Annotated in this window: 33 protein-coding genes and 4 pseudogenes; 9 read left to right on the top strand and 28 right to left on the bottom strand. The window is 59.9% G+C overall.

The genetic code is table 11. The features are described from left to right. Positions 1 to 360: 360 nt before the first annotated feature. A complete protein-coding gene (locus AYK65_RS18395; protein ID WP_081159371.1) occupies positions 361 to 2250 on the top strand; it encodes an adenylate/guanylate cyclase domain-containing protein in 1890 nt (629 codons plus the stop codon). A gap of 246 nt (positions 2251 to 2496) precedes the next feature. On the opposite strand, the gene AYK65_RS18390 is transcribed toward AYK65_RS18395, so the two are convergent. The 8 genes from AYK65_RS18390 to AYK65_RS18355 form a co-directional block, all read right to left on the bottom strand. Beyond that, on the bottom strand, positions 2497 to 2919 hold the full coding sequence (locus tag AYK65_RS18390) for a type II toxin-antitoxin system VapC family toxin (RefSeq protein ID WP_026614400.1): 423 nt from the start codon (positions 2917 to 2919) through the stop codon (positions 2497 to 2499). Next, a complete protein-coding gene (locus tag AYK65_RS18385; RefSeq protein WP_026614401.1) occupies positions 2916 to 3170 on the bottom strand; it encodes a type II toxin-antitoxin system Phd/YefM family antitoxin in 255 nt (84 codons plus the stop codon). Before AYK65_RS18385 ends, AYK65_RS18390 begins: the two co-directional genes overlap by 4 nt. Positions 3171 to 3500: 330 nt before the next feature. Then, entirely contained in the window at positions 3501 to 6962 is a 3462-nt protein-coding gene (locus AYK65_RS18380) for a type 2 periplasmic-binding domain-containing protein (RefSeq protein ID WP_081159370.1), read from the bottom strand. 251 nt (positions 6963 to 7213) lie between these two features. Beyond that, on the bottom strand, positions 7214 to 8650 hold the full coding sequence (locus AYK65_RS18375) for an N-acetylmuramoyl-L-alanine amidase (protein WP_244560014.1): 1437 nt from the start codon (positions 8648 to 8650) through the stop codon (positions 7214 to 7216). Next, positions 8595 to 9740, bottom strand: a complete 1146-nt coding sequence (locus AYK65_RS18370) for a hypothetical protein (RefSeq protein ID WP_081159367.1) — start codon at positions 9738 to 9740, stop codon at positions 8595 to 8597. Before AYK65_RS18370 ends, AYK65_RS18375 begins: the two co-directional genes overlap by 56 nt. Positions 9741 to 9887: 147 nt before the next feature. After that, a complete protein-coding gene (locus AYK65_RS18365; RefSeq protein WP_081159365.1) occupies positions 9888 to 10253 on the bottom strand; it encodes a hypothetical protein in 366 nt (121 codons plus the stop codon). 4 nt (positions 10254 to 10257) lie between these two features. After that, positions 10258 to 10668: a hypothetical protein gene (locus AYK65_RS18360; RefSeq protein WP_244560013.1), complete on the bottom strand. Its 411-nt coding sequence runs from the start codon at positions 10666 to 10668 to the stop codon at positions 10258 to 10260. A 258-nt stretch (positions 10669 to 10926) separates the two neighbouring features. Next, positions 10927 to 12900, bottom strand: a complete 1974-nt coding sequence (locus AYK65_RS18355) for a C1 family peptidase (protein ID WP_081159364.1) — start codon at positions 12898 to 12900, stop codon at positions 10927 to 10929. 768 nt (positions 12901 to 13668) lie between these two features. Here AYK65_RS18355 and AYK65_RS18350 point away from each other — a divergent pair. From AYK65_RS18350 to AYK65_RS18335, 4 genes are all read left to right on the top strand, one after another. Continuing rightward, positions 13669 to 16299 (top strand): S8 family serine peptidase, encoded by a 2631-nt coding sequence (locus AYK65_RS18350; protein WP_244560012.1) that lies wholly within the window; start codon positions 13669 to 13671, stop codon positions 16297 to 16299. Between the two features lie 42 nt (positions 16300 to 16341). Then, complete coding sequence (locus AYK65_RS18345) at positions 16342 to 16977, top strand: nuclear transport factor 2 family protein (protein ID WP_081159361.1); 636 nt, start codon at positions 16342 to 16344, stop codon at positions 16975 to 16977. A 370-nt stretch (positions 16978 to 17347) separates the two neighbouring features. Then, entirely contained in the window at positions 17348 to 18802 is a 1455-nt protein-coding gene (locus AYK65_RS18340; protein WP_244560011.1) for a hypothetical protein, read from the top strand. 128 nt (positions 18803 to 18930) lie between these two features. Then, positions 18931 to 22209 carry an ATP-binding protein gene (locus AYK65_RS18335; protein WP_081159358.1) on the top strand — a complete coding sequence of 1093 codons (3279 nt, stop codon included), beginning with the start codon at positions 18931 to 18933 and terminating at the stop codon, positions 22207 to 22209. Between the two features lie 99 nt (positions 22210 to 22308). On the opposite strand, the pseudogene AYK65_RS18330 reads toward AYK65_RS18335, so the two are convergent. The 4 genes and pseudogenes from AYK65_RS18330 to istA all read right to left on the bottom strand — a co-directional run. Beyond that, a pseudogene (locus tag AYK65_RS18330) lies at positions 22309 to 22612 on the bottom strand (IS66 family transposase); the annotation flags it as partial. 307 nt (positions 22613 to 22919) lie between these two features. Further along, positions 22920 to 23066 (bottom strand): annotated as a pseudogene (locus AYK65_RS18325) (LysR family transcriptional regulator); the annotation flags it as partial. A gap of 103 nt (positions 23067 to 23169) precedes the next feature. After that, positions 23170 to 23946 carry an IS21-like element helper ATPase IstB gene (istB, locus tag AYK65_RS18320; protein ID WP_081159356.1) on the bottom strand — a complete coding sequence of 259 codons (777 nt, stop codon included), beginning with the start codon at positions 23944 to 23946 and terminating at the stop codon, positions 23170 to 23172. A 16-nt stretch (positions 23947 to 23962) separates the two neighbouring features. Further along, the gene (gene istA, locus AYK65_RS18315; protein WP_081159354.1) at positions 23963 to 25513 is read right to left on the bottom strand and encodes an IS21 family transposase; all 1551 of its coding nucleotides are present in this window, start codon (positions 25511 to 25513) and stop codon (positions 23963 to 23965) included. Positions 25514 to 25691: 178 nt separating this feature from the next. On the opposite strand from istA, the gene AYK65_RS32470 reads away from it, so the two are divergent. After that, a complete protein-coding gene (locus AYK65_RS32470; protein ID WP_244560010.1) occupies positions 25692 to 26402 on the top strand; it encodes a hypothetical protein in 711 nt (236 codons plus the stop codon). Positions 26403 to 26428: 26 nt separating this feature from the next. On the opposite strand, the gene AYK65_RS33490 is transcribed toward AYK65_RS32470, so the two are convergent. The 6 genes from AYK65_RS33490 to AYK65_RS18285 all read right to left on the bottom strand — a co-directional run bounded on the left by AYK65_RS33490 (position 26429) and on the right by AYK65_RS18285 (position 33738). Beyond that, positions 26429 to 26551 (bottom strand): hypothetical protein, encoded by a 123-nt coding sequence (locus tag AYK65_RS33490; protein ID WP_275531670.1) that lies wholly within the window; start codon positions 26549 to 26551, stop codon positions 26429 to 26431. Positions 26552 to 27217: 666 nt separating this feature from the next. Next, a complete protein-coding gene (locus AYK65_RS18305; protein WP_139793229.1) occupies positions 27218 to 30568 on the bottom strand; it encodes a DEAD/DEAH box helicase in 3351 nt (1116 codons plus the stop codon). 873 nt (positions 30569 to 31441) lie between these two features. Next, positions 31442 to 32371, bottom strand: a complete 930-nt coding sequence (locus AYK65_RS18300) for an ImmA/IrrE family metallo-endopeptidase (RefSeq protein WP_244560009.1) — start codon at positions 32369 to 32371, stop codon at positions 31442 to 31444. Between the two features lie 2 nt (positions 32372 to 32373). Next, positions 32374 to 32877, bottom strand: coding sequence for a helix-turn-helix domain-containing protein (locus tag AYK65_RS18295; protein ID WP_026614415.1), 504 nt, complete (start codon positions 32875 to 32877; stop codon positions 32374 to 32376). A 4-nt stretch (positions 32878 to 32881) separates the two neighbouring features. Further along, entirely contained in the window at positions 32882 to 33535 is a 654-nt protein-coding gene (locus AYK65_RS18290; protein ID WP_081159350.1) for a hypothetical protein, read from the bottom strand. Then, positions 33532 to 33738: a ribbon-helix-helix protein, CopG family gene (locus AYK65_RS18285; RefSeq protein ID WP_034885196.1), complete on the bottom strand. Its 207-nt coding sequence runs from the start codon at positions 33736 to 33738 to the stop codon at positions 33532 to 33534. Before AYK65_RS18285 ends, AYK65_RS18290 begins: the two co-directional genes overlap by 4 nt. Before the next feature lie 134 nt (positions 33739 to 33872). Here AYK65_RS18285 and AYK65_RS18280 point away from each other — a divergent pair, with 134 nt between their 5' ends. The 3 genes from AYK65_RS18280 to AYK65_RS33060 are packed head-to-tail and all read left to right on the top strand — an operon-like array spanning position 33873 to position 35828. Further along, positions 33873 to 34226, top strand: coding sequence for a multiubiquitin domain-containing protein (locus AYK65_RS18280; RefSeq protein WP_205625824.1), 354 nt, complete (start codon positions 33873 to 33875; stop codon positions 34224 to 34226). Beyond that, the gene (locus tag AYK65_RS18275) at positions 34201 to 35382 is read left to right on the top strand and encodes a ThiF family adenylyltransferase (protein ID WP_026614418.1); all 1182 of its coding nucleotides are present in this window, start codon (positions 34201 to 34203) and stop codon (positions 35380 to 35382) included. Before AYK65_RS18280 ends, AYK65_RS18275 begins: the two co-directional genes overlap by 26 nt. Continuing rightward, a complete protein-coding gene (locus tag AYK65_RS33060; RefSeq protein WP_081159348.1) occupies positions 35379 to 35828 on the top strand; it encodes a ubiquitination-like system serine protease family protein in 450 nt (149 codons plus the stop codon). The genes AYK65_RS18275 and AYK65_RS33060 overlap by 4 nt, the downstream gene beginning before the upstream one ends. A 104-nt stretch (positions 35829 to 35932) precedes the next feature. Here the strand turns inward: AYK65_RS33060 and AYK65_RS18265 are convergent. The 10 genes and pseudogenes from AYK65_RS18265 to AYK65_RS18220 form a co-directional block, all read right to left on the bottom strand. Further along, positions 35933 to 36190 (bottom strand): annotated as a pseudogene (locus AYK65_RS18265) (HNH endonuclease); the annotation flags it as partial. 99 nt (positions 36191 to 36289) lie between these two features. Beyond that, positions 36290 to 37999, bottom strand: a pseudogene (locus tag AYK65_RS18260) (ISL3 family transposase). 142 nt (positions 38000 to 38141) lie between these two features. Beyond that, positions 38142 to 38453, bottom strand: coding sequence for a hypothetical protein (locus AYK65_RS18255; protein WP_081159347.1), 312 nt, complete (start codon positions 38451 to 38453; stop codon positions 38142 to 38144). Positions 38454 to 38911: 458 nt separating this feature from the next. Then, complete coding sequence (locus AYK65_RS18245; protein ID WP_244560008.1) at positions 38912 to 39640, bottom strand: hypothetical protein; 729 nt, start codon at positions 39638 to 39640, stop codon at positions 38912 to 38914. A 335-nt stretch (positions 39641 to 39975) separates the two neighbouring features. Continuing rightward, positions 39976 to 45756, bottom strand: coding sequence for a hypothetical protein (locus AYK65_RS18240; protein WP_081159345.1), 5781 nt, complete (start codon positions 45754 to 45756; stop codon positions 39976 to 39978). Between the two features lie 12 nt (positions 45757 to 45768). Next, positions 45769 to 52329, bottom strand: a complete 6561-nt coding sequence (locus AYK65_RS18235) for a phage tail protein (protein ID WP_081159344.1) — start codon at positions 52327 to 52329, stop codon at positions 45769 to 45771. A gap of 888 nt (positions 52330 to 53217) precedes the next feature. Then, on the bottom strand, positions 53218 to 53745 hold the full coding sequence (locus tag AYK65_RS31825) for a hypothetical protein (protein ID WP_139793228.1): 528 nt from the start codon (positions 53743 to 53745) through the stop codon (positions 53218 to 53220). Positions 53746 to 54097: 352 nt separating this feature from the next. Next, positions 54098 to 54934, bottom strand: coding sequence for a hypothetical protein (locus AYK65_RS32465; protein WP_172402014.1), 837 nt, complete (start codon positions 54932 to 54934; stop codon positions 54098 to 54100). A gap of 333 nt (positions 54935 to 55267) precedes the next feature. Continuing rightward, complete coding sequence (locus AYK65_RS18225; protein WP_081159341.1) at positions 55268 to 55615, bottom strand: hypothetical protein; 348 nt, start codon at positions 55613 to 55615, stop codon at positions 55268 to 55270. A gap of 8 nt (positions 55616 to 55623) precedes the next feature. Beyond that, positions 55624 to 57153 (bottom strand): hypothetical protein, encoded by a 1530-nt coding sequence (locus AYK65_RS18220; protein ID WP_139793227.1) that lies wholly within the window; start codon positions 57151 to 57153, stop codon positions 55624 to 55626. Positions 57154 to 57671 lie beyond the last annotated feature (518 nt).

The raw sequence follows: 57671 nt of genomic DNA, 5'->3' as shown, positions 1-57671 counted from the left end.
CTCGCGGTGCCCCCTCTGAAATCCTCCTAGGGTTGGCTGACTTGCGGCAGTGGCCGCCGTCTCGCCGGCGCTGTTTTCTTGCGTGTCGGACGACTGACACCGCTCCGGATTGTGAAATAGCACCTAGTAATCCATCAGGCGCTAAATTGTTCCTGGGTAACCGCTTCGCTGCCACCATGCCGACCGGCACCCAACGCGCTCGGAGCTCTCAAAGAGAATGGTCGGGGGCATCGGTTCTCAACTGAACCCGACACACCTGCCACATCAGGCTCGATCGTCTCGAATGGGAATGAAGAGCGGGTCAGAGGTTTCCTTTCAGTGTGACCAATTTTATAATCAGGCCGCGCTGGGCATGAACAAATGGACCGCAAGCTTTCCACGATTCTCGCGGCAGACGTCGTGGGCTATTCAGCCCTGATGGAACGCGACGAAGCGGGTACTTTTGAGCGCCTTCGTGCCGGTCGTAAGGAACTGTTCGAGCCGGAGATCGCCCGGCATCACGGCCACATTTTCAAACTTATGGGCGACGGGATGCTCGCCGAATTTGGCAGCGTCGTGGATGCCGTGGAATGCGCCGTCGCGCTGCAGCGCGGGCTGGTGGAACGGAACGGCGCCGTTCCCGAGGATCAGCGGATCCAGGTCAGGATCGGGATCAATCTCGGCGAGGTGATTGTCGAGGGCGAAGACCGGTATGGAGAAGGCGTCAATGTCGCGGCCAGGCTTCAGCAGCTGGCAGACCCGGGTGGGGTCTGTGTCTCGGGGAAGGTAGCCAAGGAGGTTGAGAAGAAGCTGGCCTTCGGCTTAGAGCCGATGGGCGAGCAGAAGGTGAAGAACATCGCCGAGCCGGTGCAGGCCTTCCGCGTCCTCCTTGAGGGACAAGCCCGACGCCGACCAGCGCGGTCATCGTTTCCGCGCTGGGGTTGGGCGGCAGTAGTCGTTTCCATCCTTGTCCCGGTTCTGGTCGGCTTGGTGTGGCAATTCTGGCCGACGGCGGCAGTAGTCGGCAAGCCGTCCGTGGCGGTACTGCCATTTGACAATTATGACGGCGACGAGGCGACCGGCCGCCTCGCTGATGGTCTCACCGAGGACGTTATCACCGACCTGGCGCGGTTTCCGGAGTTTCAGGTCATCGCGCGAAACTCGACCGAGACTTACAAAGGAAAATCGGTAGATGTTCGCGAGGTCGGCAAGGCGCTCGACGTCGGCTTTGTGGTCGAAGGCTCGATTGCGCGCGAGGCGGACCGGGTGCGGATCACCGCGCAGCTCATCGACACGAAGACCGCGCGCCATCTCTGGTCGCAGCGATGGGATCGGCCGGACAACGAGGTATTTGCCATCCAGACCGAGATCGCCGAGCAGATCGCGAACCGTCTCGGCGGCGGCGCCGGGCTGATCCAGGAGACCGGCCGGATGGCGGCCCACCGCAAGGCGCCCAGCAACCTCAACGCCTACGAGCTCTATCTGCTCGGCACCGAAAGGCTGGAGCAGGTCGACCGGGTGAACCTCGAGGCGGCGCTCGGGCTGCTGACCCGGGCGGTGAAGTCCGACCCCGGCCTTGCCCGCGGCTGGATCGAGCTCTTCCACACGCACTCGCTGCTGGCCAGTTTCGGGGTCGAGCCGGAGCGAAACCGGAACCTGGCCCAAGCCGCAGCCGAGCGGGCGCTTGCGCTCGACCCAAGTGACCCCGAAGCGCACGCCGTCTACGGCAGCAGTCTCGGCATGCGTGGCGACTTTGCACGGGCCGAGGCCGAGTACGAGACGGCGCTGCGTTTGGCGCCGAACGCCGCAGAGATTCTGATCTTCTACATCGGCTGGACGCCAAGTTTCGGCAAGCCCGAGCGCGGCGCCGAACTGGTCGAGCGGGCGATCCGACTCGACCCGAACTACCCCGCTTGGGCGAACCGGCCCTTCGCCCTGGCCTATTTCATGGCCGGGCGCTACGCCGAGGCGGTGGCGATGTTCGAGCGGCTGGGAACAGCGCGGCACAATCTCTGGAGTTGGTCGGCCCATGCAGGGGCGCTCGCCGCCGCGGGGCGGCGGGAGGAGGCGGCGGCGTTGGTCGCCCGGGCGCGCGCGACGCACCCGACTTTGACCATTGAGTCGATCGCGAACGAGGCCTTCTGGAACGATGCCGAGCGCCAGCGCTTCATCGACACGATGCGCCTTGCCGGCTTTCCCGCCTGTGCCACGCCCGAGGCTCTTGCGAAGATCGAGAAGCCGCTGCGCCTCCAGGAGTGTGTGTCGCGTTAAACTGCAAGCGTCGAAATGACTGCCGATGGGCGCCTCGAACAGGTCCAACATTCCCCCTTGCCCGCGTATCCGCAAGGTGTGCAACTTCCGCTCGGTGCTCCTTCCGGTCTACGAGACGTACGGCAGGACCACCACTGCGTCCTTCAGCATCATCCGAACGTGGGACGGCAGCCCATGAGTCGGCCAATCAAGCCCTTCGCCTTGAACGGGTTCGATCGGTCGACCCTGCAATCGAGGTCGCTCGGTTCAGCGTTGCCAAGGATCAACAACGACGACGCCAGTGCCTTCGAAGTCTCTGATGTTTCGCGTCACGACGATCATGTCGTGGACGAGAGCCGTCGCCGCAATCAGCGCGTCGGCCTCGTTGCGCCGGTCGGGGATGTGCAGGTGCGCGCAACGTGTCGCAACCGCATCGTCAACCGGCAGAATTCGGTCGGCGAATTCCGGGCGCACGTGACTGTCAAGCCAAGAACGCAGCCGAGCGCCTTGTGTAGCGTCCCGGCGCTGTACCCCGAGTACACCGCGCTCCAGCTCAAGAATCGTGATCGCCGAAAGGAAGAAGCGCTTCGCATCCTCCGCTCCGATCCACGCCACTACATTGGCATCGGCCTTGCCGTCGCCGACCTTGCGCAATTCGGAAACGACGTTGGTATCCAGCAGGTATCTCAAGACAAGTCCACTTCGCGCGGCCCGATTTCAACGCGGTGCGGCTCAAAATCGATCGCCGAGAGGCCAGGCATGGCAAGAGCGTCGACAAGGCTGCGGTGCTTACCTGTCAAGCGCTCGAATTCATCATAGGTCATTAGGACGTGGGAAGGCTTGCCGCGGTCAGTTATGATAACCGGGCCGCCTTTGGCTGCCTTCTTAGCGCTACTCACGTCATGATTCAGCTCTCGGCTGGAAAGGGTCGTGATACCCACGGCTCACCTCCATGTAGGTAATTACCTACAGATAGCATCAGCGGATGAAATAGCAAGTGAAGCGGTCAGCTAACCCCAGCGGGCACATCAGCTCTGATGGAGGTGTCGGCGCCGCAGCGTTCCAGTCGATACATTATGCGATCATTTGAGCACAGAACGGGAACATTCGTGCTAACGGGAAAGGGCCCGCTTACCTGGACGATAGCGTATTCAGTGGCGGTCTAGGCTTGTTCGAAGGCTTGCTATGGGTGATGCCTACATTGATTTGCCTGTATGCCGATTGGAGTGCGCCCTTGGGGTGGGCAGATCGCGATGACACCTGCCTAACCTCTATCTGGACGTGGGCAACTCCCTGCCCAGACGCACGTAGCCCAGCAGGTCTGCATCCGCGATCGGCCGCCGTTCACGGCGCACGACGCCATCGACGCCGGCGCAAATCACTGTAACCTCGTCGTCGCCGACCTCATGAACGATGCCGCCGTCGACACCGCGAACGACGCCGCGTTCGGCACCGCGGACATAGAAGGCAATGTCGCCCGGCAGCGGTGTTTCGTCCTCAGGAATAACGGCACCGCGAACGCGCGCGCTGAGGAAGGCCCTGTACGGCGTGGAGGTCACATCGACACCATCCGGATTGCCTGCATCCCGAATGATCCTTATGACGAACGGAGCCCACGCGGGATCTGGACGATTGAGACCGGAAACATTCGATGCCGATGCGCCTAGAGCGGGTCCGGCAGTCACCACCGCCAACGGCACCGCGTTCATTTCTCGGATCGCCAGGCGATGGACTGCCCTGCTTTGAGGCGTTTGGCCGAGCGGGCGGGGAATGCTGAACTTGCTTTCCTCTTCGACGGCATTGAGCAGGAACAGGTTGGCGACCGTCGGTGACATCTGCGAACCCGGGAAATAGGTCCTGAACAGGCTCAATGCCTTGCTGCGATGGGAGAAGAATTCATAGGTTCGTTGCTGGACGAATTGCGCGAGTTCGGGGCGTGCTTTGCTGACTAGGAGCGCATACGGTTCGTAGGTGTAATAGACGTGTTGCGGTTCGATCTCGTAGGGGCACCCGTGCGTTTCCCTCCAGGCCGCAAGCTTGGAGCGGATGATCTCCTGGTCGCCGAAATAGACACGCCGTTCCCAGGAGCGACCGGCAGCGCAGAACCACCGGATGAGTTCGGTATGGTTCTTGAACACACAGACGAAGTATTCTTGTTTCAGGTCGAATGGATTGTCCTTTGTTGCGCAGTCGTTCTCGATCTCGCAATTGCCCGGATCGCTTCTGATTCCAAAGCGATCAACTAGGCAGGCCTGGCGCGCTACCTTACGGGCCGTGGTGTTTTTCACGAAGGCGAGGAAGGAGTCGGGATGCCCCACGCGTGTGTTGCGCACTAGGTAGGAGACACCGGAGGCAAACACGATGGGCGAGAAGATGCCGCCGGTGTCGGCGACCTCCGCGTCAAAGCGCAGCGTGGTAGGATCGCAGAGGATGTCGATCTTGGTCTTCGGATCCTCCGGATCGACGAATGCGCCGCTCTCGTCGTCGTCCCTGCGCAAGCGTGTGAAGCGGTCCTCCGCCGATACTTCCACCGAAACGAGCTCGTAGCCGGAGCTGTCGAATATCGCATAGCACAGGTCGGCGATGTAGCCCTTAAATGTCCGCTCCTCGCCGGAGCCGACGGTGTAGGAAAACGGTTCGGCATCGGCGCGGAAGCCTGCGACGACCTTGGGTCTCTCAAACGACGCGGCTTGCGACGGCGACGCGGGCAAGAGGACGGAGACGATCGGGACGCTCAAGCCGAGAAGAGTCATGCCGGCGGCGACGGCGATCGCGGGCCTCGCGCCTTGCGATCTTTCTTTTTCCTGCCGCCTGCTGCCGCCCGATCCGGATTTTTGCCCCCCGCGAACCGGCCTCACGAAAAGACCGGCCGTCAGCAGCGCAACCGCGAAATAGACGACGAAATCCGTTAGACCATATGCCCGAGAGAACGCGCCGAAGTCGGAGAGGACGATCGCGGGGCAGTCGTCCCCATTGCAGTTGACCAGTTCCCAGAACAGCAGGTGAAGGAGCATGGCCGAAGAGACGGCGATGGCAGCCGCTATTCCGAGACCGGCGGCGCGGGCGCCGGAGCGGGACTTGTCGAGCGCTTCGGCGGCCACTACCGTCATCGGCACGAACACGAGCGCGCCGAGTGCCTGCGACAGGAAATAGGCGAATGCCGGTCGCGGTCCGCCGAACAGGAGCTGCCTGAAGCGGGCGGGGTTGTCGGCGATGACAAACATCCACAGCATCGTCAGAACCGCGAGGCCGAACAGCGCCGCAACGAGCGTCAGAAACAGGATCGCCAGGATGCGGCCGGCGTGCTTCCGGGGGCCGGACCTGTCCCACTGCTTGTTGTCGATCAGGTATTGGCGCCACATCAGGACGGCGCAGAGCGGCAGCCAGAAGAGCGCCGCAATTCTAAACGTCTCAAGGGCGGCGGTCGCCGATACGGTAACAGCATTCTTGTCGATCTCGGTCAGAGGCAAGTGCAGGTCGAAGACCACCATGCAGACATAGAGCAGGAACACGGGGAACAGCAGCACGAGCACCCAGAAATCGGCGTCGAGGCGTGTATCTTCGTGGAAGGTCTGCGTCAGGACCCGCTTGATCATCGAGTCCGGAATCCTGCCGTAGTCGCGGTCTCTCTCGGCATAGACCGTCAATATCGCTCCCAGTTCCTCCCGCGCCCGGTCGAGCTGCTCGGTGGCACCCTTCAGCCTCACTTCCAGCTGGCGGTGATGCCTGGCGTGTTTCTCCGCTGCGTGACCGGTGGCCCCAGAAGAGCCGTCGCCTGGCTTGTCCTCCCCGTGCTGCTGTTCGCCCACATCGTTCTGCGGCAGGTGACGTCCGGCGTGCTCCTCCGCCTCGTCGTTGGCGGTTGCGGAGGGATCGTAGCTGGCGTTGAGCAGGTCCCCGAAATTGTCCAGCGCCGCTTCGGCGGCGTCCGTTTCCCTCTCGACAAGCGGACGCAAATCGTCGGCGACGGCGATATCTGGCCAAGCTTTCTTGTCGGCGATCATGGCGGCCATGAGCTCGACCTGCGTCCATTTCTGCGCCAGACGCGGCACGCCGTTGCCGAACTTGGTGTGCGCCTTGATCCAGCGGGGTATGCGCTTCTCATTGTCGCTCAGGAGCTTCCTGGCGCCTTCGTCGTTGACGATTTCCTTGTCGAGTGCGTCGAGCAGCTTGCGGGTTCGCTCCTTGATCCGCACCGGAATTCCGACCCAGCGATGGACCCGCTGGCGCAACCATGTTTCCCCCACTTCGAGCGGCCGCAGCAGGGGTGTAAATCCGGCGATGGCGAATGCCAGGATGAGCGGCCATTGCGTACTGGTGAGGGTGCCGCGATTGATGTCGACCTGAAGCCCCGCTACGGGAATGGTGTTCACTGCGCTGAAGATCAGCTCGCCGAAGAACGTGAGCGCCGTGTAGATGACGAGCATCGTTCCGGCATAGTAGAGATAGGCCCGCCGCATCGGGCCGGTCCCGCGCAACTGGGTCGGGGCGAGTTCGTGTAGGACATGATAGTCGAAGGAGGAGGGATCGAAGCTGCGCTGGCGGAAACGCTGCCAGGCGAAGATGACGATGACGAGGGCGCCGAAGAGGAAGGCCAGTTGAAAATTCCAGTCGGGGCGCACCCCCATCAGCGGCAGCGGCAGTCGCTGCGGCGTGGCTGCCTGGAGCAAGTCGTAGTTCCATAATGTCGTCGGAACGCCATCCGGCCAGACGTCTTTGACCGTCTCATCCATGATTGCCCCCGTCGGCTACCCGTAGAAAATCCTCAGCAGGACTGTACCCTCGGGTCGCAAGGGCCCCCTGCATGCGCTTGATCGAAATGGCCAGTTGGGGCGAGGATGGACAAGGCCAATAGGAATGCGAGCAAAATTCTATGCATTGTAACCTCCCTCGGAAATGCGGAATGATGCAGCAATGAATGGATATCTGCAGTTACAAATGGAACAGTGTGGTGTGCCACGACTTTGATGATGCTCCCAGAATGTTAAGCCGCGTTGGCTGCTGGTGACGGAATTTGAATGGTAGTCAGCAGCTCTTCGACCGTCTGGGGAGGTACCAAGGCCCTGTTTAAACCATCTCCCGCGTAGTATGTCTCTCCGCGCCTAACCACCTTGTGCGCCCCCGGACAGTCCTGGAGAACGGGGAGCGAGGCCCATTCCTTTGCAAGCGCCAGACCAAACTCGACCTTAGATAAATCACCTGCAACGTACCGCTGGTACCCGCGGATTTTTAACAGCTCGTAACCAAGGCGGTCCTGAAGTCCAGAATCGAATAGTTCCGTCCCTTGCAAATGAAGCCTGTCGCGGAGGCGTAGTAGGGTTGGCGTCATGAACTGATATCGACCGCACGCTGGGGACCGAAACAATCTTCGCCATAAGGGTCCGGTATTGATAACCTCCGACAACGTCATGGTTGTTAAGGGCTTCGGAAAGTTGTCTTGGTTATTCCCATATAATGTCTCATAACCTGCAGGGGCTTCGGCATCCCCAATAAGCTTTAGAAGTGCTTGTGCACCACTTGGCAAACCTCCGTCGTTGTCGACCTCCGCCAATGCAACACGGCCTTCAAGCACCTCGTCGATCTTGCTCCAGGTAAGTGGCCCCACGATGCCGTCAGGACGCAAGCCGAAGTCGCTTTGAAACCGTCGAACCGCTGATTCAGTGGCCGCACCGAACTTGCCGTCCTGTTCCTCATGTACCGCTCGCTGGATTAAAATTACGTCCGGCCCTTTTGAACCTCGTTCCAACGTTGGACGCCCGCTGCGGGCATCACTTGCGGGAATGGGGCCGCGAATGGCCGCCGTCCCGCGCATTATCTGGCGCACACCCTCTCGGAACAAATCCATGTCAAATAGAGGGTCAATCTTGCGCCCCTTGGGAAGCGCATACTCTCTGTGGCCACAGCACATTTCGGAGCTTTCGCCGATATAGGAGAGAATGGCGGCTACACCGCGCCGATAGGCGTCCATTTGCCAGTCAGGCCAGTGCGCTTGCGGGGTGCCTGGGTTCTCAGCTTCAACACCGATAAAGCTGGAGTTTCCAGTTTTTACCCCGTTCCACTCCCCTACGCCGGCATGGTTGGCCCGCCCGGCGGCAATCAGGTACCAAGTGCCGTCGATGCCTAGGCCAAGCTGGGCCAGTGGCCCCGGCAATGGGCGCGTGCCTCCTCTGCCTTGAATAAGTGTCTTGAGCGTCGGCATATTCCCGGGCCCGCTGCTCCCTGTATGGTGACACATAACACCGCGTACTTTTCCCATTTCGGAAACGCCACGGTTCACCCAACCGTTCGTCTCCGCAACCTTCAATCCTGCTGCACGGAGGACTTCCGACAGCCAAACCAATGAATACGACATCGTCCCTCTCCCATTAATGAACAAGTGGCTTTTCAATACCTCCGGATGCCTTCGGAAGATCCAGGTCATCAGTCGTCTCGTCACCCTCCAGCTCGGTATCGCACAAACAGTAATCAAGATGATCGTTGGGGTCGGTCGGCGGTGCCTGTGGCGCGGCCGTACCGTTCGCGGGCTGCGTTCGGCCAGCGGGATTTGTCGCGTCGGCTTGTGACCGCGATGCGGTCGCACGCGACGTATCTCTTCGCGATCTCGATTGAGAAGCAGGTGCGGTCGCGGGATCCGCTATGACCGGCACGAATTTTGAATCCAGCAAGTCTCCGACAAGACGTTCGGAAAAGCCGGCCAGGAACGCGACGACGATCGCGATATCAATGTTCGGCGGGCTGCAGTTGGGACCGGAGACGCACAACGTTATGGGACTCGCCTGCCCGAAGGACAGCTCAAATATGTGACTTCTAAATATCGCGAATAGCACCACTGCCGAGATCGCGCCGATCACGATCCGCAGGCCACCATCCACGAGGTTATCGCGCAGCCTCAAATCGGTTTGTATGGTCCTCCCCCTAATGCCAATTGCTATAGAGAAGAAGGCTCCCAGGCACCCAAGTCCTGTCGCCATCCAAATATCGTTTTGTGCGACGAATTTAGGGAAATCCAGCGAATGCAACAGCCAGAACACAAGGAAGATCGCCACTGTCAAAAAGCCAGCGGTCAGGACATATTGCACGCGGCCGGTCGAAGTTCGCTCTTCCAGAATTTCGTGTTTGATCGCGCCGAGTAGCATCTCGGCGCTCGCCTGATCGCCTTGCAACGCAACGACTAGGGCATCCGCAGTTCTGCGGTCATAACGTTTGGCACGGGCGTCCGCAGCCGCTATGTTTGGATGCCTTTTTCGCTGAGCCTTATCCAAGCTGGCATGTTTCGAGCTTCGCCAGCCGTCAATCAGGCCATTGATTTCGCCGCGGAGCGGGGCCAAATGCGCAAGCGCCAGCTTCTGCTCCATCGCCAGTTGTTCGCCATCGGCATACTGGATCATTACGCGTTCCGAATTCGCGTAGACGGCGTATACTTTCGGTATTTTGCTATAGACCGTTACTATCTCCAGGCCGGTAAGATCAGTTTTGCCTACTGAAATATCCCCTACAGTCTCGCCACTCATTGACGCCCCTCCAAAGAATAATCTCTGTAATAATGACATATTCGAGAAAGTTGCACGCCAGCCGAACCATTCCGTCCGAGAAGCTGCCGCTCAAGGGACGAAGTTGCACGAGAAACCGGCCACGGCGGTGCGTGCCGCAGTTTATGCTCACCCGAAGTTCAACTCGACCCCGGTCAGGTTTTTGATAGCAGCCCCAATAACGGAGAATACAGCTGACAGAACTTTCTGCGCGGTGTCGTAAACCATGAACTCGGAATACAGCACAACGTTGCTGAGCGCCAATTCCTGCGTATGTATCGCAACGTCTGCATTTTCTCTTGAAATAGCGCCGGTTGCGAGCCCCACCTGCGTCATCCATGCTTTCTGCGCGAGGGACTTGAGGTGGACTGATAGCTCTTTCTTGATCTCGTTAAAGTTTCCCAGCACTATTGACGCTATCTGTTTGAGCATCCCCGTAAGCAGATCGCTCGCGCTTTCCGGCTTAAACGTTGCAAGATCGATTCCGTTTGCCATCAAACTAGCCCCCCAACCGGCCTTCCATAATCTTTGCGATGTCGCATGCGTCCTTAGTGGCGAAGACCGCCAAAGTCTCTCTGTTCAGGTTGGACTTCCGATGGGCAGTCATCTGTGAATTTAATGCATTTTCACAGTTTTCCAGTGCTCTTGTGATGATCTGCGCGGGGCGGCCAGAGGCCCTAACCCTGAGGTACTGCTCCCGGCCCCTCGAGACATCGATCGCTGCAGTAACATTGGCCAACGCATCAACGTAGTAGACCTGCACCATTGCGAACGCGGGCGGGGAAGTGTACACCTTCGAGACTGCGACGTTTATCTTGTCGATGCTGTCGTTTACTGCTTCAAGGTGCTCGAATATCGTCTCATCGTAGCTCGGTAGAAACGTAACGCATGCCGCACTGAATGCAGCCAAGATAACGGCGGCTGATCCCCTAAAAGTTGACCGCATAACGGCACACCCCTCATCCTCGGCTTGATCGTATTTTTGCCTCCGCTCGCAGGGAGGTGGAGTGCATCTCCACCGGCCCGATCCCGCCGAAGCCAGCACTGCCACGCACCTCTCAGCTTATTGAGCCAGCTCTGAAACAGCCACTGCCCAGAGCGAGCTGCACGCGCTCAGTTGTCCCGAGGGGTTGCCTGTCGCATTTGCCTTCTCCCCTCCAGAGCCCAGCTAGCCTTGCGCGCCGGCGCCCGGCTGAATGGCAAATAGCGTCCGATCCAGCTCTCTGCGGAATTCACGCTTCTCCGAATTGGACTTGGTCGGCTTCTTGCTCGCGAGGTCTGCCGTCTCAGACGGGACATTCCCGTCCAAAATTCTGCTCAACGTCGACAGCAGCGTTGCCTTGTCGTTGTCGAAGTCGCCGTGGTGGCGGGCATTGCTCGTCTCGCCCGGCGCTACGTGCCACCGCCGGCTCTTCTTGTTGAAGAATTTGTCGAGCTGCGGCGCGACGTTGCGCGCTAGGCCGAGCAATGGTTCGCCGTCGCGGCTCGGCACACCAGGTATATGCGCGAAACGCTCGAAGGCGTTGCTGACCAGGTAGAGCAAAGACTTGTGATAGATCCCGGCACAATCGTCATCACGTTCGGTGGGGTCATCAAGCGTGTAAAGGTCGAATTTGCTGATTGCGCCCGACTCAATGGCTGGCTTATAGACCTTGTTGAAGACAACCATCGTGCAAGCCGGGGCCCACAGGCTGACGCTTGCAACAGGTATTTTCGCTGCTGCCAGCCTCTTGATGATCGGCGCGAGGAAGATCGAGCCTGCGCTGTGGCCAACCATGTGGACTTCATCGATCCCCCCGAGTTTGTGGAGGTCGATCAGGTGCTCTGCGACAAGATTCGCCGAGCCGTTCTTTTCGGAGGACGCTCCTTCCGCATTTTCCTTCATTTCGTCCCAAAGTGCTTTCCCGCCGAGATTTCGCGCCACGACCTCAAGTGTGTCATCCAAGCGGTCCAGCAAGAAATCCGTCGCCCGATCCAGGACGCCTTCCTCCCGACGGCGGCCGATTGCTTCTCGCAGGATGTTCGTGATCGTGGTCGACGCGTCAGAACGCCAAATGAAGGATAGCGGATAGACTTCGGACGCCAGCAGCGGCGCGAGGTTGCTGGAGACGGTCTGGATGGCAGCGTCCTGTTTCACCAGTCCGCCATGGGCGAACAGCAGAACCCGCTTCTTCTTCCAGCCAGCCATCGTTTTGAGCATCCCCTGCTTCAGAAGTCGCTCGAGCCCCGTGGGGGTGAGGCCGTATGTTCCCTTGTCATCAAGGACACCATCGTTCTTCGAGGTGATGACGTGGGGGCGAAGGTCCGCATACATCTGGCTTTCATAACTGCGCGGTGCGTCCGCCCGCATATTCGCTGTCGCAATCGGCGAGACGAGATCCACTGGAGCCCCGAGCGATGCTACCCACACGTCCGTCCCGTTCGCGAGCCAATCCGAGTATGATAGATTTGCGATGCCTCCTTTTCCCCAGGTTGGACCCCAACTGTTTTGGATCCAGAAACCCCGCCGGTTATATCCGACGATCGCGAAAGCGTGACCGCCAATCCAGCCCGCCCTGTATTCGATCTCCTCGTCATCCGTCCTAACGCGCTGCCAACCTTCGTGAACCTTTGACGTGGCGAAGAGGATGCCGGTCTCGTTTATTGCCGCGTGCATGGACACTAGGTCCTTATGGTTCACGCGAAAATAGGCGCCTAGCGGGCGGGCAAGAGCATCGGCAGATCGCTCGTCATCTAGCGAAGGATCCGGATTGCGTGCCTTCCAGAGTTCAAGAGCGCACAGGCCATGCTTGAACCACCCCTTCATGGCGCCGCGGGCGCTCGAGCCCTCGTAATCTTCGCCAGGCCATTCGTCGTATCGCTTCGCCATCGCATAGAGCATCCAAGCGCTCACCTCGTCAGCGGTCGGATCCTTGCCACGAGCTCGCAACAAGTAATTCGCAACCGTCGCCAGCCCAAATCCGGTGCACGCACCTTCCCGCCCTTGGTCGAGGACGGGTATCTTGAGGCCCCGATAAGCCTCCAAGTCAGTCTGCCCCTGGACGCGGATCAGGGTGGGGACGAAGATTGCGTCCCTGAAGTCGATGGTATCCGGAAGGGCGTCCAGCGTCCGTTCGAGTGTCCTCTTACCTTGCTTGGCCATTTCGCTCCCCCTGTGCTCCCTTCAGGCTGACAGTGGCGGCCACTGACGAGCGGGACGGTCGAATACGTATGTGAGATACAAGCTGCGGCGTTTCGGTCAGATGCCCGCTGAACCGGGCAGAGCGGCATCGCCAGTTTCTGCAATTCGAGTCTGGATCGGGATCGCTCCGATGCTCGGGAACCTACTGTTTTTACGCCATTAATAAAGAATAAAGGCTACGTATTTCTTTGCAGCAAAAAGCACCGCCAAGAAAGCCGTTCGCGAAAACGCTCAAAACAAAGTTATCCTCCGGATTTTCTTCTGAAAACCCTTGTCGTGTATTGCTTTATGAGACCCCACTCAATCTTTTCGTGAGCATATTATGATTTTCAATTTGCTAATGCAAGCCAAAAGTGTTAACAAGAAAGAATATCGCTCAAACTATTGATTGCAGTTCATATACTGGACGCGAGAAGGACGCGACCGACTATCCTGCTTACCTGGGCGGGATAGGGGCACCGGTAAACGCCCGTACGTCTGATATGCGCCACGACAATCGCCATCCAGCGTAGACACCGCCGTTTCGTAGTTACGTTATATCTAGGCGAGCGCAGGAATGCGTTACCCGCGTAACATTGGAAACCGCAAGAACGCGCTGAGGTAAATGCTGGGGGACAGCTCAGAAAGAAACGGCCGCATTCTTACGGTTAAGTGGCAAACGACATCTGGCTTCTCTAATGCATTGTGGCTAGTTGCTCTTATCGCGGAAGCATCGCGCGGAGGCAAACCATGCGGATCCTTACTGTTATTTCAGCAATAACAGTCATGCTGCTGGTCGGCGGATACGCGGCGGGCCAGGAGCTGACGGACTTTCTGGAATTGCAGGGCGAAAAGGTTCCGCTCGCGATCAACTCCAGCCGGATTGGCGTTCTCTCCCGCGAAGACGCTACCTTCGAGAAGGTCAGGGAGTTCGCGGACGGCCGTGGGTACAAAATCGCGGACCAATTGCCGGGAGGACTGTACATCCTCGATATCGGCCGCACGCACGAGCGGGCTGAACTGGTTCAGCTTCCACGCACCCTGAGACGGGAGGGCGGCGAGCTGATAGCGCAAGCCGGCATTGTCGGGACGGCGCCTGGCATTGACAACCCGCTCATCATCACCGACGACCTCATCGTTCAATTCAGGCCGGAGCTTTCGGGCGAGCGGATACGGGATCTGTTCGCCGAGAATTCGGTGTCGATCGTAGAGGCGAGTATCTATTCCGCGAACCAGTTTGTCTTGCGGGTCGACGAAACCTCGAAGGCCGACGCTTTGCAGATCAGCGCCCGGTTTCAATCAATGACTGATCTCGTTGAGTTTGCGCATCCCGACTTCATCACCGTCGTCGAGCCGCGCGAATTCCTGCCGAACGATCCGTTATTCGGGCACCAATGGCATCTTCACAACACAGCGCAGGGCATGGGTGAGGAGGATGCAGACATCGACGCTTCGCTGGCGTGGGATATGGAGCAAGGTGCAGCCGCTACAACGATTGCGATTATCGACTTCGGCTTCGAGATAACGCATCCGGACTTGCAGCCCAACGTAGTAAGCGGCTGGGACTTCGTCCAGAATGACAATGATCCCTCGGGGCCTGATATAGCCAGCGGCAGCAGACATGGCACGGCCGTAGCCGGCGTGGCCGCAGCAAAAGGCAACAATGCGACCGGTGTCGCGGGCAGCTGCCCTCAATGCAGTCTGATGCTGCTCCGCATAGGCGCGTCATCCGCGGCTTCGACGGTCGCCGCGGCAATCGGCTACGCTGAGAACCACGGTGCAGCAGTCATATCGAACAGTTGGAGCTATCCTGCGGCTCCGGCGCTCGTGAATGCTCTGAATAGTGCGGCAACGTCAGGCCGCGCGGGACTGGGCAGCGTCGTTTTGCTTGCTATGCGCAACTCGCACGTCGACGATTGCAGCTCCTCCCGCCTTCCGTCGCTTGACAGCGTGATCGCGGTGGGGCGTTCGACCAACCGGGATTTGATCGACGATCTTGCCCCCTTTGGAACATGCCTGGATCTCTTGGCTCCTACAGCCTGGCTGTCAACTATCTCTTCGGGCAGAGGAACGTTGTGGATCACCTCAACCGACATATTGGGAACTGCAGGATACAACACCAATGACATCCTTGCCCCCTGCCCTGAGCTGGTTTCGCCCCCGGCCGACGCGCTCGACTACACCCGCTGTTTCATTGGCACTTCGTCGTCAACGCCTTTGACCGCGGGGGTGGCGGGTTTGGTACTCACCGCGAGCCCAGGTCTCACTCGGCTGGAGGTTCAGCACCTGCTGCAGGATACGGCCGACAAAATCGAGGATTCAGTCGGCGTGTATTCTCCGGGCAACGGGCGCAGCGCGCCGTCCTCCGGCCCACCTAGCCATGGTTGGGGGCGCCTCAACGCCTTCGAGGCCGTACGCGTGGCGGCTTCTGCCGCTCAGGGGGGCCGCGCTGGCGTCGACCTGTTTTTGCGCGACAACCGTCTGGACTGGGGCAACACCGAACAGCCCAGCAATACGCTGTTCGAGGCCCCGCGCGGCACGATCGGCCATTGGGAGAGCATGGACATCAAGGTGGACGCGCCACCCTATCAAACGGCGCCGACCGCCGCGACGTTCGAAAACTTTCCCGATGAGACGCCCAGCGCAGTGAGCGGCGACGTCAATCGGGCCTATGTTCGAATTCGTAACCGCGGCCCAGAAGAGGCCGCAACGGCAACGGTCAAGCTGCATTGGGCTCAATTCGGCACGGCGCTGCCGCCGCTACCCGCCGACTTTTGGACGCATTTTCCGGCCGACTCGACCGATACGTCGCAATGGCATCCGCTCAACTGTGCCGGCTCAAGCGGTACGACGTGCACAGTCGCAAATCTCGCCTATTCGGGCTCCTCGGTAGCAATGACGAGCGGCGATGCCGCCCGCATCGTTCAGTTCGACTTTCCGGCGCCCGCAGTTGACCCGGCTTTATCCAACCATTTCTGTCTGCTCGCGATGGTGGACTCCCCCCAGGATCGGATCTCTCAAGGTTCCAAGGCGAGCTTCTTCGTCGACGGGATTACACCTAACGATAATAACGTTACTCACCGCAATTATGTAAATCTGCCGATGATGCGCTCTTTCGTCGAGCGTCTCCTTGTCCGCAATCCGTTCGATAGGCCGATACGAACTGAACTTCGCGTGACGGCGCCGGCCGACTGGGAGGTTTCGATCGATTCTTTTGGGGTCGGAAAGCCATTCGAGCTCAAACCCCTAGAGCAGGTTCCTGTCAGCCTGACGATCGGCAACGCATTCGGCAGAGGCGTCGTGACCCTGTCACAGGAGGAGCTGGAGGGGGAGAATACTACGCTCATCGGCGGATTGAGCCTGCGCTTTCGGCCTGAGTGAATATCGAGTGCGTATTCTGCACCTGTGAGCAAGGGGGATATCATGGAAGACCGTAAGGAATTTTTCTTCGTTAACCGGTCGTTTCCGGCGGCACTGGCCATTGCCGCTGGAATCCTGCTGGCGCCCTGCCAGTCGGCATTTGCCGCTGAATGCACAAAGAAGCAGTCGGAGCCTGCAATGGACGCCGCTATCGAAACTCAGTGGGGTGGCGTCACTGTGCCGTCTGATGACCGGCAAAAGATCGACGATCTGTTCAGCCGCTACGCCTGGGCTCTTGATCAGCGTGACCCCGACCGGTTTGCAGCTCTGTTTACCGTAACCGGAAGCTACGAGGTTTGCACCGGCGAGGGAAACATTCGGATCTACGTCGCAGCATCGAATGAAGAAATCAAAATGAAGATCAAGCAGGAATTCGACCAGACAGAAGATGTCTTCCAGTCCCGACACGTTCTCGCCAACACGCTTCTGCGTGCCCTCGACAAGAGCCAGGCCTTTCTCGAATCGAAGACGACGATGATGGTCACTGTTCAACGAAGCGACGGCGATCGAGTGTTGCCTGAGCCGGACTATACGGCGGATGTAAGAGGCACCCTCGAAAGGGATGGCTCCGGGATCTGGAGGTTTGCGAAGCTGACTGTCTACGCCGACACACCTGAATTCGAGCCCATGGGACGGTGAGTTGCGGCACCTGCGCAGAACGCTTGCCGCTGGTTCGGCTGTCATCGGGGCACTCGTCTTGGCCGGTCTTGCAGGCAATACCGATGGATCGGAGCGGCCCGGCGCGATCTCGGACGAGTCCTTCGCCGACGCCTTGCGGCGCTGGAATGGCGACATATTCTGGGAGCCGGCTTCCCAAAGCACCGACTCCGTCACACGGTTTGGCGATGAGGCTCGCGCTGTCTTCGGGCCGATTCCCGAAGCAGACTGTGGGAGCCCGGATGCGAGAATCTTTCCGCTCGAAGTCGACGGCAACATTGTCGATCTGGTCCCCAATCCAGACAAGCCCGGCCGCGTCCTAGAGTTTCAGCATAGGGACGTTTCCGGCAACGTGGTCAAATGGACCACGAGCATCCCAAAATGCGACAAGCCTTCGCTGGCCGGCACTGTCGCCTATTGCGGGCTGAACTCGCGCTTGCATCGTGTTGTTCGCGGCAATGTGGAATGGCTGTTCTTCTGCCGTAAGTCGAACAGCAGCCAGGAGGTCGCGAGTGATCCCTTTTGGCAAAGTTCCGACCCGCGCTTTGCGCTCCTCGGCACGATCGGCTTTAACAAGAACTCCGGCGAGATCGTCTTCTTTGACGGGCGTAAGGATCGAGCCGGGTTCGACTGGTCGAAGCCCTTTGTTCCCCCAGGCGGCCACTCTTACACCGATGCCACCGGGCGGGCGGCTGCGGCAGCGCTATACGATCCGACATTTCAGATCCGATGCCATTCGTGTCATGACAACAAAAGTCCCTACGTCATCGATCCGCACGTCGGACAGTCACGGGTCGGGTATTTTCTCGGAGGCAGCGATGCTCGTGCCGTTGCATTTGGTCTCGGTGACTATTTGCCCGAAAGATCCCGCCTCGAAGGGGCTCCCTTCCGCATCATCGGTTCCGGATACACCAGCAAATACGGGGGGGACATCGCGGGTGCCAGAACGGTGCGGGATCCGACCGGGAACTGCACGAACTGCCACACGTTGACGACACAGCTGACAGGCAGGCGCCTGGCTGCCGATGCCGTCGGGCGCCAGCCATTCATAGCCAATCCCGGCTGGGGGCAGACGCTCGTTCTTCGGGACGAAAAAAAGACACTCCAGCGGATTGACCGGCACAGGACTGATTGGGCGCGCCGAAGAGGCGATGGCAAGATCCACCCGTGGATGGTCCCCGGGGATGGTAACATACTCTCCAACACGGCTCCTGAAATAGATGGCTCGGACTGGAAGACGTTGAGCACCTGCCTGTGGGGGGCCGGCGGGGCGGAGTGCGGCTATCGGCCTCTCTACACGCCCTGTCCCGCTCCGGAGACAGATGGCGCCAGGGTCATCGACGCTGGCATCGAAGTCCTGCCGGCACCGATTGACGAGATCAATGCCAATCGCGCGCTTCGTGTCAGCTGGAAATATGTCAACGACTACGGCGGGGTTCCCGAACGCGATGATGTGCGATTCAATGTGGCGATGGGCCAACAGGCGATCACGGCGTACGCCGGCGCTCCCGGAGCCGGCTATCCGGCCATGGAGGATGCCCGGGGCGCAGGCTTTACCCCCGTCAGGCAAGGGATCGCCGTCTCCCCCACGGCAAGGCTCATTCAGAATATCTCCTATGCGGGGCACGCGCGTTGGACGGAACCTGCCCCGTCCAGATCGCCTCGGCTGTTCGAACTGTATCTGCCCGCGGTCTGCGGTCAGCGTTATCTCGTGCGAGTTTTACCGAAGCGGTTTTGCTTTGATCAGAGCAACATCGTTTATGGATCGATAGATCATCTGCTCTATGCCGACGTTCCCTGCGGGTGACCGCCGCCTCAATATTCGTCCGCTCCTTTGGGTTGACAGGCGCTTGGGCCAGTCACATCGTTGTGTGGCCTATTGTGCGACACTGACCGCTCGATGAGAGCTATAGGCTGCCGATTGGGAGCTCTACGATGGACGACGTTGCGAAATGGCTCGGCGGCTTGGGGCTCCAGCAGTTCGTAAGTACATTCGCGCTCTTCCAGTTGGACTTTGACGCCCTGCGTTCCCTTTCGGACCAGGAATTGCAGGAAATGCAAATCCCGCCTGGTCCACGCAAGAAAATACTGGCCGCCATCAAATTGCTGAACGAGGCAGATCGCCCGCCGGAGCGGAGGCAGATAACCATTCTGTTCTGTGATCTCGTAAACTCTACGGAGTACGCTGTTCGGCTGGAACCGGAAGATTTCCAGATATTGACGGAAACCTATCTTCAGCGGTGTACCAACATAGTGAGAAGCCGCAGTGGCATGATTGTAAATTACAGTGGCGATGCTCTTCTGGCGTTATTCGGATATCCGTTTACGGAGGAGGACGACGCCGACCGTGCCGTGCAGGCGGCGCTGGACATCGTACAAATCGCCCCAAGCATCGATGTCTCCGGTGGTCCACCGGTCCAAGTGCGAATCGGAGTTGCAAGCGGCCTTGCGGTGGTGGCCAAGCTTCTCGGCGCAAACAAGGGCGGACCCCCTGTGCCTTATGGCCCTCTTCCTAGCCTGGCTCAAAGGTTGCAGGCTCTCGCGCTTCCTCAAACCGTCCTGACGGATCAGCATACTTACAATGCCACAACAGGCGCGTTCGAATTCACCGACATAGGGCTGCACTCGCTGAAGGGATTGCCCGAACTCCGGGTCTGGCGTGTCGAACGTCCAAGAATCCTCGAAAGCCGGTTTGCCAAGAAGACCCGATTATTCAGGCTTGTCGCCCGAAGCGCGCAACTGCGGAAGCTCGTCACTCATTGGGACAAGGTGGTCGCGGAACGTCGCGGTCGGGTCGTTTTTCTGTCCGGGGAACCCGGTATCGGAAAATCCCGCCTCGCTTTCGAGGTCCAGCAGCGGATTGCGCGATGCACGCATCTGTCCCTTCAATGCTCGGCAACTTTCTCAAACAGTGCCTTCTATCCATTTCTCAACCTCCTGAAACGCTATGCTGGCATCCGGGACGGGGATCCGCCACACGTTACGCGGTCCCGACTCGAGACCATTCTGGCAACGAGTAGTGTTTCGAAAGAGGTATCGCTGCCGATATTCGAAAGACTCTTGTCCATTCCGCAGGTGCCCGTTCCCCAGCCAGGTCCCGCGCCTGTGGAGTTGAGCTCCGGACGCCAACAGGCCATTTCTCGCCGGGTCCTGGTGGACTGGTTGCACCATGTCGCTCAGCTCAATCCCGTCCTCGCCACGTTCGAGGATGAGCAATGGATTGATCCATCGTCGCGCGACGTCCTAGATGTGCTTATCAACGAGGCGCCCGCGCACCCAATGCTGATATTGGTCACCAGCCGCGGAAAGTCCGCCGAGACGGGCAGAAAAGCCAGACATGTATTCGAAATGCAACTAAAGCGCCTGAGCCGCCGCGAGTCCCAGACGCTGGTTCATGACGTAGCGGCGGGCGCAAATCTGTCGGAAGAGGTCCGCGCACGCGTCCTGAACAAGGCCGAAGGCGTGCCACTTTATGTCGAAGAACTTACGCGCGCGGCCATGGAGACGGGGCTGCCTCACGACCCTCAAGAGCAAGAGGCTCCTAAATCTGACATCCGCGTTCCCCGGGTCTTGCAACTGTCCTTGCTGTCGCGCTTGGACAAGCTGGGGTCCGGCAAGGCGATTTTGCAGATGGCCGCGGTCATTGGCCGCGAGTTCGATCTCAAGCTACTGGCCCATCTCTGCGGTCTGTCGAGGCGGGCTCTCGGTTCCGCGATTGTGCGGCTGACAGAGGCAGGGCTTGTTGCACCTCAGCTTTTCGCAAATCGATCCTCGTACGCATTCACGCACGCCCTTCTGCAGGAAGCGGCCCGTAGCACGCTGGTGCGCGAGCGCCGCCAGGAACTGCATCGACTGGTAGCGCAAGCCATCGAAAGCCTGGACCCAAAGAATGCGGCAGAACATCCGGAGCTGCTTGCCCAACATTTCGCAGAGGCTGGTATGTTTGAGCGCGCGGCCGACTGCTGGTTATCCGCTGGCCGCAATGTTGCAAAGACCTGGGCCAAGGTGGAGGCAGCCAACATGTTCGCGATGGGTCTGGCTTGCCTCGAACGGCTGCCGGCTTCGCGGATGCGCAGCGAAAAGGCTCTGCGCTTCGAACTTGAGCGAGGGGATGTTCTCTATGCTACGTTCGGATATGTCACACGCGAAGGTAGTACGGCCTATCGCAACGCCATGCGCCTTAGCGAGGAGCTTGGGGATTCCGAGGCGCTGATCAGCGCTTTGGACGGACTGTTCGGCACCGCCTTCAACTCCGCCCGTTTCACCGATGCCGAATGGGCCAGCGATCAGTTGATCGAAATTGGAAGAAAAAGTGACAGCCTCAGAGCGCGGGTCCTTGGGCTTCAGTTTAAGGGCATGAGCATCTTTTGTGGCGGCAATTTCAGAGGCGCCCGCCGCTACCTCGAACGGTCGCTCGGCTATGAGGCGCAGGCCAATTTGATTGGCAGCGATTTCCCGAGCATGGCCTATCTGTACCTTTCCTGGACAATGCACCTTCTTGGCCACCCGAGGCAGGCACTTGAGCAGTATAGTAAGGCGGAAGCCGTGACGCGCAGGCAAGCCGCGGCTCGGGTCGAGCGATGGGAATATAGGCTGTCTGCTTGCCTGGGTAACGGTTGCATACTGCTTGCTCTACAGAACAACACTGCGAAACTAAAAGAGGCGACCGAGGAGCTGGTTCCACTCGCACATGACCATGGTCTTAACCTTTGGGAAAATATGGGAAATTTCTTCACGGCCTGGGCCGTGGAGAGTGCGAGTCATGACCCCGCTGGCTTGCAGAGCATGCAAACAGTTTGCGATCGTCTCGGAGAGCAAAAGATCGATAAGTCCTGCTACTTGGGGCTGCTTGCTAGTGCCTACATACAATCAGGTAATTTAGGAAAGGCCGTCGCAGCAATTGAACAGGGACTCGAGCATGCCGTAAGTACCGGTGAGTACTATTTTGCCGCAGAACTCACTCGGCTTCGCGGCGAGGTCCAGCTGCAGTTGGAAGACGACCCCGTGGGAGCGGAGGCGTCATTCCGTGAAGCCATAAATATAGCGCGCGAGCAAGGTGCGAAGACCTGGGAAATTAAGGCGACTCAAAGCCTGGCTTCCCTTTGGGATACGCTTGGGCGACAATTTAAGATTGCCAGTGACTTTGAACTAGTCCCCGCAGAGCTCAAGCGCAGGCCAAGGGGGCGACGCCCGTTCACTTCGCGACTCGCCTGATTATTGTTGCTAACCGTGAACTTTCTCAGGTGATGTCACGTAAACATTTAGGACAGCGGAAAGGGGTATGGCTTCAACCTCAAGCGAGGCCAACCGCGGCTCGATACGGCCGTCGTCGATGAAGCGGGTGAGCCCGTCCCAGCGCGAGAGCGTGTAGCGGATGGCTTCGGCGAGCTTTGTCTTCTGGCTGATGAGAGCGAGTTGTTCGGTCAGCCATGGTGCGAGGCTGTCGATGATCGGGCGGCTCATTTCCTGCCGGACGATGCAGCGTTCCTCGTGAGTCTTGTCCGGATATCGTCCTCGATCTTGTAGAGTTCGGCGATGCGCCTGAGCGCTTCGCTGCAATAGGCGCGGGACCGGCCGCCGCCAGTTCATAGAAGCGCCGACGCACATGTCTCCGGCAGAGCTGGCTCGGCGCTACTGCTTCTGTTCTCAAACGCCCTTATCAGGGGATTCCTGCAGGTTTGTTCAACCCGTGAGGCAATCCTCAATGGCGGTTCGGTTAGGACGTGGAGATGTTCAAGGCACAGGCAACCAGCACTCAAGCGTAGAAGAGCATACTAGGCGCAAGCCCTGCCGCCGGAGCCCCGTTCACGCGCAGCTTGACCGATTAAAAGGGTAGCCGCAGGAGGTTTTGTGCAGGGCGCGGAAACCGGGACCGACTGCCTCCGGCAAGCTGCTCCGCTTCGGGCAGGCGAATCCACCTCCCCTCACCTTCCCGGCCGCGCCAGCGAGCGGGCAATATCGATGATGTCGTCGCGGCCGGCGGTCGGGTCCTCCTTGTTCCAGGCGACCCCGAGTCCGATGCGGAAATCGACGCCCCTCACCTTGCGGAGCTCGAAATTGCGGTTCGGTGCGCATTTCGCAAAAGCCGGACAGGGATTCCGCTAAGTCGCGGACATTCGTTTCACTAAGTCGCGAACAGTTTTGCGGCGGTGGTCCTCGGGTGCCTGGTTGTCTTCATGGGTGATTGATTTCGCCGTTTTCGTCGCCGGTCAAGAGCGGCGGCGCCTTTTGCTTTCGCATGCTGTCGCCGTGGAGGGTGATGCGATGGGCGTTGTGAACGATCCTGTCGAGAATGGCGTCGGCGACGGTGGGGTCTGCGATCAGGTCATGCCATCTGGCCACCGGGACCTGGGCGGTGATCAGAGTGGACTTGCGCCGATAGCGTTCCTCAACGATTTCGAACAGATGGAAGCGCTGCTGGTCGGTGAGGGAGTGGGTTCCGAAGTCGTCGAGGATGAGGAGCTGCACGCGCGTGAGCTTGTCGATCAGCCGGGGATAGCGGCCATCAAGGCGGGCGAGCGCCAGGTCCTCGAAGAGCCGTGGAACGCGCACGTAGAGCACGGAATGATCGAGCCGTGCCGCCTGGCGGCCGAAGGCACAGGCCAGCCATGACTTTCCGGTGCCGGTCTGGCCGGTGACGATCAAATTCTCATGCGTCTTCAGCCATTCGCCCTGCGCGAGCGCCAGGGTGTTGCGGCGGTCCAGCCCGCGCGGCGCGGCAAAATCGATGTCTTCGATAGAGGCCTCGGGAAAGCGCAGCTTGGCTGAGGCGAGCCGGTTCCGGACGCGCTTGTCGGCACGCATGGCGATCTCGCGGTCGAGCATCAGGCCGAGCCACTCGTCGCGGCTGAGCTCTTGGGCGTTGGTCTGCTCGGCCAGCTGCCGCCAGGCGGCGGCCATGCCAGCCAGGCCGAGCGCCTGCATCTGGTCGAGTGTCGGGTTGGTCAGCATTCTTTCTTCCTTTCCTTCACTGGTAATAGCTGCTGCCGCGGATGTTGCCGTGCGCCGGCGTCGGCTTTGCCGGCTCTGTGGTGCTCGCCCGGTCGAGGCCGGATTTGAGAATGGCGGTGACGGAGGCGTAGGTGGTCGCGTTGATCGTGAGCGCCCGCTCGCAGGCCGCCTCCGTGCGCTCCTGCCCATAGCGCGGCGAAAGCGACAGGATGCCCATGGCGGCGCGGTATCCCTGTTCCGGATGCGGCCGGTCGCGCATCAGGCGCTCGACCAGGATGGCGGCGTTGGGCCCGATTTTTGCGGCCCGAGCGATCAAGGTGGCCGGCGTCGTGTTGGCGTAACGCTGATGCGCCTTCGGCATGTGGGCGTTGACGGTGACATGACCGGAGCGTTGCGAACGACGGACATGGCTGGCGACGCGCTGGTGATCGTGGAAGATCTCGACCACCCGATGGGTGAGCCGGAGCTGGACGGTGCGGCCGATCAGCCGATGCGGCACCGAATAAAAGGTCTTGTCGACCTCGACATGGTAGTCGGGATGGACCTTCGCCGATTTCCATTCCGCGTATTCGAACGGCGTTGCCGGCAGCGGCCTTAAGGCTGCCCGCTCGATCTCCTCGAACAGTTCGCGGCGGCTTTTGCCGACATGGCGCATTGGCCGGTTGTTCAACTCCTCGAGCAGTTCGGCGATCGCCGAATTGAGCTCGGCCAGCGAGAAGAACGTCCGGTTCCTGAGCCGGGCGAGAATCCAGCGCTCGACGATCAGCACCGCGCCCTCGACCTTGCCCTTGTCGCGCGGCTTTCGGCTGCGGGTTGGCAGGATCGTGGTGTCGTAATGCTCGGCCATCGCGGCAAAGGTCGCGTTCAGCGTCGGCTCGAACCACAGCGCCCTGGCGACCGCCGCCTTCAGATTGTCGCAGACGATCGCCTTGGTGACCCCGCCGAAGAAGGCAAGCGCCCGCACCTGGCCGTCGATCCAATCGGGCAGCTTTTGACTGAAGCTGGCAAAGGCGAAGGTCAGGTTGGAGGCGCCCAGCACCGCGACAAAGATCTGCGCCGGGAAAATGACGCCGGTCGCCGGATCGATCACCGGCACCGTCTGCCCGGCATAGTCGGTCTGCATCACGGCGCCCGCCGCATGCCGGTTGCGGAACGTCGGGCTCGCCCGCCGCCGGAAGGCGGCGAACCGGTCGCAGAACCACGTGAAGCCGTAGCCGTCGGGATGGGCGGCGCGATATTCCTGCCACAGAAGTGTCAGCGTCACCCCTTCGCGCTTCAGCTCCCGGGCAACCAGCGCCCAGTCCGGCTCCCTCAGGTCCTGCGGCGGGCGGCCCATTCGGTGAAACAGACGCCGTTCCAGCGCCGCATCGTCATCGTAGGCCGGCGCCAACGGCCAGCTCGACAGCCCCGCCTCCCGCGCCCGCAGCAAATAGGTCGAAACCGAGGTCTTGCCGATCTTCAGCCGCTCGGCCACGTCGCGCACCGACAGACCCTGTTCATAGGTCAGGCGCAGGATCGTCCGGATGTCCCTCACGCTCGTTCGTCTCGCTTGCTTCCGTCTTGGCATGGCCCCTCTCAACGTCTCGTGAGAGGCCAGATTGCCAGAACGGCGCAGCCGAGGACCGACCATCAAATCCGCCCGGTAACTGTCCGGGACTTAGTGGAATCGCTGTCCGGGACTTAGCGAAATTGCTGTCCGCGATTTACTGAAATCGGTGTCCGGGATTTACTGAAACACGCAGTCTTTGCACGGGGTCGATCGCGACCTGAACGGTGATAAGGTCATCCGCCTCGCCGCCATGTTCTCCACCGAACCGGCCACCGTGCGTCGTATGACCTTTTCGAATATCGCGCAAACGTCGCGACGCCTGATTGCAGCCAGGCCGCTGCAGTCTTGCTCAGCCTGTCATCCGGGTGACCACGAACCGAGGCCTATCCTTCGCAGCCAGCTCCTCGGCTGGCGCATCACCTGTCCGCTTTGCGGCGACGTGCTCCGGCACTCAGCCGAGCATGACCGCCCTTCTCCGTTCGACCGCTACCGTGGTGCTGCGCTGATAGGAGAACGGCTCCTCGACGATGAAGCCGAGCGCGGTGTCCGAACCTGGACATCGCCGGCCGAGATCGCGCGCCTGCTGCTGATGCGACGCGTGCCGAGGCCCCTTCCCCGAGGGTACGAACCGTGGCGATTCAGGGTGCTCGGCGCAATCATTCCAGATCTCGATGATGTCATCGAACGGAGGAGCCTGCCGACACCGGCAAGTCCGATCCTGCCGCTGAATCTGCGACCAGCTCTGCTAGCCGGCGCAGCCATCGTCGAGCGAGCTGGGCCAGAGATGCTCAAAATGCTGCGTGCGAATATGATGGGTCAGAACCAAGCGCGATTCAGCAGCGCTATCGACGAGATCATGACCCCTGCATCCAGATCGATGGCGTCTTCGCAATTGCAGTTAATTTGAGAATCCAACCGGTCGGATTCTCAGTTTTAAATGCCAAACCCAGCTGAAACAGGCGCATTCTCAAATTTAAGTGCCAGGCGACAATCCGCATGCACCACGCACACACTTGCGTATTCCAGTGATACGTCGATGCCGGCATACTCTTTCATCGTCGTCTCTCCGTGCTGCTATGGAGCAGGCCACTCCTGACTCCGCGACACCCATCATTGTGAGGGACGACCACCGGCCCTTCAAACCGGGCGGGCCGGGTCCGCCCGTTACACCATCCTCTTTGCCAAAACGTGAACATGTTCGCAACAAGCCGTGCACGGCGCTGGTGAAGAACGCTCCCTTCAACCGCTGTGAACTTTGGCGTCGGATGCGATCTAGGGCTCAATTTTAGCACGAAGAGGACTGCCAATTCGTTGCGCGGGGACGGCAGGTTTGCGCCTTCATCCCGGTCTTCAAAAAGGCTCTTCGGCGCGGTGACCGGAAGCTGCCATCCGCTATTCCCGGGACCATTTGAAGGGCAGGAATGGGACGTCCGCCGCGCCTTGTTCAAGCGTATGCTCAGCGGACAGATCGGTCATTCGATCCTTGTCAGTTCTTGTGTGGATATGAGCGGCCGAGAAGCTCGCCTAGAACCAGCGGCCATTCAAAAACGGCCATCGGCCGTTTGTTGACTCGCTGTTCGAGCCTGACAAACGGCCATCCGATCTGCTTAGTGCCCCCAGAAGACCATCGACCTCGCGCAGGATCGCTGCGCATAGCCGACGCGAGCCTTCGGGATTGGCTCGGTTCAAGGGAGCCCCGTCAGCGGAAGTCCAATAGCGAGCTCAAGTAGAGCAATAAAATCTGAGTCGGGTATTCGCTCTGGCACACGCAGTCTGCATGGCGTCCCAGTGCATAAGGAACTGCCGCAGACGGTTCTCCCATGGTGTTTCGTCCAGACCGTCCACGAGCGCTTCCCTGCGCGCCATCTTTGCGCCGACGATCCAGATTTCACGATCGAAGGACGGGTTGCGACACGACGCGTGGAGCAGATCGTTGAGTTGTGCGGTGGTGAGACCGTCCGGATTGCTAAAGATGCGGTTGCGGCCATTCAGTCTAACCCTATTGGCTTGTACATCGGCTTGCCACCGCTCGGGCGTCCAGACCGGGGACGGCTGCCCTCGCGAGATAAAGCCTAGGCTGGCAAGCGCCTGCCGTCCCACATCCTGCAATCCGCCAACGTTGAAACCGTGACCTCGCTGCCCTTGATCGCCAACCTTGGCGTGGACAAGCACGATCTTTTTGGCATCAGGATCAACCCCAATGAAATCCGCGGCTTCACGGTTGTCGTCGTCACAAAACCAGACAGGAAGCCCTTCAATTGCAGCGGTTAGTTTGTCGTCCGCGATCCCGTTCGCAACGCGCTGGCCGTCGCAAGTTACCGAAAAGAGACCGAAAATGGATTGCCTGTACCAATTGCCGCGGTCGGCCGCGTAGTCGTTCTCGCCCTTCTCGCTCTCGACAGCATCAAGAGTAGTCGATTCGTGGACATATTCGAGAACTGGCTTGGTGTCACCGTCCTGGACCCACTGCATCTTCGGCTCGTAGAAACTGCCCTCCGAATACACAACGCTGTCACGCTGCGTGAGAATGCGGAAGGCCTGCCCTTTATTAAGCCGCTGAACGAGTGTCAGCGCCTGGCTCCTGCCGTCCCCTTCCGGCGCCGGAGCAAGCTCATCCAGCCTGGTGCTGGTGAGCCTGTATTTGCGCGTCTCAGGAACGAACTCCACGCTGCACGGCACATCCTCTTCACCGATCTGGATTGTGAAGTCGCCGGTAGCGCCGTCCACCTCGGCACACAGATCAAAATAATCTATGCCGTCATGGAGAACCCAAGTCGCCACCCCGACCTCGTCGTCCCGCATATCGTCAAGCGATGGGTCAAGCAAGATCGAAACCGGCCGGGCTTCGTGGTCGGTAATATCTTCGACCAACGCTGCGTAGCGCCCAAAGACACGGTTCCGCGTCCTATCAGCATCCGTGAAATCAGCGGCAATTTCTGCCGTCCACGAAATATAGTCTTCAACCGGAATATAGCGCTCAGAACCATCGCGGAGGCGCGAGCGGTTAAAGCCAACGTACCGCGCGGTCCCGTTCACAAAACCGGCGGCAGTTGCAGGAACCAGTGAGGGATCGAGCAAATCGGTAAAGGCATCCGCAAAGGAACGGGTGCGCAGCGCCATTGCCCGGATTGCATGTTGAGACATGTCGAGCGAGGAAAATGAGATGCGGGAAAGTCGAGACGGGTTGTCTTCGTCTTCGGGAAATGCCTTCTCCATGACAGACCGGGCCGCACGTTTGAGGGGAAGGCCGTCCACATCGACCACCAGGCCTTCGGTATCGTGCATAAAAACGAATTCGCCCTGCTGGACGGCAAGGAATATCCCGAGCTTCCATTCGGAAAAGAAGCGGTCAATCAGGTACGGCGAGTTTCGCCATGCATAATAGGAAAAGCCCATCGACCCTTGCGGCATCCCTTCGATCGGCGTGATCTTGAACCGGTCCTTGTCCATGATGGCTTCCTCGATCACCGTGCCAAACGCGCGGATGTCGGGAAGCGGCACGGCTGTTCGCAGCACGGCGGCGGTCCGGGGAAGCTGGATGTCACCGGCGGCCAGCGGCTGCTCAAACTCGAAGCGCCCCCGAAATTCACCGCTGATGTACTGGTACTCGGCCATATACTCGAGCAGGCGGTCCGGTAACGTGACTTCGTTCGTGACGATGTGCGCCGTATTCCGTGCCGCATAATCCTCGTAACCTTGGTAACGCTCCCACGCAGTTCGAATGCGCTCGGCATTGGCAGGCGTGGAAAGAATCCAACCGGTCTGCGGCACACCGTCTTCGCCGTTCGAATGTCTGGTCGCACGTCCAATCTGCTGCACAAGCTGACGTGCATTTCCCATAAGGTCGAAGATGGCGACGGCAACAAATGACGGATCGTCGATCCCCTCCATGAGCTTGTTCTGGTGAATCCAGAACTGCGCGTCGGCGCGCGACCGAAGAGCCGACCCTACACTGGTGAACATGTCCCTGTTCCCGAGCGTCTTTTTGGCCCGGTCATGAATAACGACGGCGCGGGTCCGGAAGACGCGGTTAATCTCAGTCTGCAAAAGCGTGAGGGTCTCGAGATCGTCACCGCGCACCATGACTTTTGGCGTTTCACCGTTCCGAAACCAGCGCTCGGCCTCACGCAGGCGGTCCGGCAATTCATGGTGCAGAATGCCGACAAACTGCGGGATTGCGGCTTCCCGCCCTACGGGCCTGTCGTCGCCGTGAGGCACGATGATGTCGGCAGGACGGATAATACGCCCGTCAACAGCCTGCCGGTAAGGGAAATTGAAAAGATAGCGCCCGCGCACACGGAACGATTTGTAATCGTTCCGGTAAGGCGTTGCGCTTAACAGAACAGTCGGCAGATTGAATTCGCGAACGCCGCGTGACCACGAGATTGCAGGCTCATAGTGGCCTTCATCGACGATCACAAGATCGAACTGGTCACGGATATGGGCAAGAAGGGTCGCCGCGTCCTGGGAACCGCCAGCGTCGGGGTCATGTGCTGTCTTGCGGATATCACCGAGAGCCTGATGGGTGCCGACGAGGACTGCCCGATCGGAGTCCGGTTCGGCGAGGTGCTGCGCGATCATGCCTACGTTCCTAGGCAGGAATTGCTCGACATACACGCTTTCCAAGGCATTGCCGAACTGTTCCGCCACGGCAGTAAAAAGCGCCGTTCCCTCATGCTCGAAGCCCAAATGCTTCCAGAAGCGATAGCGAATGTCCGCTATAAGCTGTTCGGTCAGCGCTGTGCGGGGCGTGAGTACCAGTACGCGGCGTACGTCGGGAAGACAGCGCGCGAGCACGGCGATGATGCCGGATTTGCCGGTCCCTGTTGGAAGTTTGAGAAGTGCTGCTTCTTTTTGCTCGGGCCGCTCTGGGATCGCCTTGTCCCCATTCAGGTAGGCGACAACCGTAGCGATCGCTGCTTGTTGGTGTTCCCACAGGCGCGGCGCACCGTCCTCGCCATCCCAAAAGCTGTAGCCTCCGAGATGGCGCATTCCCCGCCCATAGGCTGCACCATCAATCCCATCCTGCCGTATCGATGTACGCTCATCTCTAATGAGTTCTCTCAAAGTCACTTTGGTTTCCTAGCCTGAGCAATGCGACGCCACTGTTTAGAGCTCGCCCCAAAGTTGAAGCAGTAACACCTTATTATTGCGAGAGAAAGGACGTCCATGCAGCGGTCCGATTTCCCCCGAAGCTGATGAAGATAGTCCCACCTGCACCGTCGGGTGCTCCGGTCTCAGTCTTCGTGCATGGCTGTCTGGAATGATGGCCACTGTTCGCTGCGGTCCTCCTAAAGGTCGGCTTTGGGCCGAAAGTTCAGATTCGCCCAGGACGCGGGAACGACCGGTTTAGGATCCCAGAACGCGCCAATCCGCAACCGGCTCGATTTCGGTCGTTTCGGTCACCGCCAAACATTGTTCGATATGCCACGGGGGCGCCTCTCTGAAGGAATTGGCGCTTCCGGTTCCCTTTACGACTGGCAGTTCACTCGCTCCCCTGCGGATTTCAAGGCGGACATCGTGACTGCCCACTCAAGGCTTCAAAAAAGCCAGAAAGTCAGCGATCGAACAACGACCCCTGCTGGGGCACGAAAGCCGGACCGAGGAACCCACTGGCTTCTGTACGGGTCTTTTCACAGCAAGAGGAAGAACAAAAGAGATCTTTATGCCGATAGCCTAACGGAACATCGTTGGCCGGAGAGTTAGATGGCGGCATCGTTGACTCTGCCCGCTACATGGACTCTTACCGCAGCGCTTGGTCCCCGCCGGCCGTTTCCCGCTGAACACGGACCGGCAATTCGATCACCCCCAGGCACTGATGACCCCAGAGCCTTGTTGAAAACAGCCTAAATTTGAACGCTTCCGTGGCAACACAACGCCTTTTCCGCGGCGGAACTTCACGCGCGCCCTAAACGAACTTGTCGACTGACATCGGGAAGGCGCGGGTTAGAATATTAACTTGTGCACGCTTCTGAACACGCCGTAGGTGAGAATGGTGTATCCGTTGCAGAAGCTGGACATTTCGAAGTCGCAACGTTCGCCGTTGATGTCCTGAAACGTGAATACTCCCTCACCTACAGGACCTTTTTTGCGTGCCGATATATAGGACTGCAGGGCTTGATAAGCCTGTGGCGGGGTAATGTTCGCGAAACGGGTTTGGAACCCGTTGGATCTAATCATATGCGAAACGTTCTCACCCGGCTCGAAATCGCCGATATCCGGATGGTACGGATGGCGACTGATGATCCCAAACACCGGATGCTCTGGAGAACGTTCGCAAACCATCTGCCACAGTGTGGTCGTCAGGGTATTGCCGTACCGCTTATTAAGGCTCTGGATATGTGCCCATGAGAACGGAACGTCCCGAGCCTCCTTCTTGAACCGCTCGCCCAGGAATATCAGTCGTCGCCCGCCGTAGTTGGCTTCCGCCTCCATGGTCTGGTGACATGTCGGACTCAGAGTGGATTCATTGTCGCCCAGGAGCAAAGATCGATGCCACGGCAGCAAATCGTGGATGATCTCGTGAGAGATAATGAAACGGCGCTTGAGTTGGGCAACCTGGTCGTCGATAAAGATTTTCTTCTCATTCTCCTTCAGCATCAACAGACCGCGCAGGTTGAAACGATCGACGACATCTATCATGCGGGAAGCCGTACTAATAAGTGTGCTTCCCGCCATTTTCGCCCGATGCGCGATTTCGTCGAGCAGATTGAGGTCTGATTTGCTGTAGTAGGTCAGATCGAGCTTCTGGAGTTCTCTTACATCCTCGAGCTTCAGCGGCGGCTCCGGGTTGTCCAGGTCGCGCAGAAGTCTGGTGATATGATCGTTGATATCGACGATCTCATACTTTCCAATCGAAGGCTCGATCGCCGACATGTTCACTTACCCTTGTTGTAATTCGATAGGGCCTTGACAAAGTTATTCAGACTGCGGCGCTCGGATTTTGAGAGAGATGAAAGATCGTCGGAACTAGCTGCGAACTTCACCGCGGCTTCATCGAGATTTTCATTGCGGGCGATAGCGTCCGCCGTAAGACTTTGGATCGCTTGAGCCGACACTTCCAGATACTGAGCAAGCTGATGAATTGTCCGCGGCTTCGGTACATAATTCACATCCGACTCTATTAACTCAATCTCAGCCGTTTCCACACGTATCTTGTCGGCGAATTGAACAACACTCAGCCCGTCGCGTCGGCGAACCTGGTGAATGAGCACGCGCAAGACCAGTGGTTTAGCCGCCTCGGTTCGTTCGTTACTTGATCGATCGCCAAGAAACCTCTTCAACGGCGCAGCATCAAGCAATGGAATTCCCGCCTCGGCTTCCACCACGCCGTCCTGTCGAATCTTGGCCCGTAGCCACTCGTTGGTAAAATGTAGCTTCATGTTCCTACTCCTCGCCCCCTTCGGGAGAGGTAAACATCTTGGCCGCAAACGACGCCGACACCTCGAAGTACCTCAACCCACTGTAATCTTCGTCAACACCCAGATCGGTCATCCCGATCTTCTCACGGTAAAACTCCTCTGCGCCTGGCAGAGCATGCAGCCCAACACGACCGCGCAGCTCCTCCTCGAAGGAAAAGCTGATGGCTGTCGATATCAAAGCACGCCCGCACCCTGTATATACGGGCTGCGCGACCATCCTCGGGCGGTTCCATGGAGCGGTAGACAAAAAGTCGACGTAAATCAGCGGCGCTCGAGGATGCTCCTCGTGCCGGCTGAAGCACTTTTCGCCGCCTTTGCGCACCAGCATGATCGCTTGAGTGATCGCCGCGACTTCCAACACGAACAGTTCGTACAAAAAAGGCTCGCGCACTGCGGCAAGCATTTTTCTGCCCCACTCCCACCGCGCGTCTTCAGCGTTGATATCCGAGGCAGACGCTCCGATCCGCAACGCCTCGACACGACGTTCCTCGAACATCGGCCGCCAGCGAGTTTCTATATGCGCGAGGTTCTGGGCATCGAACCCTTGGTAGATCACTGCATCTTCGTCACGGCCGGTTACGCGGTTGTAGATCGATACGGTTCCAAGATTGGTCTTCATAGAACCATAAGCTCCGCCTTTTCGGTCTTGTCGGCATTCTCGACGAACACCTTGTCCCCTCGGGCGAGCCTTGCATCCACGGACTGGTAGAGCCGAAGCGCCTGCCTGACCAAGGCAGTCTTTGAAAGACCCTTTTCTTCGCAAAGGGCCTCCAATGCGTCCATCTCCGCATCCGTCAAATTGAGCGTCATCGTTCGTTTCATTCGGATTCTCCGGGGCTGTTCCTAAGAACATACGGTCGGCCACCGATTCTGTCAATGTAAAAAACGGTCAAAAACTAGCTTGATTTTAGCTGGAATTTAGCTATTTTTCATTCATCCCGATTAAGGAGACACCGATGGCAAGAGACATCCGCACTTCAAACGACACACTCGAAATAGGCGCCGCCATCGGCGGAGAGCTTGTGGGTACGGCCAACCAGATGGAGACCCAAGGGATGAAGCCCAAACCCGAAAAGACAATTCGGATCATTGTGAACACCCGGGAGAAGTTCGTTGAACCGGGAATGATCAGCTTCCAGGAGGTGGTTCGCCTCGCATTCCCCGATTTGCCCGCGGGGCCGAACACATCATTCACCGTCAGCTACCGAAAGGGCTCCGACGAGAGACCGGAAGCCACGTTGGTTGACGGAGAGTCCGTAAAGGTCAAGAAAGGGATGGTATTCAATGTCTCAGCAACTGATAAGTCTTAACCCTGATTTGAAACGGCTGTTTGACGACGGCTATGAGGTATCAGTGGAGCATGGCCATCTCGTTGTGAGGCATGTTCCCTACGTCACGGCAAACCGCGAGATCCGGCTCGGAACGCTTGTTTCGACCTTGGCGATGTCCGGAGATCGAACCAACCCTCCAGAAACCCACGTAATGATGTTTGCTGGCGAATTTCCCTGCGATCAGTTCGGACGGCCGCTTGAAAAAATCCGCCACACCTCGTCTCGGCAGAGGATTGGTGGAGATGTGGTTATCGACCACAGCTTCTCCAGCAAACCCCAGCACGGCTACCCCGACTATTACGAAAAGGTCACAACCTACGCTTACCTGCTCGGAAGTCCGGCCGCCGCTATCGATCCGGACATAACCGCACGAACACATCGTGTCGTCGAGGCGTGTGACGACTCGCCCTTTGTATACATGGACAATGCTTCGAGCAGAGCCGGCATCAATGCTCTCTCCGAAAAGCTCAAAGCGCCTTCGGTAGCCTTAGTCGGCCTGGGCGGAACAGGTTCATATGTCTTGGATCAACTTGCAAAGACACCCATTTGCAACATCCACCTTTACGACGGCGACGTATTCGAGCAACACAACGCGTTCAGAGCACCCGGCGCGCCGAGCGTCGGAGCGCTACGGGAGCGTCCGTTCAAAGTCGATTATTTCGCGTCCATTTATCAGAACATGCACAGAGGCATCGTGCCGCATCCGGTCTTCATAGACGATGACAACGTCGACGAGCTCTCCGCTCATTCAATTGTGTTCGTGTGTATCGATGCTAACGAGGCTAAGCGCGCGATCATCGAGACTTTGGAGCAGGCCGGGGTGCCCTTTATCGACGTTGGGATGGGGCTCGAACTCGTGGAAGATGCGCTGATCGGCTCTGTTCGAACTACAACAAGCACCCCGGCTTATCGTGATCACGTTCGATCGCGCTCGCGCATCCCGCTGCATCCCGCGGGTCGCGATGACATGTATGGACGCAACATCCAAGTGGCAGACCTGAACGCGCTGAATGCCTGTCTCGCGGTAATTCGCTGGAAGAAACTTCGCGGTTTCTACGCTGATACGGAACGAGAGAGCTTTAGTCTTTTCACCGTCGATGCAAACCACATCTTGAATGAGGATCTAGCACCATGATCCGCGCCGAGCCAATGAGGCACAAGTTTGTTGACGCCTTCCCCGAGCGACTAGAAAGGGGTGTTCTCTATGTCGCACTCGACTTTGCTACCATGTCACATCTCTGCGCGTGCGGCTGCGGAACCGAGGTCGTCACACCGCTCAGCCCCCTTGACTGGAGGCTGACCTTCGACGGAGTGACGATCACAATAAATCCATCGATCGGAAATTGGTCGCTTCCCTGTCGCTCCCACTACGTGATCAAGCAAGGGGTGATACATTGGGCCGGGGACTGGAGTGACGAGCAGATAGCGGAGGGACGACGACGAGATCTGTTGGCGAAAAGACAAGAGCAAGCTCCGTCGTCATCTCCAAATCCAATTCCAGCTCCTGCAACAAGACGCGGCATACTCCGTCGTCTGCGAAATTGGCTCAAAAAATTTAGCGCTTACAGTATCGCTGGGTAAACGGAAACCTCTAAAACGAATTCGAGTATCCTGTACCGACACCTCAGGTGGCCCGAGGCCTGGGGAATCTGATGTGCTGACACGGTCTGATTTGCGATCCGTTACCGCGAAATCAGGATCCCGAACTCATCCGAGAGGCTGATCAGTCCGCGGGCGAACATCCAGTGTGCGGTGCCTGAGAGGGCGATGCCATTGCCGAGAATATCGGGTCCGTTTGCCTCCACAGGCCGGATATGTGCAGCATGGACTTCCGCACGTCCGCCACCGTTTATGAGCTTCAAGCCAGTGATTGCGGACCGTTTGTCGTAGGCATGCAGAACGAGCCGGCGAAACAGCCGATAGCGAACGATCCGCGACGAGAGCGGACTGCGCGGCCCGGAGGCGATGAAGCCCGCGCCCCCGGTACCCAATCTGCCCTACATACCCCTCTCGCTGAAGTGGCTGCAGTTGTCGCTTGGCATTTAATTAGGGTCTTCCTCAATTTGTGTGTTGTGATTATTGATGAGCGGTAGCATGCGTGCTCTGAGGAGCTCCGTGCCTGCTCTCCCATACATCGCACGTTTGATCGTCTTGAGGCGGTTGATCTGGCCTTCTGCCTGGCCGTTGCTCCAGGGCAATTCGATGGCGTTGCGAACGGCGCCAATGTCGCGGTGCAAGACCCGCGCGAACCGGACCATCGGGGGCGAGCCCGGAGCTGATGGTATCGTCGATCCAAATGTCGAGCTTGCTCGATTCACCGCTCCTGAGAATACCGCGAAATCGCAGCGCAAGGCTGCGCATCAAGGCAAACTCAGGTGATCTCTGCTTCAGGACGTCGACCTTGCTAGCCTGATTGATCGTCAGCATGCCCCGAGGTTTGATGCAAAGGGCAGCCGCGACCACCGGCGAGATCACATGGCCGGTCTCCGGATCCCTTATCGGGATGATAGCATCGCGGTCCGGGTGATGGGGTATGACCGGAGCCGGTGACGCACTGTCCTTGACCGACCTTTCGGCGCGGCGCCAGCTTGCGAGAAGCCGCTCGAGATTCAAGAAACTGCCCGTGTAGCCGCGCTGTTTGATATCGTGGAACAGATGCCTTCCGCAGCGATTGCCATTTTTCCAGCACTCGCCGAAGAAAGCCTCGAAATATAAGGGTGATGTCGGCTTCAACGCCGCCTTCTGTCGGTCGGGTGGCGTCTCGAAAGTCAGCCATTTCGCGATGCTGCGCCGGCCGTAGCCGGTGCGCCGTGCCATCTCCGAATAGGACAGACCTTCCTTGTTCAAAGCGTGCACAGTATCGAACACCACCTGCCGTGATTGTCGATGAGCGTGACGCACCCGGCGCCGGTGCATTGCGTCAACGTGATGATCCTGAATTACATCGATTTGCGCGCTCCCGATACTTTTGTCCGGCAGCAATGCTCGTCCCGTGGCGCGGCCGGAAAGCTCATCTGCTCCTCGATTGCGACCCGCAGATTCTGCATGAGATGGAACCTATCAGCAACTTGACGCGCTTGCGGTGCACCCTCGTGAGCAGCTTGCGCATACAGCCCGCATCGGTCTCGGCTCACGATCTCGACAGAAGGGTGCCGCTTCAGCCATCGCGCGGCACTCGCCACGCTCCGGTCGTCAAGGATGTCCACGACCGAACGGCGCTCCAGGTCGACGATAATCGTGCCGTAGCGCCAGGATCGCCGCCAGCTCCAATCATCTATGCCAACAACCCGAATCCTGGCGTCGCAATGAGCGAGCGCGGCATCCCGCTTCAGCTGCCGCAGGATCGTGTCGTCGCTCACCGGCATGCCGAGCCGCCGCATCAAGCGCTCGCCGGGACGGCCGCCGGCGTTATGACCGAGCAGACTGAGAATCTCCGAGACCCGCCTTGTCCGGCGCGCATAAGGGGAGGCAATCGTCGGCAGCCGGTCGGTGAATGTTTGTCGTTCACATTTCTGATGGGCGCACCGGCAGCGGCTCAACCGAAGCTTCACCGTTACGGTTTTGCCCTGGACCGGCAGATCTTGAAGGCTCCGGTCGGAGCAACCATGCCGATTTCGGGTCCGCCGTCCGCAATCGGGGCAAATGCCGAAAGCTGGTCCGGCAGCGGAAACAACCCAACTGTCATCATCTGTGAGCGCGACACCCAGAACTTTTGCCCCTGGGCCGGGCGACCATTTCGTTTTCGTTTGCATACCCGCCCATAGCGGCAGGATGTCTAACGGCGAGTGAACCACACAAATTGAGGAAGACCCCATTTAACTGCCAAGCGACATCAATCAAGGGACGCGCCGATGGATAAAGCGCATCCGGAGGAAGTGATCCGGAGCAAGAGTGTCACTCGAAATGTATTTTCGCCCGAGTGGGCAGCCCCGCCGTGTCGGTCTCAATTTCAGCACTGATTTTACCTTCGGGCATCGGACTTGTATGCGGCGTGATAGCGACTGCAAGGATACGCTTTGTGTCGTCCCCTTCATATTCGATCTCGACGATCCGGCGCGCTACCAAAGCCGCCGCCAAAGGAATGAGTAGCTGGCTCTCATTCGCAAAAAATGCCCCTTGGTGAGTGAAGGAGCTTATTAGTACCTGGGTATCACCGAGACGACCAAGATAGTCGATATCGTATACAACACCCTTAAACTTACCCATGTTTCCCCCTCCTCTTGATCCGTGCAGCATTGACAGGAACCTTCCGCCAATTCAGGCCTGCTCGCGAGATCGATAGAAGCAAGCATCATCTCCTAGCGATGAATTCCCGCGCCTATAGTCTACGATTTCGCCGAGTCGCCACTCACGAGACCGCCGGCAGCGCTACTGCCGGAGCCACTCAGATCTTCACCGACTTAAGCCTTGAACGGTGCGGTCTCGTCCTCGATTACTTTTACGTAGTATACGGTTTCCTCCGTAAGTCCGCCGAATTGCATACCCCAGTCAATGACTCGGGAAGTTGTGAAATCTCTCCCTGGTCGAATTTTGATCTGAGAGTGCGCAGTGCGAATCGCTTCTTCAAGTGATGTTCCAATGCCTTCATATACTTCCGCAGCATGCAATTCTTTGTACTCCTTGTTCGAACGTGTTTAAGACAAGGACAAAACGCCCGGTAAGGTCTAAAGGAGACGTTTTGCAGCCCATCCAGGGCTGAAATCGATGAGTCTTATTACTCCGTTCGGCTCCGCATATTTGACGAAGGGAAGTTCAGTCTCGAGCCTCTTGCAGATCTGCGGCTCGACAAACGGCGTACAGCTTGCCGTGACCATGAATTCTTGCATGGCAATATCCCTGAGCCCAGCAGACGCCAGCTCTCGTTCTATCTCGGCTTCGTTGGAACCCGGTTCTATTCCAATAATTAAGCTTCCAGCAATCTTCGGAAAGACCAGATCTCTTTCCCGACGTGTTTGAACACTTCGAAGAAGGATCTCATTCTTCTCGGGAAAGCCGGGATCGCCCAATCCGTTCTGTTGCCAAGTAACCGTACCGCCAATAAGACAGTCGAGACCCGCGTCCAACACGAACAAGAATTCGGGCGGATATATAACCGCGAGCCCCGTTCGCACACACGGGTTAGCGACAGTTTCGGGGATCGAGACTTTTGCGATACCTTCAATCAAATATAACTCGGAACTCTTAACTTCAGGCAGATCAACCCCGAAGTTTTTGTAGGCTTCCGTTGCGGCTAAATGGACCTCTTCGATGAATGCAGTAGGCTCCGCCTCTGCCGACGTTGCCTTGTCCGGGAAGGTGGATAAGGCTTTCGAACGAATTTCTGCAGCCGTAGCCCAGGCACGTCCCGGCAGGTTCCAAGGAAATGGCCACGGTAATGGCATACCTTCAGACATCGCGAATCCTCTCATGTCGCAAGGCGCTTCCCGTAGCTAGCGCAGCCGTGATTCAGGCGCTGAGCGAGCCATCAAAACTGCGAAGCTCTCAAGAGATCGGACAAACATAAACGGTGGCCTAGTCTTCGACAAATGGAAGGCTTGATTGGCTCTAGATCGTCGTATCGTTGTACGCCAGTTAAATGCAAAGAACTTGACGTCTGCGTCATTTACATAAGAACACCGTAAATTAGAAATATACCACTTGTGCTATTCTGCACAATGCATCTCTTGGCGCGCTGGCGCGACGCTACTTGGCGGCGTGGACAACTCCTCTGACCCGCTCCGGCCCAGGATCAGCTCCTGCCTTGCAATCGGATCGGCGCATAGATCTCGATGATCTGCAGATCGGCGTTCGTCGCCTTCTGCGCCCCGAACACCTCGCCGGGGTCGGTCGAGTCGCCTTGCTCGCGGGGAAAGAACTGCTGCCAGGGATCGCTGCGCCATAGCGCGATCGTCTCCTCTCTTACTAACGGATTGCTGGCGCGAACCGTCAGGATCCGCCCGATCAGCGGACCAGATAAGGGCAAGACCGGCAAAAAACCCGTCTCGAACGGTTCCAGCGGTACTGCGCTTAGACCGGCGTCGTGACCATCCGGCGAATGGTACAGGCCAACGAAGATCTCGTCCTCACCGCCCGACACGCTCGAGATTCCGGCCGTCAGCAGAAGGAGGCTGAAGAGCCGCTGGTTCTCCTTGCCGGCCGATCTCTCGGTCAGGAGACCATTGGTGGAAAGCCATCCCTTTCCGGCGGCAAGCAACAGGCGTCCGGGCGTTTTCTCGTCGAACCGGAGGTCCAGACTGCCGACCGGGATTTTGCTAAGACGTCCGAGGACATCCATGTTTGGCAGAAATTGCGCCCAGCGACCCTCGGTCGGCTCGGAAACTTGAACGGCCCTACTGGCAAGGAGCGGGCCAATTGCAGCACCGCTTGGCGTGATCTGCATGCTGACCTTTAGTTCGTTCTCCGCTGTGTCGGCGACCGACGGCGCATCGAACCACCGCGTTTGCCAGGCCAGAAACCAGTGGCCCTCGCCTTCGCGGACGAGCAGCAGGACGTCAAACCAGGCATAATGCAGCACGGCAGTCGCAGCCGGATCGACGATAGACCTCTGGCGCACCGCAATCATGCGCAGATCGAAGGCGGTTGATCTCAACGCGACTGGCTCGTTCTGCGCCCCGTCGAACAAAAGCGTCCATACACCGTTGGCCCGCTCGGCCTCGACCTTCAGCGATACCGGGTCGTCGATCCCCTCCAGCCGCGCTTCGACCGTGATCGTGGCGGTCGCCGTCTCCGCGGTGGCCGCGATTGCATGCTGCGTGAGCGAGACTTGCCCGACAGTGGAGCTGACAGAGGCGGCTACGCTGTTCCAGTAGTCGTCCATCGCTTCGGCGAGCACCAGGCGGCGGAAGGCCAGCTTGCCCATCCACCAGGCGTCGGGATCGTGCTCGGCGAAAGCAGGCGGGCGGACGACAAAGGAGCTGTTAAGGAAGAGGCCGGTCGCCGTTCCAGTGTCGAAGCCATGGCCGAGCGGCCCGGCGATCGAAAGCGGCGCGACCCCACGCAGCTGTTCAACGTTCTCCGGCGAGCGCTTCTGAAACGCCGTGTGGTTTGCGAGCCCGTAGGTCCTCACCAGCGGATCTGGCCCGAACTCGACCGCCCGCGCCGGACCCGCACTCCCGGTGCCGGGATCATGAATCTTGCGTCGGTACGCGATCTCGGCGCCGCCGATCATCCAGTCGGCAAGCCCCGCGTGCTCGAACCAGGCCCCGTCGGCGATCGCGAGGACGCCGGACACTGCCGAAAGCGCCTCGCGCTCCCGCAGCGCGCGCGTCAGTGGCAGTACCGCCCTTATGCTCGGCTTCGGAACGTCGGCCGGATCCGATGCCGGCCGTAGCACCCGGTGCCAGCGGGTTTTCCACTGTCCGGTGGCATTCTCCCAGCTCGCCGGGACAACGGATGGAAGCGCCTTTCCTGCGAGCGCGTAGGCCGCCGCGTAGCGTGACCGGGCCGTCGCCTGGAACCGCAGGTAGCGCGCGGTCTCCTTGCGCCTCGGCGAATTAAGTGCGATGCGTACGGGCAGGACAATCATGTCGCCGGCCTCGTCGCGCTTCTCGCTGATCGCGATGGCGACGGTCGGGTCGCCAAGCGTCTCGTCCAGCCGCTCGGCAAAGCCTGCCACGTCCCACAGTAACGGGTAGTCGGAAGGCGAAGGCGGCGGAATCCGCTTGGTCGGATCGCGATCGTGCGGATCACCCGGGTCATGCGTCGGAAAATGGTTGAACTCGTCGTGCTTCTTGAACGGGAAGGGCGGCAGTGGGCGGCCCGTCCATCGCCAGGCCTGCGTCCCTACCGTGATCGATCCCACCGCGTCCATCGCAAGACCGGGCCGTCGCGTGAAGTCAAGCCGGACGTCGCCCTCGTGCTCGTCTTCGGCCGGCATCGTTCCGACGACATGGCTGGTGATGGCGGCCGCGAGTTCCTGCTCCGAGGGCATGGCCGGCGAAGCGGCTTCGAGGGTGAACGCATGCAGGCTGAACAACCGGTAGCCGTTGCCATGCTCATCGACAGGCAAGTCGGCTTCGGCAATGTTTCCGACCGACGCCTCCCGCACTGCCTTGTCGAAGCGACGGATGCCGCCGGGCCACACTGGATCGCTGAATTTTTTCCTGAGTACCGCTGCGAAAACCTGGACGACTACGATGTCTCCCGCGGCAAGCGTCACGGTTCTGCCGGTCTTGTCGAAGATCGGCGCGCTCTTCGGACCGATCTTGCAGACGAGTTCGATCGGCGGACGGCTGGCGAAGGGGTCCTCGGCGGCCACGGAGGAGTTCCAAGTCCACTCCCACGGAAGGAAGAACGGATCGAAAGACGCTGTCGCCTCCGACGCCAACGCGCCGTCGCGGCGAACGCGCCGGACCGAGACGGCGAGGGCATCGACGGCCGGGTCCTGGATCACGAGCAAATCCTCTATCGTCCGGATTCGCGCCGCCAAGGCCTCGGCCTCGGCCCCTGAGGCTTCGCGAAGCCGCGCCGCGCAAGCGTTCTGTTCGAGCGTGAGGTCCGCCTGCCGGTCGCGCAGCTTCTTGCGAAACTCACGAAGTGCCTGCCGCTCCGAAACATCTGTCTTGAGCGACTCGTCAAAGGCGAGCCAGCGATCGAAATCCTCGATCGGTGTGACGGGCGGACTTATGCGAAGCCGCAGCGTGCTGCAGCCGTCGTTGAGCTCCCCACCATTTTCGTCGGCCAGCAAGAGCGCCGTCTTGAGTTTCAGCGGCCTGAGCGCCGGCGGCGACGGAGCGGGCCGCCATGGCTCCACAGCCTCGGGCGGAACGAGGATTTCCTCCGCGAGCGGCTTCGTCTCCTTGCCCGGCGTCATCGGGTGATAGCTCCTGCCGTCGGGCAGCGGGATTGCCTCGACGCGCAGCGCCCCGACGCCGGTGCAGCGCAGATAGGTGAAGCGGCGCAAGATATCGGCGCCGGGAGCGAAGTGCCCCGGGGTTAGCTTTCCCGGATCGAGCAGGGCGGGGTAGTCGTTGCGGCGGATCGCTTCCGGCAGCGCCCCCTGATTGGAGATGCCGAACGGGGCGATCTCGTAGGTGGCGCCATAGGCGAGGAACGGCAGCAGCGTTTCCGCGGGCGGCCGCTCCTGCGTAACCGGCTGGAGGAGGCGCAGGATACGTGGGTCGGGCGGGGGGGCTTCTTGGGGGTCGGTCATGGCGTCATCCTGGCCATCGCCGATTACCGGCCGGTTGTCGTAGCTGATCACCCCCTGTGGCGCGTTGCCGACATAGCCGACGGGCACCGCACCGAGCACCGTGCGCGGCGCGGCCTTGAATTCGACCGCGCTCGGCGTGCCGGTGAGAAGTGCGTCAGGGTCGATTTCGGCGAAGGACGCCGTCAGGCAGCACCAAGACTCCGCCGCCCGATCGGACCGCCGCATCAGCATGCCGTATCCAGCCAGATCCTCGTTGAAGTCCCACCCTGATGACTGGCTGATGACGAGACGGTCGATCTGAAGAGCGACGGGATGCGCGTCCGCCACCAGCGGGCCCGTCAACAGCGTCTGGCCGTCCGGGTCCCGGTCGGGGTCAGTGAACGAGCTTTTCACCCGCGTCTTGACCACGACGTCGATCGCCTCGGCAACGGCCAGACGGGCGCCTGCCGGCAGATTTCCGACCCTGCCGTAGTTCGCCGCATACGCGTCCTCTAGTGCGGCGGGGATCCCGCTTGCTTCGCACAGGGTTCCGAGCACATACGCCGAGATCGCGTCGCGAATGCTCCCCTTTTCCGTTTCGGTGCCACGCAAGAAGTCGATGTCGCGGGTCGGGCCCGACGCCACCCTCCGCCATATCCCCTCTTTGTGGATCCATGGCAGGTCAATGTTCGCCTTTCTCAGCCGCCCGACCGGGTCGAACCCGTGCTCGGAAAGCCACAGGAATGCGTCGGTTGCGGCCGACAGCCAAGGCCCGAAGTCCGGATCGCCCGCGATTGCCCGGTGCCAGTTCGCCACCTGGATCCCTGCCGCGCCGGCCGGGCCGACGGCCGCATCGACGACACGACGCAGCATGGTGGGATCGTAGGCAGCGGCAAGACCGGGCATGCCCGCGACCGCATGGGCGATGGCCGGCGCGAATTCCGCGCCACTGTCGGGCAGGCCGAGAGAGGGGCCGATTGCGCCGGCAAGGACGCCGTACCATTCGGCAAGCCGATCTTCTGCGCCTGTCCCGCCGGGGCGGAAGGCATCCCGGAACGCCTTGTCGCCGGCTTCGATGGCGGCAACAAGGCGTTCTGTCTGAGCGCCGTCCAGCGGCGTACCACGCACGGCGCCGTTCACCTGCTCGACGAGCGCGCGATGGGCCGGCGCGCCGTTCGGTCCTTCGACGTGTGTTCCGTCGTCGCGCACGACGACGCCCGGACCGACGATGTCCCGCAGCGCCACCAGCACGGCTCGTGTCAGCCGGCCGGCACCGTCTTTTCGATCGCCTGCGGCAATCGCCGAAGTAAGGGGAGCGCCGGGTGCCTTGATGTCGTTCTGCAGGGCGTCGAGCAGACGCTGCGGCAGGTCGAACACCTCGCTAGTGCGTGCAGGCAGCCGTCCCAGCCAGTCGTCGAAACCAATCCCCGTGCGCGGGTCGTCCGGCTCTGCCGTGTGTTTGCGCCGCACCCAAAGCGTGTCAAGGTTGATGAAGCTGTTGGTGCTCGAAGGCGGTGCGGTGAGGTCGATCGCCCGACAAATGGCCTCGACGGGATGGCCGCCGAAACCACCGGGATAGGGAACTGTGGCGACAAAGGACGATTCCAACCGCGTCCAGGTCGTCGCAGCGAGATCCGGCGCGAGCGCCGTACCGTCGCGGAGCGTCAGCCGCGGCGCGACCACCATCAGCACATGCTCGTCGGTCGGTTGGGACGGCGTCGGTTTCACCGCCGTGAGTTTACAGAAGCGGACGAGGTTGAGGCGGCCGTGCGGGATGGGCGCCGGCATCGAGGCAAGGCCCGCCATGAACGTTTCATAGCGGAAGGTGACGGTATCGCCCGCCACTTCGTCAATCGGCGTCTTGCTGTTGCCGTCGTCGAGGCCGCCGAGGATGAACGGCCGGAGTTCCGTGAAATTGTTTGTGCGGCCTGGCCGATCGGAGACGAGGTCGGCCAGCGCCGCATGGCGCAGCGACCCGAGCACGCTGTCCGTCATCTCGAAATCGACGCCACCGACGGTGCCATCCGGCAGTGCGATATGGCTCGTCGTGATCCCCAGCGGATCGATGGTTGGGTCCGCATCCGCGCCCGGATCGACCGACGCCCAAAGGGCCGCGAACTGCAACTCCCCGCCAATCCAGGGAAAGAGGGGACCGGCCCCCCTTGCCAGGCGGTCGAGATAGGTCGAAAAGCTGGCGTCGTCCGGAGCCGGAAGCGCGTCCCCGTCGACATCGTCGAACAGGATGCGCGCTGCCGCCAGGACGGCGTCCTCCGGCTCGCCGGGATCCGGGCGCAGCGCCGCGCCGGAAAGGCGCATACCGACGACCGGGTTCACCGAGGCGGGGGCACGGACGAGATCACAAAGGAGAACGAATTTCATAATCGTCCCTTTTCAAGCGAAGCTGTCAAGGTAGTGGGGCCTAGGCGGCGCTGCAGCCGCAGGCGCCGACTTACCACCGGACGACTTTCTGAGGTGATAGGTGACGCCCTGGCGCACCTTAATCTCGCAGCACCAGCAGATCTTGAAGCTGACCTCGATGGTACCGCGGCCGATCATCGTGCCGTCGTCGCGGTAGACCAACTCCATCAGCAGCGACAGGCCAATGTTGAACCGCCCTAGGATGACGATGCCGCCGCGCAGCAGGAAGATAACAGCGATCGAGAAGTTCGCGCCGCCGGGGCCGCCGCTTTCGAATTCGGCGTAGGCGCCGAACATGGCGAAGACGAAGCCGCGGCAGGGGCCGAAGGCGAAGTCGAGCCCGAGGCCTGCCGTCAGCCCGATCGATACGGCGGTGGACAGTTTGCCAGAGGCGGGGAAATACCTCGCCCTCGTCTCCAGCCAGCCGCCGCCTACGAAGATCCAGACGCGCAGCACGAACGGCTCGCTCTTGCGTCCGAGAGCGAGCGTCGTGGAAAGAGCGAAGTCGCCGCGCCTCCCGCCGCTGGCCCTACTGGTGGAAAGCGCGAAGGAACTGGAGAAGCGAAGTCCAGTCGCCGAGAAGGCGCCGAAGGAAAGGGGCGGAAGCGGCAGATCGATCCGGGCCGCAATACCAGCCGGCAGACCTTCCTCCTCCAGCATTTCGAGGAAGAAGCCGCTGTCCGATTCGCCGTAGGACTTGATGAGGTCGGACAGGAACCGGATCGACCGGTCGAGGCGAACGCGGCGCGGATCAATGTCGACATCGAGGCCCCTGCCATCCTCGAAGAGCACCCGCGTCCGTTCCAGCGTTACGAGTGGCCGGCCGCTGAAGGCGAGTTCCCAGTCGCCGGTGATCTCGGCCCGGGTGGTCTTTTTCGTGACGCCGTCGGGCGTGGCGGCGAGGTCGGCGAGCGCGTCGAAGCGGCCCTGCACCATCGACAGCTTCAACGGCCCGGCGTCGAAAATCTCGGATCGATCCGGAAATGCCGCCGCGGCCTCGGCCTTCGCCCAGGCGGTGAGGCTTGCTTTGTCGAAACCGTGCGTGAGCTTGACTTTGTCGTTGAGCGACGGCGGCATGCGCAGGTTCTTAAACAGGCCGTCGAGCTTGAGGCCGCCGAGATCGGGAAACAGCTTGCCGAAGTCGAAATTCTCCATGCCCTTCGGAACGAGGCGCTCAAGAATCTCGTCGGTAGGAACGCGGATGCCGAGTGCCTTCAGGTCGTCGTCCAGCCGGTTCATCAGCGCCACCACCGGCGACGTGCGAATCGCATCGCGGGCGTCGTCGAAGAAATACGCGATCCGCTCGCGATTGAATTTCAGGTTCGGCAGCATCGGCGAGGTGCCGGCGGCGCGCACTAGCGCCAGCGTCTCGCCAGGGTTCTGGAACGTAGGTGCGCCCGACAGCCGTCTGTAGCCCTCCTCGAGGACGCGGATGTCGTCGGCGACAGCCGGCGGAACGGCGTTCCGCAGACCATCGACGATCGCATCGGCGCCGCCCTTAAGCTTTGCAGCGGCGTCCTTGACGATTTGCGCTAGGTCGCCGGCCTTGTTCCTGAGCACGGCGATGCCATCGTCGATGGCCCGCACGAGTGCGGATTCGAGGGCGTCGATCGTCGCCGCCGCCTGGTTCTGCGCCAGCGCGATGTGGTTCTCGATCGCGGTCTCGGCCTCGGCGACCGTGTTGCCAACCTCGTCGAGCAGCCCGCCGACGGCGCCCTTCAGGCCGTCGACCGTCTCGCGCACGTTCCCCTTGAGCTCGTTCGCCCTCACCGCCACCAGATCGAGCTTCTCCACGACCTTGTCCCGGATAACCTCGATCGGGTCGGCCGCCGTCGCGCAGATATCGTGTATCTCGAACATGATTTGGCCGAGAAAGGCGTCGAGATCGTTGGTGAAAGCCGCCAGCGCGGCCGCGGAATCCCGTATTACGCCCTGCCCTAGTCCGGCCAGCGTCCCAAGGTCCGTGCCGGCCTTTGTGACGGCGGCAATCGCGCCGCGCATCGCCTCCTGAATTGGCTCAAGCGCTTCAGCAGCATCGAGGCCAGTCGTCTGGATCGTTGCGAGTACTTCGTCGTGCAGCGATACGAGTGCCGCGCGCAGCCCAGTCAGGAAACCGTCTAGCGCCATCAGCGTCCCGTCCGCCTTGGGGAAAACCACTGCCTTCTTGATGGAAAGGGGCAACTGGCGACGGGCGTTCGTCGCCAGCGCGTCGATCGTCGTCAGCACGCCGCCATGGAAGGCCTCATACTGGTTGATCAGCGAGCGCAGGTCTTTATTCGCTTTGGCGTCCTGCAGGCGTCCATCAAGCTCTTCGGCCTCGGCCTGAAGTTTGCGCAGCGCGGCGCCCATCCCCGCGCGGACGTCGCCGAGCGCGCCTTCTAGGCGGGACAGGCTTTCGCTCACGCGGCCGACGCCGCCGACGATCGTGGCGCGAACGGGCGCGAGTGCCTCCTCTATCCGCCGCGCCAGGATATTGGCAATGCCAGCGTTTACCTCCGAGGGCAGCGTCTGCAAACCGGCGACGACCTCGCTGATGGTTTTCGAAAGAGTGTCGGCGCGGGCGAACAGCACCGCGTCGACCTCCTTCCACAGCCGCTCCTTGGCGATCTCCGGCGCATCGGTCCAGCCCGGTTTCGCGGCCTGCATTATGCCTCGCGCCCTCGCTGCGGCAGCCGCGATCATGGTGCGGGCGGCTGCAGCTTCACGATGGATCACGGTCTTGATTTCGCCGAGGCGATCGACCTCGGCGTTGAGCGCGGCCTCGATCTCGTCGCCGCTCTTGGTGGCGAGCCGCGGCAGGCTGGCGAGCGCCGCCCGCGCCGTCGCGAGGCTGCCGTCGAGAACGCTCTCTAGCCGCCGCGCCTCGGCGAGGATGCGCTCGAGTTCCTGGCGCAGGGCCAGTGCCTGCCCGGCCGCACCGCCGTCCTTGCCGCTCGCCCTGGCGCGCATCATCGTCACGTTGTCGAGCACCGCGCCGATCGGCTCGGCCTGCGTCCGCCCGTTCACCAAATTGACCGCGGCGCCGGCGGCGTCGAGATCGAAGGTGCAGCGCGCCAGAAGCGGATCGACCACGACCTCGTCGGTCGCCTTTCCGTCCGGGTCGGCCGCATCGATCACCGGCTGGCCGACCGGCAGCGGCGGCGGAACGTTGACGAAGTCGATGTCCTCGCGCGGCGCCCACGCATTCGGATCATCGCCTTCGCCCAATCGCGTCGAGGTGTAGAAGACGAGCTGGCCGGGGTCGCTGAACCGCGACGGCGTGACCGCCGCCGCATCGGCATGGGCGGCTGCGAGCTGCAGGCGGACGTCCGGCTTCGGATAGAGGTCTTTGTCGGCGTCCTTTCGCCAGAGCGGCACGATCCAGCCATCCTCGATGTCACGACCCCACCGGCCATCGACCGGAATCCGCCGGGTCCGGAAGAGGCAGGCCTCCACGAAGCCCGGCGACCGCGGCGCGGCGCCCTTTTCCGGATAGGCGCGCTCCGGTTCGATGATGTCGATGTATTCCTTCGCCTTGCGCCCGAGCGGTCGGCCGAAGTGCTGGCCGTCTTGCTGGCCGAGAAACTGGTCGTGTGGCAGCACGGTGCGCTCGTAGACGATGACGTGCTTGGCGATGTTCCAGAAGACGCCGATGCGGCCGATGCGCTCGACGGCATAGGTGTGGGTTCGGCCGAAGCTCGTGTCGGAGACAATCCGCGTCTTGCCGTCGGCGAAGAAGGCGCGCACGAAGCCGGAGCCGCCGAGCGCGGAAAAGCCGGGTTTGACGATCTGGCCGCGCGTGCTGGTCCGGTTGCGCACGACCTCGTTGTAGATCTGCTCGGACTCGAATCCCCGGGTGGCTCCGCCACGGAAGCCGGCGGAGGGGCTCGCCGGATTCCACGGTTCATCGTCCAGCGCCGCATCCGCCCGCAGCTCGAACGCCACCTTCTCCTCGATCGCGAGCGGGTTGTCGCTGCCCTCGCGGTAGGCTTCAAAATGGGCAATCCGGGTGCCGTAGGCCTTTGAAAACGAGGCGGACAGGTCGCGGAACCGGTCGTAGAGTTCGGCTTCGACGAGCGGCTGCGGCGAGGCAGTCTTGCCTGGTTCCGGCTCCGGCATCGTGCGCGTAATGCCGCGCGGCCGCGCCGGCAGCGGATCTCGGATGCCGCCGATTCGGGAGCCGAGCTCGGCAAGCCTGAGCCCGGGTGCGGTGATGCGACCGGCAAGGCCGTAAAGATATTCGAAACGCGCCTTCTTTATGCTGGCGCCCGGCGCTCTGTCGCCGGCGAAACCGAGCACCCGGCGAACGTTCCAGGGCGCCTCCGCATAGCGCTGCCGGTAGTAGGAGGCTTGCAGCGCTAGCCGTGAGACAGTACTGAGTCGGAAGTCGATCGCCACCGCCGCCGCTCCCGCCGGCGAAATCGTCGTCCACGGCTTGCCCTTCTCGAAGGCCTCGCCTGTCGCCTGAGGCGGGAAATAGAGATCGAAGCCGTCGGTGATGCCCAGGATCTCCCATTTCGCGCCGCCCGCCTCAGAAAGCTCCCAGTTGGCGATCTCGCCATCGTACTCCTGAGCCGCCTCACCATCCACGCCAAAGGTTGGCACGTCGATCATCGACACTGCGAAGGGTTCGGGATCAAGGACGATCGTGCGTTTGCGGGGACGAGGCGCTGTTCCCTTCTTGGCTTGCGGCATCCGCGCGCGGTGGAGGGTCAGCGCTACCCGGCGGTTCCGGTTCGGTGCGGTGATTTCCTCGCCGCGGAGGAAGAAGGGCGTACCGTCGGGGGCGGGATCGCGCCCTCCATCGACGATCACCGCCGAAACGTCCCGTGCGAGGTCGCGGGCGATCCGCCGCTCGCGCGCCACCCGCTCGTCGCCCGGATCGCCAGGGCTGACATCCGCGTGCAACAAATCCTCGACCACCGCGTCAAAGGCGAGGCCGGCGTCGGGGACCGGGTCCTGCGCACCGGGCCGGACGTCGTGCAGGTCGAACCGTTCGATCCGCGCGCGGATGCGCGGCAGGGCCTCGCCGCGTCGTGGCAACCGCGCCCTGCCGGCCCGCCCTTTCGGGTCGTTCCTGTCGACTGCGGCGGGATCGACCGGTTCGAACGTAATCGCGTAATGGATGCGAAGCTGGCCGGCGTCGTCCTGTCGGGATGCCGGCACGTCGAGATCGAGCGCGCCGATGCGCATCCTGCCTCCCGAGCCTGCCGCACCGCTCCCCTCCGCCTCGATGGTGACGCTTATCTCCCCTGTGCTCGACCGCAGAGGCGGGGCATCGAACCATTCGAAAGTCTCCGCCATGCTCTTTTTTTCGACAGTGACCCTGACGCGGCGGACGACTGGCTTGCCCTCGTGCGTGAGCAGGCCGGGGAAGGTGGCGTCAGCGAGGAAGGTCGCACTTTGCCCGACAGGCCGGATCGCCGCGACAACAATGTCGGCGATCTTCTCGCTCGTCGCGACGTCGGGCTGAACGACATCGAACAGGGCCTCGAAATCGCCACCCCCCGGCGCGATCGGGCTGACATTCGTCAAGAGGGGAACGAAAGAGAGGTCGGCCGCGTCGCTGATCGTTCGCAGGGCGCCGAGATAAGGCGGCGCGATGCGCCTGTTCCACACCGTTTCGAAGATTTGCGGGGGCAGGGGCCCGACGCGCAGGTAGCAAAAATATGAATTCGTCGCCTCCGCCTCGCCCGCTCCCAGATCGGGCTGGTGAAAGGCGTCGGGGATCAGGTCGAAGTCGATGTCCCGCTCGACGCGGATGACGGTATCGACGTCGCGATCGGGCTCATCGAGGATAAGCCGCGCCGTACCCGCCGCTTCGGCCGCGGCCGGGCCGACCCGGATACGGGCGCCGAACGCCAGGAACCCACAAGCTGTCGAGCCGCGGTCCGCGCGACGGATGCCGACGGGGCGGAGCTGGATGGACCGGGGATTGGGGAAACTTGGGAGATTTGGGTTGGGATTGATCGCGACGATGTCCTTGATGACCAAGCCCGTCAGGTCGCGCAGCACGCGCGGCGGTAGCGGAAAATTGTTCTTGTCGATCGCTATCGCCGCGTTGGTCGCGAAGAGATGCCTCTCAAAGTGGTAGTGTTTCGGCGGGTTTGAAAGCACATTCAGCGAAAACCTGCCAGAAAGATTGTTTTGATTGCCCGGTGCAGCCGGCGCATAGCTCTCGACGTACGCCAGTTCGACGCCGAGGGTGCCGTCCTTGGCGAACAGATCCTTCCCGGCAGATAACGTCAGCTTGAAGTTGACGATGACGCGGCGCGATTTGTCGGCGTAGCGAGCCAGGGGGATTGGCAGCCTTACGGAAAGGCTCAGCTTGGATCCCGCAAGACGGTGAAATGTGCCGTCGAGCACGCGCAGGCTCAGTCGCAGCCGGTCCGCGCTGCCATCGAAAAGCTCCACATAGTCGAACGCCATCGACGCAGTCGGGTCCGAAACGACGTAATTTCCGTCTGAGTCCAGCCCAGCTTTGAGCGCGAGCCTCTTCTTGCCGTTGCTGATCTGATAAAGCCTGAAGGCGAGTAAGTTGATCGCGCCGGGCATCGTATTTCCCCCTTCCGTACGGGCGCAACGTGTCGATGCCGGCGCAGGCGACAACGCCGCCCGCCGCATCGACGCGGCAGTTCGCTTTCGGATATCGGATCGTCGCTCCCGCCGCCGACACATGGACCGCCTTACGTCCGGGAGCTTTCGTCGCCGTGTTTTCCTTGGCGCCTCCCGCGCCGGCGCTAAAGGTGCTGAAGCAGCGGAACGAATTGTTGCCAAATCCGGGAAGCAGAAACTCGCCGTCCCGCTCCGTCGTCCCCTGCCATAAAATTCTTCAAGAGCACGCTCTTGGTGTTGCTATTGTCGTAGATCCTAGTGTCGGGCCCTCGCCAACGGCATTCCTAGACCGACATAAATTCCTTGTCTGACCAACCCCACTCGAAACCTCGTCATGATCGGTGACCTTTGCTGGCCGACCATGCTGTATGATGCGGGTTGTTGACCGGTTCTTCCGGCCAGACCTCTCAAACAGAACGAGCTTACCACTTAACTTCAGGATTGCAACCTCAGCAATAGTAAATGGCCGGATGCAATCACGACCGAAATGCGCGGGCTGCGCACATCCAACTAGGTCCGCGCGCCCTGCCCGGAGGACGGTGCCGGCGACGCGATTCATAACAAACATCGTTTGCGCTGTTCGCGGCACGAAAGCGCGCGGAACTTGCGCCGATATCACCGTCCAGCGTGGCCCACAAACGCCGGTTGCAGCAAACACGGTCTTGCCCGGGAGATCGCGAAGCTTGTAAGCGGCAAATCGAAATCGCACATCGACAAAAAGCGATGAGCAAAATATACAGACTGGAGGATCAGCCCCCCGCTCACCTCCGCCCACCCAATCGACAAAACAGTAGATGCTTCTACTACAGTGAACCTAGCGCGTTCGGCTCAGCCGCGACAGTAGATTGAATAATTCTTCGGAAGGCTAACGTTCCCCGCGAAATCAGTAATGAGTACTGTAAGATGAACTTCGTATTTACCCGATGAGCATTTCCATTCTGCAGTATATACAGCACCTACTACCTGCTGCGCCTTGCTGGATTTGATTGATGATGACGTAACTTCGATGCGCTTCGCGTCCGTCTGTCGAACGATATAGTTAACGTAAGCTGCGTCCCCTTCAGCGTCTTTGAATTTTATCGCGGAATGCACAACCTCTGATCCATTACTTTTGTCAGTAGTTGTCGTAATGTCTTCAATGACTGGCGAAGAGGCGGTTTTGGAAAGTTGTCTTTCTAACTGGGACTGAATCGGAGCTACGCGAAACATTTCTGACAAAGTCCATGTTGCTACAGCCGTTGCACAACAGGCCCCAACCAGGAAGACCAGCGGATGATCTTTCAGCGGCGTCGGTTGAGCCTTCTCCCCTGCTGCAGCCAGTGGCACATCAGACGACGAGGTCGTGCGTTTAACCATCTTGCCTGTACTCTCAATGGTAGAGCGTCAAGCGTATTACTACTTGCTTATCAAAGCAACCATGATCGAGCGCAGAGCATTCTAGATTATCGGTATGCCCCCGGTGACGACCGCCGTACCGAGGTTGGCTGGAGACTGCAAGTCCTAGTGCAAACACTAGACCGTAGGTTCGCCGCGTGAAGGTGGCTCGCCCCCGGAATAAGCTGCGGCACGGGGATTGCTCTGGATGGGCCAGAGCCGAGTCGCAAGCTTAGCGACGGCGAACCATGAAGGAAAATAGCGAAATCTTCGTCGGGCTGGACGTTTCGAAACTGAAGATTTCCGTCGCGATCGCGGACGGAATAACGGCCCGTCAAGAATCCGCCGTCTCTTGTTTGTCGCTTGCAAACTCAAGCGTCACCGACCGAAGGCGGTTCGATGACGTTTCGAACTTTACCTTCATCCCAATAAGCGGCTGCCCGGATGTCTTGGCCGCAGCAATCAAGTCGATGATCAAGTTCGACTGCGAAACAGGTTCCATGAAAACCTGGCCGGCGAGCGGGTCTCCAAATTCCGTCAAGGCACTCTCGAGCCGATCCCGATAATCATCTACACCACCTCCATTATAAGTGACAGCCCCACTAATGAGGCGCTCACGTGAAAGGGCGCCGCAAGAATAACTCTTGTCACCGGCGTGGCTGTTGATCCGGTGGATCAAGTAGATGACGCCCCAAACGTAGCTATGACTGGGGGAAAAGCCTGCATTTTTGTGTCCGTCTTTGGGATTGGCAAGTAAGCTGCGTTTCGCCGCGGCTGGAAATCCGCTGGTTGTTTCAGATGCGTCGCCAACTTCGCCCGCCCAAAGATTGGAGAGCCCGGGACCTCGTATGAAGCGGGAACCTGTCCCCGTGGGACCTGTGAATTCCTTCCACCATGAATCGTTGGGGTTGCCACATTGAAATGGATCTCTTTTCGGCTGGTTCGCTCCCAGCGTCCCGTGTCGGCTCTCTACGATGGAGACAGCACGGATAATCGACAGCAATCTGTCTCTCGCTGTCGCGTCGATTGGCTGGTTCCTGTTGTTGCCCATGCGGCAACCCAGAAAACCAATCGCGAAGTCGAGCGCGGTTTCGGCGGTTGCCCTTTGCACGCTCCAGAGTTGCGCTTCCGTCGCTGCGGCAGCCACCGATTTACGAGTACGAAGTCCCAATGTCCCCTCCCACGAGGCCCGAGTTAGAAGTGCCAGGCCACCGCGCCATATACGAAATTCTTAAACTACAAGACCAACTACCAATTCATCGCCTTCGATTTGCGAATAGATCGACGTGACGTTTTTCGTCACGCCGTCATAGGTGGTGAGATCAATCCCCGCGCTCCCATGTGATCGATATCAATCGCATCGAAATAAACCGGATATGCTCGAGAACCGTTGGATGATCACAGTTTCCCCTTCTGCGCTGCACCCCTGTCACATCGTCTCCGTGCCCAAGGGTCGAAGACTTTGTCCCGCCGACGTCCACGCCCTGAAGAGATACAGATCTGGCTAGCTGACAGCCGCATCGCCCTCGGGACAACCGGCGTCGATCCAGGCGGCGATCTCGCCGATCTGGTCGTCCGTCATGAATGGTCCACCCCCGGGCATGCGTCTGAACGGCGCGCCTGTGAATATCCCCTCGCCCTTCAATGACTGGATGAGTGCTGAACCCCCGGAATCGCCGGGGATCAGAATCCGCACGGCTCTTGCAATCCCCGGCACGTTGCCCTGCGTGAACTCGCTGTAGGTGAGCGACGACCAGAACTCCTCGTGCGGTGCGAACTCCGCATCGACGCCCATCGCCGCCAGCGTTTCGGACATGAAGGACTGGAACTCTTTATAAGAAGAAATTGACATGGCTAACCTCACTCTACAGGCGTCGCTTGGGCCGATTCCATCAGTTCCTTAAGCGCTTGGAATTCCTTCAGCTGCCTAGGCGGCATCGTGAAGCTCTCGTTCGCTCGCAACGTCTGATCCCAGGTCTTCAGCCGACCAGGCAATGCGAGGCTCGTCACCGACACGTCCGATAGAGCCGCCTGGGCCATGATGTCCCGCAACTGAGGAAAGGCCCTTGTATTCAATGACCATAGGAAATCTGTAGTCTCTCGCGTGACGTTATGGCAGTTCATGCAGCCGGTCCCAATCGATCTCTGGTCAAATGTTTCCATCGTCAGGTTGGCGAAACTCGTCGCATCGTGGTTCTTTCCCGGAAAGGTGTTCGTTGGCTTGCCGTCCTTCGAAGGATCTCCAACAGACAGGGGCCATTGTGTGACGACCAGCTTGTAGAACTGCCAGGGCGCACCTACTTCGGCGAGCAGCTTTTGATAGATGTCGTTCGTCCTTTTGGTGTTCTCGTGAACCGGCTTGATGCGGTCGACGTTGAAGGCCGCGGGAACCTGAACCGGCGGCGGAAACACATAGGGGTTCCTCGCCGGCATTGGCACACCGTCACCGGCGTTGAAGGTCGCCGGAGTCTGGCTGTGTTCTTCGATGATGTTGTCGATCTGCTCGAACGAGGACCAGATCCACTGCGGCCGACTGATGGTCTTTTGAACGATATGAAGGCCAACAAGTCCGACCTGCGTCTTCGAACACTCTTCTGCCGCAAGATCGAGAAGATAGGCATCGCGCGTGTAGAACCGTTCGGGATGGGCAACCCCCGTCATGTCGATCCACGCAGCTTTGATATCGATCGCCCCGGGCTGGAACGTCAAGGCACCCTGCAGGCTGCTGCGAAGATAAAGCTTGTCTTTCGTGATCTGGTCGAACTCGATTTTGTTGAAAGCGGTCTGGTAGCGCACATAGGTTCCGTTCTGACCTACCAGAGGTCCGACAAGCGTGCCGAAACCCGCCTGACCGAGATTGTCGAATTTCGAGAAGGCGGCAAGCACGAGATCATCGCTCGAAACGTCGTCGAGTTTGCAAGGATTGGCTCCGCCGACCGTGTTCCAGTCGGCCGGGGCAGCGCCTTTCGGCTGAAAGATCTCCCAGTCTGACTTGAAGGTTTCAAAGACGAGGGGCCGGCCGCGGTCAGAGAGCTTGGCCGCCGGATCCGGCATCCCGCGCTCGCCAGACTTGGCGGGCCAGACCAAGCCCAGAAAAGCGCGCCATGAATAGTCATCGAAGAAATCGATGGGGTTGTTGTTCCCAGGGAAGTCGGCCGGGATGCAGACATCGCTCAGCACTTTCTCACTGAGGGTCGCTTTTGGCGGCGTTGGGACAGTGGTGGGACATTGATCGAATTCTTGAGCGCGGACATGCGTCTCAGAAAACAACAAACACAACAAAAACACTGGTGCAAGAGCGCACTCTTGCGCTGCCGCACGGCGAATACTTTTGTACACGATGAATCCCCCCGAGGCTTCATTCAGCGGAATTGTATAAGGGATCAACATCCGGTCGGCGTCTCGGCGGACCGGGCAAAAACGCACTCAAACATACAAGGTTATACTTGCACTTCTAAAATGAGTTGTGAATAGGCAGCGTACACCTGTGCTAAAATATCTGTGGCGGGGTACGGCCGCTCCAATTCTGAACGATACTCGCCCTGCGCAGGTTTGGAAGGCCGGAATTGATACGCGCGTGGTTTACGAAATCGCTGAAAGGGTCCGTGAAGCAACAAGCGTCATCGAGAAATTCATCAAACTTTCCGTCGGCAATCGGCCGCAGCAGGCTCTGGATGGGGCACCTTCACGTACAATTAACCAAATGAATTAACTTCGAGAAATTTCGCAAACGGAAACTAATACGCCTCATCTTTCCGTCATCCGGACGCGGATTTCCACGAACTCTAACTATCGATAGTATTCAAGTATCGATAGTGATATGGTCAAAGGTTGACCAACTTGCCGTTTCGGCGCTATCATCGCGCAAAATCGCGAAAAGCATCAAAATTCCATCGCCGCTCGACGAG

The sequence above is a fragment of the Ensifer aridi genome (assembly GCF_002078505.1).
Lineage (GTDB): Bacteria > Pseudomonadota > Alphaproteobacteria > Rhizobiales > Rhizobiaceae > Sinorhizobium > Sinorhizobium aridi.
Note: the sequence above shows the minus strand (reverse complement) of the source record. Positions and strands in the feature narration are given on the sequence as shown.

What these genes read in the sequence shown, in the direction of transcription:
- AYK65_RS18395 (WP_081159371.1), top strand. Translation starts at nt 361, where the DNA reads ATGGACCGCAAGCTTTCCACGATTCTCGCGGCAGACGTCGTGGGCTAT.
- AYK65_RS18380 (WP_081159370.1), bottom strand. Translation starts at nt 6,962, where the DNA reads ATGGATGAGACGGTCAAAGACGTCTGGCCGGATGGCGTTCCGACGACA.
- AYK65_RS18375 (WP_244560014.1), bottom strand. Translation starts at nt 8,650, where the DNA reads ATGACCTGGATCTTCCGAAGGCATCCGGAGGTATTGAAAAGCCACTTG.
- AYK65_RS18370 (WP_081159367.1), bottom strand. Translation starts at nt 9,740, where the DNA reads ATGAGTGGCGAGACTGTAGGGGATATTTCAGTAGGCAAAACTGATCTT.
- AYK65_RS18365 (WP_081159365.1), bottom strand. Translation starts at nt 10,253, where the DNA reads ATGGCAAACGGAATCGATCTTGCAACGTTTAAGCCGGAAAGCGCGAGC.
- AYK65_RS18355 (WP_081159364.1), bottom strand. Translation starts at nt 12,900, where the DNA reads ATGGCCAAGCAAGGTAAGAGGACACTCGAACGGACGCTGGACGCCCTT.
- AYK65_RS18350 (WP_244560012.1), top strand. Translation starts at nt 13,669, where the DNA reads ATGCGGATCCTTACTGTTATTTCAGCAATAACAGTCATGCTGCTGGTC.
- AYK65_RS18345 (WP_081159361.1), top strand. Translation starts at nt 16,342, where the DNA reads ATGGAAGACCGTAAGGAATTTTTCTTCGTTAACCGGTCGTTTCCGGCG.
- AYK65_RS18335 (WP_081159358.1), top strand. Translation starts at nt 18,931, where the DNA reads ATGGACGACGTTGCGAAATGGCTCGGCGGCTTGGGGCTCCAGCAGTTC.
- istB (WP_081159356.1), bottom strand. Translation starts at nt 23,946, where the DNA reads ATGCTGACCAACCCGACACTCGACCAGATGCAGGCGCTCGGCCTGGCT.
- istA (WP_081159354.1), bottom strand. Translation starts at nt 25,513, where the DNA reads ATGCCAAGACGGAAGCAAGCGAGACGAACGAGCGTGAGGGACATCCGG.
- AYK65_RS33490 (WP_275531670.1), bottom strand. Translation starts at nt 26,551, where the DNA reads ATGAAAGAGTATGCCGGCATCGACGTATCACTGGAATACGCAAGTGTG.
- AYK65_RS18300 (WP_244560009.1), bottom strand. Translation starts at nt 32,371, where the DNA reads ATGTCGGCGATCGAGCCTTCGATTGGAAAGTATGAGATCGTCGATATC.
- AYK65_RS18295 (WP_026614415.1), bottom strand. Translation starts at nt 32,877, where the DNA reads ATGAAGCTACATTTTACCAACGAGTGGCTACGGGCCAAGATTCGACAG.
- AYK65_RS18290 (WP_081159350.1), bottom strand. Translation starts at nt 33,535, where the DNA reads ATGAAGACCAATCTTGGAACCGTATCGATCTACAACCGCGTAACCGGC.
- AYK65_RS18285 (WP_034885196.1), bottom strand. Translation starts at nt 33,738, where the DNA reads ATGAAACGAACGATGACGCTCAATTTGACGGATGCGGAGATGGACGCA.
- AYK65_RS18280 (WP_205625824.1), top strand. Translation starts at nt 33,873, where the DNA reads ATGGCAAGAGACATCCGCACTTCAAACGACACACTCGAAATAGGCGCC.
- AYK65_RS18275 (WP_026614418.1), top strand. Translation starts at nt 34,201, where the DNA reads ATGTCTCAGCAACTGATAAGTCTTAACCCTGATTTGAAACGGCTGTTT.
- AYK65_RS33060 (WP_081159348.1), top strand. Translation starts at nt 35,379, where the DNA reads ATGATCCGCGCCGAGCCAATGAGGCACAAGTTTGTTGACGCCTTCCCC.
- AYK65_RS18255 (WP_081159347.1), bottom strand. Translation starts at nt 38,453, where the DNA reads ATGGGTAAGTTTAAGGGTGTTGTATACGATATCGACTATCTTGGTCGT.
- AYK65_RS18245 (WP_244560008.1), bottom strand. Translation starts at nt 39,640, where the DNA reads ATGTCTGAAGGTATGCCATTACCGTGGCCATTTCCTTGGAACCTGCCG.
- AYK65_RS18240 (WP_081159345.1), bottom strand. Translation starts at nt 45,756, where the DNA reads ATGAAATTCGTTCTCCTTTGTGATCTCGTCCGTGCCCCCGCCTCGGTG.
- AYK65_RS18235 (WP_081159344.1), bottom strand. Translation starts at nt 52,329, where the DNA reads ATGCCCGGCGCGATCAACTTACTCGCCTTCAGGCTTTATCAGATCAGC.
- AYK65_RS31825 (WP_139793228.1), bottom strand. Translation starts at nt 53,745, where the DNA reads ATGGTTAAACGCACGACCTCGTCGTCTGATGTGCCACTGGCTGCAGCA.
- AYK65_RS18225 (WP_081159341.1), bottom strand. Translation starts at nt 55,615, where the DNA reads ATGTCAATTTCTTCTTATAAAGAGTTCCAGTCCTTCATGTCCGAAACG.
- AYK65_RS18220 (WP_139793227.1), bottom strand. Translation starts at nt 57,153, where the DNA reads ATGTTGATCCCTTATACAATTCCGCTGAATGAAGCCTCGGGGGGATTC.